Source organism: Nonomuraea ceibae, assembly GCF_019396325.1.
In the GTDB taxonomy this organism is placed as follows: Bacteria; Actinomycetota; Actinomycetes; order Streptosporangiales; family Streptosporangiaceae; genus Nonomuraea; species Nonomuraea ceibae.
In genome coordinates this window covers 1-56,382 of the sequence record NZ_JAHKRO010000039.1, presented here as the reverse complement: position 1 = coordinate 56,382, position 56,382 = coordinate 1, and the positions used below count along the sequence as shown (strand labels likewise).

Genomic DNA, 56,382 nt, shown 5'->3' with positions numbered 1-56,382 from the left:
CGAGCAGCGGCGAGCGGGCGTCGTGGTCGGAGGTCTCGCCCGGCAGGATGCGGGCGACGCGCCAGGTGCCGTCGTCGTCGCGGGACAGGTCGGCGCCGAGCAGGCCCTGGCGGCGGCGCGGGTCGACGGGGGCGCCGTTGGCGATGGCGTAGGCGTGGGAGGTGCCGAGCTCGCCCTGCACCTCCCAGAGCAGGTCGACCAGCTCGGAGTGGGAGCCGATCCGCTCGACCAGCGGCTCGTAGCGGTCGAGCACGGCCTGCCAGTCGACGCCGTTCATGTCGGCGCGCCAGAAGTGGTCGCGCATGAGCCGCCCGGCCTCGCGGTAGCCCTGCCGCCATTCGGCGACGGGGTCGAGCTGGACGGAGATCCGGTCGAGGTCGATGGTGACGACGTCGTCGCCGTCTCCGGCCGGGCGGGTCTGGAGGCCGTTCTTGCCGTTGAGGACGAGGCGGGTACCGTCGCCGCTCACCTCGAAGGCGCGGATCTCCTTGCCGAGCTCGGACTTGGCGCGCTTGGCCAGGTCGTAGCGCTCCAGGACGACCTCGCCGGTCTGCTCGGTGCCGTCGCCGAGCTGACCGGACAGCGGGTGGCGCAGCCAGAGCAGCGCGTCCTTGGCGGTGCGCAGGTTGCTGTAGCGGGCGGCGGGCACCGGGACGGGCACGACGCGGGAGGCGAGCCCTTCGGGGTCGACCTCGGTGCGCGGCGGTGTGTCGTCCTTGTCCTTCTTCTTCTCCTCCGGCGTGGGGTGGTCGTCCTCGCCGTTGAAGCCGCGCCCCTGGAGGCTCGGGTCGAACGGGGAGGGCGTGCCAGCGCGCAGCGGCACCAGGTACGGCCGGCAGCCGGCGGGGAACGACAGGTCGAAGACGTGCGCGTCGTAGACCGGGTCGAAGGTGCGTACCGACAGGAACGCCAGGTGCTTGCCGTCCTTGGTGAAGACGGGGTCGTAGTCGGCGAAGCGGAGCGGCGTGACCTCGATGACGGAGGTGCCGTCGAGGCGGCCCATCTTGATCTGCGAGAGCGGGTTGTGGTGCGGGTGCACCCAGGCGAGCCAGGCGGAGTCGGGCGAGAACGTCAGCCCGCTGATGTCGCCGTAGCCGGTGCGGTCGAGCTCGCGCAGGTCGCCGGTCTCCAGGTCGGCGACGAGGAGCCGGCCGTCGTGGGTGGCGACGGCGGCGTGCTTGCCGTCGGGGGCGGCCTCCAGTTCGAGGACGCGGCCGAGCTCGCCGGCGGCCAGGGTGCGGATCTCGCCGCCGGGCGTGCCGATCTCCAGGCCGTCCTCGCCGGTGGCGTCGGAGACCCAGATCGCGCGGCCGTCGGAGCCGAGGGCGCGCGGCAGGCGGACGCGGACGCCGGGCTCGACGCGCAGCGCGCCGGCCGGGCCGTCGCGGTGGGTGAGCCAGTGGGCGGTGCCGCGGATCTCGACGGCGCTCGCGCGTCCGGACGTGTCGGGCGAGAAGCCGCCGACGCGGGCGGGCGCGGGCCGCCGGGCGCGCGCCGGCCGGGGGCCGCCGAGGCGGATGTCGAGCGGGTACGGCTCGGCGTCCAGGCTTTCCAGCAGCCACAGGTCTCCGGCGTGGGAGTAGACGACGCGCTCGCCGTCGGTGGCGGCGTGGCGGGCGTAGAACGCGTCGTGTGAGCTGTGGCGGCGCAGGTCGGAGCCGTCGGGCAGGGCGGAGTAGAGGTTGCCGGTGCCGTCGGTGTCGGCGAGGAAGGCGATGCGGTCGCCGATCCACATGGCGGCCCAGTGCTGGGCGGCGCTGTCGGCGAACAGCCGGGTGAACTCGCCGGTGCCGTCGGCGTCGATCCAGATCTTGCCCGCGGTGCCGCCCCGGTAGCGCTTCCAGGCGGACGGCTCGCGCCACATCGGCGACACGGTGACCACGCGGTCGCCGCTGGTGGACAGGTCGCTCACCCAGCCGTACGGCAGGCGGGTGGCGGGGCCGCCGTCGAGCGGGATCTCGTACGCCCACGTCCTGTTGCGCCCGCCCTGGCCGGTGGCGCTGATCGCGCGGGGCCTGCCGTCGTCGCTCCAGCCGCGCGCCTGCGTGGAGGCGGAGCCCCAGTGGGTGAGCCGCTCGCCCTCGCCGCCGTCGAGCTCGGCCGCGAACACCTCGGGGGCGCCTTCGCGGGTGCTGGTCCAGGCGATGCGGCTGCCGTCGGGGGAGAAACGCGGGGCCGAGACGGGGGTCCGGTCGGCGGTGAACCGCCAGGCCCGGCCGCCGGTCACGGGGGCGAGCCAGACATCGTCGTCGGCGACGAAGGTGACGAGGTCACCGTTTAGGTGCGGGAATCTCAGGTAAGCGCCAGTTGTCACAGCTGAACACTAATGCGCAGCCCATCGAACCGTAGAGGATAATTTCCGCGCTCAGCGGACAGCCGCGCACGTCAGGGGCAGGAGCACGGCATGAGACTCTGCGCACGCGCTCACCAGATGCCGCCCAGGATCGCCGCCGGGGCGATCATCCTGAACTCCGGCCTGTCCAAGGCGCACGCCGACGAACAGACCGCCGCCGGGGTGCACGGGATGGCGACCGTCCCGTATCCGTTCCTGGGCAAGCTGGAGCCGCAGCGGTTCGTCAAGCTGCTGTCGAAGGCCGAGATCGTGCTCGGCGCCGCCCTGCTGCTGCCCGTGGTGCCGTCGCTGCTGGCCGGGGTGGCGCTGACCGGGTTCGCGGGCGGGCTGATCGGGCTCTACCTGAAGACGCCGGGCCTGCGCCAGGAGGGCAGCCTGCGCCCGTCGCAGGAGGGCATCGGCATCGTCAAGGACATCTGGCTGCTGGGCATCGGGCTCGGCCTGGTGGTGGAGGAGCTGGCGGACCATCATTGATCTCCACCGGCCGGTAACTAGCCTGTACGAAGCCGGGTAGTCCGGACATCATGGCAGAATTCGGCTACACCCTGATGTGCGAGCAGACGCCCGCCCGGCAGCTCGTCGACTCCGCCGCCCGGGCCGAGCAGGCGGGCTTCGACTACGCGGTCATCTCCGACCACTACTTCCCGTGGGTCGAGGAGATGGGCCATTCACCGTACGCCTGGTCGGTGCTCGGCGCCGCGGCCCAGGCCACCGCCCGGCTGCCGCTCATGACGTACGTGACCTGCCCGATCATGCGTTACCACCCGGCGGTGGTGGCGCAGAAGGCGGCCACGATGGGCGTGCTGAGCGGCGGCCGGTTCACGCTCGGCCTCGGCGCGGGCGAGAACCTCAACGAGCACGTCATCGGCGAGGGCTGGCCGTCCGCCGACGTGCGCCACCGCATGCTGCGTGAGGCCGTGCAGATCATCCGCGAGCTGTTCGGCGGCGGCTACGTCACCTACCAGGGCGAGTTCTACGACGTCGACTCGGCCAAGCTGTACGACCTGCCCGAGGAGCCGGTGCCGATCGCGATCGCCGCCTCGGGCTCCAGCTCGGCGCGGCTCGCCGCCGAGTACGGGGACATCCTGGTCATCAACGACCCGATGCCCGAGGTGGTCAGCGCGTTCGCCGACGCCGGAGGCTCGGGCAAGCCGGTGTACGGGCAGCTCGCGCTCTCCTACGACACCGACGCCGAGGCGGCCAAGGAACGCGCGCACCGGCTGTGGCGCTGGTCGGGCGTCGGCGGCTGGAAGGTCATGGCCGAGCTGCCCGGCCCGGTCAACTTCGCGGCCGCCGCCTCGACCGTACGCCCCGACGACGTCGCGCAGAGCGTGCCGTGCGGCAACGACGTGGACGCGGTCGTGGAGGCGGTGCGCGCCTATCTCGACGGCGGCTACACCCACGTCGCGCTCGTGCAGATCGGCGCCGACCAGCAGGAGCCCTTCTTCGCCTGGGCGGAGAAGGACCTCCTGCCGGCCCTGCGCCGGCTGTGAGCGTCAGGGGACGATGTTGACCAGCTTGGGCGCCCGCACGATCACCTTGCGCGGGGTGCCCTGGAGGTAGCCCTGGACCTTCTCCGAGGCCAGGGCCAGCTCGCGCAGCTCGTCCTCGGAGATGCCGGGCGGGACCTCCAGCCGCTCGCGCACCTTGCCCGCGACCTGCACGACGCAGGTGACCGACTCCTGGACGAGCAGCGCCGGGTCGGCGACCGGCCAGCCCGCCTTGGCGACGGTGCCGCCGGTGTGGCCCAGCCGCTCCCAGCCCTCCTCGGCGGTGTAGGGGGCGACCAGCGACAGCATGACGGCCAGCGCCTCGGCGGCCTCGCGCACCGCCGGGTCGGCGGCGCCGGGGCCGGAGTCGATCGCCCGGCGGGCGGCCGTGGTCAGCTCCATCATGCGCGCCACCGCGACGTTGAAGCGGTAGGACTCGACCAGCTTGGTGACCTCGTCGATGGTCCGGTGAGTGATCTTGCGCAGCTCCAGGTCGCCGCCCTCGAAGGAGACGCCCGGCTCGCTGGCCGTCTCGTCCATCACCCGGAAGGCGCGGGCCAGGAACTTCTGCGACGCCGCCGGCGACACGTCGGCCCAGTCGATGTCGTCCTCCGGCGGGCCGGCGAACACCATCGTCAGGCGGACCGCGTCGACGCCGTAGTCGTCGATCTGCTGGCCCAGGTCGACGCCGTTGCCCAGGGACTTCGACATCGCCTTGCCGCCGTTGATCACCTGGCCCTGGTTGAGCAGCCGCAGGAACGGCTCGGTGAAGCTCACCATGCCCATGTCGTGCAGGACCTTGGTGAAGAAGCGCGAGTAGAGCAGGTGCAGCACCGCGTGCTCGACACCGCCCACGTACTGGTCGATGGGGCCCCACTTGCGGACCTGCTCGACGTCGAACGGGCCCTCGGTGTAGCCGGGCGAGCAGTAGCGCAGGAAGTACCAGGACGAGTCGACGAAGGTGTCCATGGTGTCGGTGTCGCGCTTGGCCGGGCCGCCGCACTTGGGGCACTCGACGTTGACCCAGTCGGTGGCGCTGGCCAGCGGGGAGACGCCCTTGGGCGACAGCGCCTCGCCGCGCAGGTCGGGCAGCGTGACCGGCAGCTGGTCGTCGGGAACGGGCACCTCGCCGCAGTCGCCGCAGTGGATGATCGGGATCGGCGTGCCCCAGAACCGCTGCCGCGACAGCAGCCAGTCGCGCAGCCGGAAGTTGACCGCGCCTGCGCCCTTGCCGTCGACCTCCAGAATCTCGATGATCTTGGCGATGGCCTCGGCCTTGGTCAGGCCGTCGAGCGGGCCGGAGTTGACCAGCCGGCCCTCGCCGGGCGTGGCCTCGCCGGTCTCGCCGGGGTCGGCCAGCCCGGTGTGCACGACGACCTTGACCGGCAGCCCGAACTTGCGGGCGAAGTCGAGGTCACGCTGGTCGTGGGCGGGCACGGCCATGATGGCGCCGTGGCCGTAGTCGGACAGCACGTAGTCGGCGGCCCAGACGGGGATGCGCTCGCCGTTGACCGGGTTGATCGCGTGGCGGCCCAGGAAGACGCCGGTCTTCTCCTTGTCGGTGGACAGCCGCTCGATGTCGCTCAGCTTGGCGACCTCGGCGCGGTAGGCCTCGAACGCGGGGCGCTGCTCGTCGGTGACGATCTCGTCGGCCAGCGCGGCGTCGACCGCGACCACGAAGAACGTGGCGCCGAACAGCGTGTCGGGGCGCGTGGTGTAGACGTGCACGGGCTCGTCGCGGCCCTCGATCTGGAACAGCACGTCGGCGCCCTCGGAGCGGCCGATCCAGTTGCGCTGCATGGTCATGACGCGCTCGGGCCAGCCGCCTTCGAGCTGGTCCATGTCGTCCAGCAGGCGCTGCGCGTAGTCAGTGATCTTGAAGTACCACTGCGTCAGCTCGCGCCTGACGACGTCCGCGCCGCACCGCTCGCACTTGCCGGCCACGACCTGCTCGTTGGCCAGCACGGTCTGGTCGTTGGGGCACCAGTTGACCAGGCCGCCCTTGCGGTAGGCCAGGCCGCGCTCGAAGAAGCGGTTGAACAGCCACTGGTTCCAGTGGAAGTAGTCGGCGTCGCTGGTGTGCAGGCGGCGCGACCAGTCGAAGGAGATGCCGTAGCGCTTGAACGAGTTGGCCTGCGTCTCGATGTTGGCGTAGGTCCACTCCGCTGGGTGGGCGTTGCGCTTGATCGCGGCGTTCTCGGCGGGCAGGCCGAAGGAGTCCCAGCCGATGGGGTGCAGGACGTTGTAGCCGCGCTGGAACCAGTAGCGCGCGACCACGTCGGCGATCGCGAACACCTCGCCGTGGCCCATGTGAAGGTCGCCGGAGGGGTAGGGGAACATGTCGAGCATGTAGCGCCGCTCGCGCGGGTCGGCGGCGTCCTCGCTCGCCCGGAACGGGTCCAGCTCCTCCCATCGCTGCTGCCATTTGGCCTGCAGCGCCTGCGGGTCGTACTCACTCACGGCGGTTGTCCTTCTGATTGACTCGGACCCATAGAAAAACCCCTCGTATGCAGGACGAGGGGCAGCCGCGACGGCGAGATCTTCAGGGCCGTCGCGGCCCGCTAAGAAGCAGGGTCGCGGAACGCATAGGTCAAGCCTAGCGCACCTCTTCAACCGAATGCAGGCGCTCAAGCGGCGCGGGCGGGCACAATGGAGCCTTCAGGCCGGTGAGACCTGATGGTGATAGATCCGTTGTGACCTCATATGTCCCATTAGAATACTCTCGTCGCCGTGGTGCATTCAGCTGAGCCGGAACGACCGGAGGCCGACCTGCCCCAGCAGGATCCGCCGACCGATCCGCACGGCTTCGCCCGTTTCCCTGCGGAGCCGGCTGGGTCTCCTGGAAAATCCCATGAGATCATGCACAGCACGTCGAATCCGGACATAACCACAGGAGGGCCGGCAGCAATGGCAACGGAGCATTCCGGAGCACCTCACCTGCCACCGTCCTGGCCCGAGGCCCCGCGCGAGGATGTCCCGACCTCCTGGCCCGAAACGCCTCCGGCGGCCCAGCAGCCGCCCACCGCCTGGCCCGAGGCTCCCCCCGCCGCCGCCTGGCCCGAGCCGCCCGGCCGGTCGTCGCAGCCCGAGCAGTTCTCCTGGGCCGACGCCACCCGGCCCGAGGCCCAGCCCGCCCGGCGCGACGCCGAGCCGGTGCCGACGTCCTGGCCCACCACCGGACAGCCCTCCTCCGGACAGCACACCGCTGGGCAGCCCTCCCCCGGGCAGCCCGCGGACCCGGCGCCCGCGTGGTCGGAGCCGCCCGCCGCGCAGCCCGGCGCCTGGGCGAACCTCAGCTCCCCGGCCCCCTGGCCGCCGCAGGACTCCGCCGCGCCCCGCCACCACTCCCCCTCGCCGCTGGACACCCCGTACAGCGCGCCCCCGCCCGACCAGCCGGTGGTGCCGACCTCGCAGGCCGCCGACGAGCGCACGATGACGTACTCCCAGGTCCAGGCGCAGGGCCACGCACAGCCGCCGGGGCACGGGCAGCCGCACGCCGCGCCCGTCGCCGAGCCGCAGCAGCCGCCGATCCAGCCCCTCGACCAGGCGCACGACCCGCACCAGCAGCCGGGCGAGCACCAGGCGCAGCACGGCAGGCCGGGCGCGAACCTGAGCCGCGACCCGTCCGACCCGGACCGCCCGTTCGTCACGGCCGGCCAGATCAGCGGCTCGCGCACCCCTCCCCCCGAGCGCCAGCAGCAGCTCTGGGACACCGTCTTCGGCGACGACTACAACGAGATGGGCGAGCCCGAGACCCTGGAGGAGGGCAAGCCCATCTGGATCTACGCGCTGGCCGGCTCGGTCGCGATCGCGCTGGTCGCGGGCCTGCTCTGGGCGTTCCTCGCCGGTCCGCTCGCCGGGGCGAAGGAGACGCCGCCCGTCGCGCAGGAGACCACGAAGACGCCGCCGCCCGGACCGCAGAAGACCACCTCGACGATCCCCCGCCTGCCGAAGTTCCCGGGCAAGGCGTCGGGCGTGACGGGCACGCTGCCCGACGCCGCCGCCGGCATCTCCGTCCCGCGCCTCGGCGGCACCTGGCGGCTGGACGAGCGGCCCACGGTGAAGGGCACGTACGGCTTCGAGACCCGCCAGTACGCGATGGTCGGCACCAACCTGGCCGCGCAGGTGCTCACCGGGCCGCTCCCGGAGCGGCTGGCCTCGTCCTACGCCAAGCCGGGCGAGCTGGAGCCGGCGATCAAGGCGGTCGTGGTCGACGCGCGCAAGCGCCTGTTCGAGATGCCCAACCGGGTCAAGAAGATCGCCCAGCAGGAGCTGACCGTGGGCGACGCCAAGGGCATGCTCATCGCGTACGCGCTCACGTCCGCGAGCGAGAAGGCCACGATCGTCACGGCCGCGCTCGACACGGGCGCCGAGCTGCCGGCCGTCGTCTACATGTCGGTCCCGGAGGAGGGCGAGAACCTGCGCCCCGACCTCAACACCGTGATCAACCGGCTGAAGGTGACCGCCCAGGGGTAGGCCCGGACGCTAGAAGGCGCACTCCATGTGCTTGATCCCGTTGATGAAGCTGGAGTGCAGCCGGTCCGGCGTGCCGCCCTCGATGCCGGGGACGCGGCGCAGCAGCTCGCGGAACATCACCGTGATCTCGCGGCGGGCCAGGTGGGCGCCCAGGCAGAAGTGCGGGCCCGGGCCGCCGAAGCCGACGTGCGGGTTCGGGTGGCGGGTGATGTCGAACCGCTCCGGGTCCTCGAACACCGCCGGGTCGCGGTTGGCCGCCCAGTAGTAGAGGACGGCCTTCTCGCCCTTGCGGTAGAGGTGGCCGTTCATCGTGTGGTCGCGGGTGACCTTGCGGCGCATGAAGTTGACCGGCGAGGCGAGGCGGACGATCTCCTCGACGGCCGTGCCGGTGTAGGCCTCCGGGTCGCTCAGCCACAGCGCGCGCTGGTCGGGGTTCGTGGTGAGCAGGCGCAGGCCGTGCGAGATCGCGTTGCGGGTGGTCTCGTTGCCGGCCACGACGAGCAGGATGAAGAACGAGCCGAGCTCCTGAAGGGTGAGCTGCTCGCCGTCGATGTTGGCGTTGACCAGGGACGAGGTCAGGTCGTTCGTCGGGTGTTCGGCGCGGTGCGCGGCCAGGTCCTGGACGAGCTGCTGCAGCTCCATGCCTGCGGTGAGCAGCTTCTCGGCGAGCTGGCCGAGGTCGGGGCCGGTGTATTCGGGGTCGAAGCCGCCGAGGATGATGTTCGACCGGTCGAAGACGAACCCGTAGTCGCGCTCCGGGATGCCCATCATGTCGCAGATGATCTTCAGGGGCAGCCGGGCGGCGACCTCGGTGACGAAGTCGCAGCCGGGACCCTTGGCCAGCAGGTCGTCGACGATCTTGACGGCCGCCGACTCCACGTCGGTCTCGAACTGCTTGATCATCTTCGGCGTGAACGCGCGCGAGACGATCCGGCGCAGGCGGGCGTGCCGGGGATCGTCCATGTTGATCATCGACCCGAAGTACTCGGCGAACTCGGCCGGCATGTCCGGGATGTTCGTCGCGCCGCCCTCCCCCGACGAGAACACCTCCGGGGTGCGGCTGGCCTCGAGGATGTCCGCGTGCCGGACCAGGGCGTAGTAGCCGGGGCCCTTCGGGGCGAACGAGACCTCCGGCTCCTCGAAGAAGGCCGGGCTGTCCAGGCGGCGCAGCCGGTCGAACGCCTCCCGGCGCTCGCCCATGGGCCTGGCCCAGAAATCGCGGTCGGACAGGTCGAAGTCAACGACGCTCATGGGGCCATCATTCGAGCCTCGATGCCGGTACGTCAATGCTTTCGACGTACACCGTACGTACGTGGCCGGAAAATGTGTGGCGAGCCGAGCCGGACGGTGGCTACGGTGACCGGCATGACGTTCTTCTTCCTCCTCGGCTAGCGATCCGCCGGCGGGTCGCGGATGACCCACCGCCGGCGATGCGGGACGGCCGGCCGCCGTCCCGGGTCGCTCCATGGGAGAAGGACACGTGCGCACCCTTGCCGTGGCCAGGGCGGTGCATGGCATCGAACCCCTGGTCGCAGCTGAAATCCGCCGTTCCCGGCTCGGCTCCGTCCGCGGGTTGCGCCATCGCGAGGTCTGGTTCGACACGGCCGACCCCGGCCCCGGGCTGCTGGGGCTGCGGACGGCCGACGACGTGCTGCTGGTGGCGGCCGTGGTGGACGGGGTCGGCCACGGCCGCCTCGCCCTGCGCCGCCTGGCGGCCGCCGCCCGCGCCCTCCGCGCCCTGCCGCCCCGCCCGCTCCCGCACCGGGACGCGGCCGGGGTCGAGGTGTCGGCCACGTTCGTCGGGCGGCGCGCCTACACGCGCCACGACATCGAGGACGCGGTCGGGGCCGAGCTGGGCCGCCGGCTGCGGCTGCCCTACCACTCGCGCGCCGGCGGCGCCGTGCCGCCCCCCGCCGGATGCCTGGCGTTCCGGGTGACGATCGAGGGCGAGCGCGCCGTCATCGGACTGCGCCTGGCGGCCCGGCCCCTGCACCGCCGGCCGTACAAGCTCGGGTCCGTGCCGGGCAGCCTGCACCCGCCGCTCGCCGCCGCCATGGCGGCCCTCGCCCGCCTCGACGGCGCCCGCACCGTGCTCGACCCCTGCTGCGGCGCCGGCACCACCCTCCTCGAGGCCGCCGCCCTCGCCCCCCACGCCCGCTTCCTCGGCCTGGACCACAACCCCGCCGCCATCACGGCCGCCACCACCAACGCCACCCACCTGCACACCGCCCCAACGCTCCCCCTCGCCCCCGCGTACAGTGCGGGCACCCCTGAGGCGGGCACCCACCCAACGCCCACCGTCACCCGCGTCCCGGCGGAGGGGCGCACCGCCGCCGGGGTCGTCTCCAGGGCAGACGGGCCCGTGGCCGGGGCGGGCTACTCCCGTGCGCGCGGCGCAGGCTGGGCGGGCGGGGCGGGGCTTCTGGTCGGTGGGGCCGGTGGTGTCGCTTCCGGTGGGTTCTGGTGGGGGGTGGCGGACGGGGGGCGCGTTCCGCTGGGGGACGGGGTGGTGGATCGGGTGCTGGTGAACCCGCCGTGGGGGCGTCAGGTCGCGGCGGGCGGGCTGCTGGCCGGGGATCCCGGGAGGCTGTGGCGGGAGGTGCGGCGGGTGCTGGCGGCGGACGGGCTGGTGGTGGCGCTGGTGCACGACGGGGTCCCGGACGGCTTCACCGTACGGGAGAGGGTGCGGGTGAGTTTGTCGGGCCGGCACCCGGAGCTGGTCGTGCTCAGCCCCGGGCGGGCCCGAGCCAGGACAGGACGAGGTCGTTGACGGCCGCCGGGCGCTCCAGGTGGAGGAAGTGCCCGGCGCCGGCGACGGGTTCGGCGCGGGAGCCGGGCGGCAGCGCGGCGGCGGCGTCCTTGACCAGGTCGGCGCCGATGCAGCCGTCGCGTTCGCCGTGGAGGTAGAGGATCGGCGTGGCGGCGGCGGCTCCGGCGGCGGGGTGGCGGCCAGAGGGCGGGGCGGCGCCGAGCATGGCCCGGTAGTAGCCGATGGCGGCCGACAGGTGGGCGGGGTCGCCGATGCTGCGGCGGACGAGCTCCAGGTCGTGGGTGGCGTCGTAGCCGGGTGACCAGTCGGCCCAGAGCCCTTCGAGGAACCCGGGCGCCGACGCGGCGGTCTCGGCCAGTCCGGTCTGGAAGAGGAACACGTAGAACGACCGTTTGAGCTGCTCGTAGTGCAGGAAGGCGGCGCGGAGGACGGCGGGCGGCGGGACGGCGAGGGTGACGGCGGCGCGGAAGCGGTCGGCGGTGGCGTACACGGGGACGGCGCCCCAGTCGTGGCCGACGATGACGGCCGAGTCGTCGCCGCCGAGCCGCTCGTGCAGGGCGAGGGCGTCGGCGGCGAGCGCGTCGCCGTCGTAGGCGGCGTCGGCGGGGATCTCCGTGGGCGCGTAGCCGCGCATGAACGGCGCGACGGCGCGGTAGCCACGGGCGGCGAGCGCGGGCACGAGGTGACGCCAGGTGTGTGCGGTGTCGGGGAAGCCGTGCAGGCAGAGCGCGAGCGGCCCGTCCCCGGCGGTGAGGTACGCGAACTCCACCCCGTTGGCGTGGATCGTCCGGATCTCCACGGGTCAGCCTGCCGCGATGAGGTCGGCCGCCTTCTCGCCGATCATGATGGCGGGGGCGTGGGTGTGTCCGCGGTTGAGCGTCGGCATGATCGACACGTCGGCGACCCGGAGCCCGTCGAGGCCGCGCACGCGCAGTTGCGGGTCCACGACGGCGTCCTCGTCGGCACCCATCCGGCAGCTGCCGACCGGGTGGTAGAGGGTCTCGCCGCGCTCGCGCACCCATTGGGCCAGCTCGTCGTCGGTCTCGGGCGCGGTGTAGGGGGGCATCGGGCCGCCGGCGTACGGCTTCATGGCGGCGCTGGCGAACACCTGCTTGGCCACCTTGAGCCCGGCGACGAGCCGTTTCACGTCGGCTTCCTTGGTCAGGTAGCCGGGGTCGACGAGGACTTCGCGGCCGTTGAGCCCGATGCGGCCCCGGCTCTCGGGCTGGAGCAGGATGACGCCGACGGTCAGGCCGTGGCCGGTGGGCGGGGTGAGGCCGTGGTCGATGAACGGGCCGGGCGCGAAGATCAGCTCGATGTCGGGGGCGGGCTCGGCGGGCGTGGTGCGGATGAACGCGACGGCCTCGCCGACGTTCGTGGTGAGCATGCCGGAGCGCAGCACGATGTAGCGGAGCAGGTTGCCCAGCGACTCGGCCTTGGTCAGCGTGACCGGCTGCTTGCAGGCGACGAACACGCCGGACGACAGGTGGTCCTGGAGGTTCTTGCCCACTTCGGGCAGTTCGTGGACGACGGCGATCCCGGCGTCGCGCAGTTCGTCGGCGGCGCCGACGCCGGAGCGCATGAGCAGGTAGGGGGAGCCGATGGCGCCCGCCGACAGGATGACCTCCCGCCGGGCCCTGACCTGGGCGCCGCCGCTGTGCTCGATGCCGACGGCGCGCCTGCCGTCGAAGACGACGCGGTTCACGTCCGCCTCGGTGATCAGGGTGAGGTTGGGGCGTTTGAGCGCGGGGCGCAGGTAGCCGTCGGCGGCGCTCCAGCGGCGGCCGCGGTCCTGGTTGACGGGGGTGGGGCCGTAGCCGTCGTTGACGTGGCCGTTGATCTCGTCGGCGCGCCGCAGGCCGAGCTCGTCGCACGCTCTGAGGAAGGCGGCGGTGGTGACGTTGGGGCTGCGCAGCTCGGAGATGAACAGCGGCCCGTCGGTGCCGTAGACGCCGCCGTGGTTGCTGCCGACCCGGCGCTCGGCGCGTTTGAAGTAGGGCAGCACGTCCTCGTACGTCCAGCCGGGCACGCCCCACTGGTCGTAGTCGAGCGCGCAGCCGCGCACCCACATCTGGGCGTTGATCGACGAGGAGCCGCCGAGGACCCGGCCGCGCGGCCAGTAGAGCTCACGCCCGGCCATCTCACTCTGCTTGGCCGTGGTGTAGTCCCAGTCGTAGCCGGTCTTGAACAGCTTGGCGAAGCCCGCGGGCATGCGGATCTCCAGCTTGTCGTCGCGGCCTCCGGCCTCGATGAGGGCGACGGTCACCGCCGGGTCCGCCGACAGCCTGTTGGCCAGCACGCACCCTGCCGAACCGGCTCCGACGATCACGTAGTCGTACTCCATGGCCACTCCTCAGTGATGTGCTACTTGCTTACTCCAGGCGACGGGGCGCGTCCATACATACTTGTGACCTCTGTTACCTACCAGTCGGTATGGTCAGGCTGACAGGATGTGCCCAAGCACCTGGATGAGGGAGGAAAGGCATGCTCAACCTGTCGAGCGTCCTGGAGGACAGCGCGCGCAACACCCCGGATGCCACCGCGATCGTCTTCGGGGACATGCGACTGCCCTACTCCATGATCGACACGGTGGCCTGCCAGGTCGCGAACCTGCTCGTGTCGCGCGGCATCGGCAAGGGCGACAAGGTGGCGATCGCCTGTCCCAACCTGCCCTACTTCCCGTTCGTCTACTTCGGCATCCTCAAGGCCGGGGCGACGGTGGTGCCGCTCAACGTGCTGCTGCAGTCGCGGGAGATCGCCTACCACCTCGACGACAGCGACGCCAAGGCGCTGTTCTGCTTCGAGGGCACACCGGAGCTGCCGCTGGGCGAGCGCGGCAAGGCGGGGTTCGAGGCGGCCGAGGGGTGCGAGCACTTCTTCGTGCTGCCCGCCACGGCGCTGGCCACGGAGTCGGAGTACGGCGAGTCGATCTGGGCGGCGCTGGGCGGGATGTCGGGCGAGTTCGAGACCGTGCAGACCGCGCCCGACGACACCGCGGTCATCCTCTACACCTCGGGCACCACGGGCCGCCCCAAGGGCGCCGAGCTCAGCCACCAGAACATGGTCATGAACGTCATGGTCAACGACAAGATGTTCCCGCGCACCGAGGGCGGCGACACCTATCTGGCGGTGCTGCCGCTGTTCCACTCCTTCGGGCAGACGGTCATCCTCAACACCGGTTTCATGCGCGGCGCGACGCTGGTGCTGATGCCGCGCTTCGAGCCGGGTGAGGCGCTGGCCATCATGCGCGCCGAGGGGGTCACGTTCTTCGCGGGCGTGCCGACCATGTACTGGGCCCTGCTCACCAAGATCCACGCCGACGGCGAGGAGGCCCCGTCCACGCTGCGGATCGCGGTGGCGGGCGGCTCGGCCTCGCCGGTCGAGGTGCTCAAGGACTTCGAGAAGACGTTCGGCATCCCGATCCTGGAGGGCTACGGCCTGTCGGAGACCTCGCCGGTGGCGAGCTTCAACCAGCTCGGCCGGCCTACCAAGCCGGGCACGATCGGCACCCCGATCTGGGGCGTGGAGATGCGGCTGGTCGACCCCGACTGGAAGACCGTCGAGGGCGAGGGCCCGGGCGAGATCGCGGTGCGCGGCCACAACGTCATGAAGGGCTACTACGGCCGCCCCGAGGCCACCGCCGAGGTGATGCGCGACGGCTGGTTCCGCACCGGCGACATCGCCACCCGGGACGCCGACGGCTACTACTCCATCATCGACCGGGCCAAGGACATGATCATCCGCGGCGGGTTCAACGTCTACCCGCGCGAGGTGGAGGAGGTCCTCATGGGCCACGAGGAGGTCTCGCTGGCCGCCGTCGTCGGCGTCCCGCACGACTCCCACGGCGAGGAGATCAAGGCGTACGTGATCCGCACCCCGGGATCGTCGCTGACCGAGGACGACCTGATCGCCTGGAGCCGCGAGGCCATGGCGGCCTACAAGTACCCGCGGGTGGTCGAGTTCCGCGACGCGCTCCCGATGACGGCGACGGGCAAGATCCTCAAGCGCGAGCTGCGCTGACGCCGAAACTTTCAGCCGCCGACGCCCTCCCAGCTGCGTGCCGGGAGGGCGTCGTCGTCAGGGCATTGCTCGATCGAAATTTTCTGTCCACACTCGAAACGTTTCAGTTCGAGGGAGAGGAACTCGATGAGCATCAGATCCCGGATCGCGGGAGCCGTGGCGGCGGCCGTGACGATCGCCGCGGCGGCGCTGGCCCTGGCGCCGCCTGCCGCCTCGGCCCAGCTGACGGAGGTCACCGGCTTCGGCACGAACCCCACCGGCCTGCGCATGCACCTGTACGTGCCCGACGGCGTCGGCGCGCGCCCGGCGGTGCTGGTGGCCGTGCACTACTGCACCGGGTCGGGACCGGCGTTCTACTCCGGCACGGAGTTCGCCTCGCTGGCCGACCGGCACAAGTTCATCGTCATCTACCCGTCGGCCACCAGAAGCGGCTCCTGCTACGACGTCTCCTCGCCGCAGGCGCTGCGGCACGACGGCGGCAGCGACCCGGTCGGCATCGTGTCCATGGTCCGCTGGGTCGAGCAGCGCTACGGCGCCGACCCCGGCCGCACCTACGCGGTGGGCGCCTCGTCCGGCGGCATGATGACGAACGTGCTTATCGGCGCCTACCCTGACGTGTTCGAGGCGGGCGCGTCGTACATGGGCGTGCCGTTCGGCTGCTTCGCCACCACCGACGGGTCGAGCTGGAACAGCGCGTGCGCCAACGGCCAGATCAGCCGGACGCCGCAGCAGTGGGGCGACCTGGTCCGCGCCGCCTACCCGGGCTACGGCGGCGCCCGGCCGCGCATGCAGATCTGGCACGGCACCGAGGACAGCACGCTGCGCTACCCGAACTTCCAGGAGCAGATCAAGCAGTGGACGAACGTCCACGGCCTGAGCCAGACGCCCGCCCGCACCGACCAGCCGCAGCCGTCCTGGACCAGGACCCGCTACGGCGGCACCGGCACGAACGTGGCCGTCGAGGCCGTCAGCCTCCAGGGCGTGGGCCACAGCCTGCCGGTCGGCGGGATGGCCGGGGCCACGATCGACTTCCTCGGCCTGTCGGAGCCCGGCCCGACGACCTCTCCGAGCATCACGCCCACGGCCACGACCACGGCGACGCCGCCGCCGGGCGGGTGCCGCGTCACGTACACGATGAGCACCTGGAACACCGGGTTCACGACCGCGGTCACCATCACGAACACCGGCTCCACCCCGGTGTCGGCCTGGTCGCTGGCCTTCACGCTGCCGCAGGGGCAGAGCGTCACGGGCGCGTGGAACGCCACGCTGTCGCCGTCGAGCGGCCAGGTGACGGCCAGGAACGTCGCCTACAACGGGGCGATCGCGCCGGGCGCGTCGGCGTCGTTCGGCTTCCAGGCGACCCACTCGGGCGACACCGCCGAGCCGGCCGCCTTCACCCTCAACGGCTCCCCCTGCGCGACGGCCTGACCACCGGGCGGTGGGATGGTTGTCCCATGTACGTCGTCTTCACCGGCGGGCCCGGGTCCGGCAAGAGCACGCTCGTCGAGGCTCTGCGCGGACGCGGGCTCGCCGCCATGCCGGAGGCGGGCCGGGCGATCATCCGGGAGCAGGCGGCCATCGGCGGCGCCGCGCTGCCGTGGGCCGATCCCGGGCTGTTCGCCGAGCTGATGCTCTCCTTCGACCTGCGCTCCTACCGGGAGGCCCCTGAGGACGGCACGGTGCTGTTCGACCGGGGGGTGGTGGACGTGGCCGCCTACCTCACGCTGTCGGGCCTGCCGGTCCCGCCGCACGTGCGCGCCGCCGCCCGGGCCGTGCGCTACGGGCGGGTGTTCGCGGCGCCGCCGTGGCCGGAGATCTACGAGCGGGACGCCGAGCGCAAGCAGGATCTCGCCGAGGCCGAGCGCACCTACGAGGCCTGCGTGGCGGCATACCAGGAGTACGGCTACGAGCTGGTCGTGCTGCCCCGGGCGAGCGTCGAGGAGCGGGCCGGGTTCGTGGCGCGCGAGCTCGGGACGGGCGGCTAGAAGAGGGCCTCGATGCGGTCGAGGTGCTCTTCTCCCCAGGTGCCGAGCGGGGCGAGGGCGGTGTTGAGCGACTGGCCGAACTCCGTCAGCGAGTACTCGACCTTCGGCGGCACCTGGTGGTAGACCTCGCGATGCACCAGGCCGTTCGCCTCCATCTCGCGCAGTTGCTGGATCAGCACGCGCTCGCTGATGCCGGGCACCGCGCGCCGCAGCTCGCCGAACCGCACCGGGCCCTCGCCCAGCGCGAACAGGATCAGGCCCTTCCACTTGCCGCCCATGACGGCGATGGCGGCGTCGAGCCCGCAGGTGAAGGTCCGTGTCATCAGCGCCTCACTTACCTCGATGTCAGTACCCGACAAAATAGTAGGTACTTGAGCAAATGTCAGCGGAGGGGCCAGCATGTGACCTGATCAACCGATGGGAGAACACCTATGACCGACGTGACCGTTCTCGGCCTGGGCTCGATGGGCGCGGCGCTGGCCGGGGCCTTCGTCGACGCCGGGCTCCGGACGACCGTGTGGAACCGCACCCCGGAGAAGGCCGCGCCCCTGGTTTCCCGGGGAGCCGAGCGGGCGGCGGACGTCGCCGGCGCGGTCGCGGCGAGCCCGCTCGTCGTCGCCTGCCTGACCACCTACGCCGCCACCCGGGAGGCGCTGGAGCCGGCCGCCGGAGCGCTGGCCGGGCGCACCCTGGTCACCCTGAACAGCGGGACGCCCGCCGCGGCCCGCGACCTGGCCGCCTGGGCCGCCGGGCACGGCGCCCGCTTCCTCGACGGCGCGGTGAAGAACGTGCCCTCCGCCGTGGGCGCGCCGGACACGCTGCTCTACTACAGCGGCGACCGGGCGGTGTTCGACGAGCACGAGAAGACGCTGCGTGTCCTCGGCGGCGACACCGTGCACCTGGGCGAGGAGCCGGATCTGGCGGCGCTGTACGAGAGCGCGGTCGGCGGCATCCTGCTGCCGGCGCTGCTGGGGTTCCTTCAGGGCGCGGCGCTGGTGACGGCCCGGGGCCTGGAGGCGCGCACGCTGGTGCCGTACTCCGTCAAATGGCTGGAGATGATCGGGTCCGTGCTGCCGGAGCTGGCCAGGGAGATCGACTCCGGAGACTACGGCGAGCCCGCCTCCGCCATCGGGCTCTTCCACGCGGGCCTGGACGAGGAGCGCTCGCTCGGCGACGAGGCGCGGGTGGACGTCTCCTGGCAGGCGCCGATGCACGACCTGATCGAGCGGGCCGTGGCGCAGGGGCGCGGCGACCAGAGCATCTCGGCGCTGATCGAGCTGCTCAGGGCGGCGTGAGCCCGGTCAGCGGCGGTCGAGGCCGGACAGCTGCCAGGCCAGGCGGCGGCGCACGGCCGGGAGGCGGCCAGCGGCCGTCAGGACGAGGTTGCGCAGCGGACGCCAGGCCGCCCGGGCGGTGGCCAGGCGGGTGAGGCGGCCCGCCAGCGCGACGACCTTCCCGGCGACGGGCCGCCGGGTGGCCGTGTGGGTGTCGAGCAGGGTGTCGGGCTCGCCGTCGAGGACGCGGGCGAGCAGCTCGGCGAGGGTGACGGCGTCCTCGATGCCGAGGTTCATGCCCTGGCCGCCGGCCGGGGAGTGCACGTGCGCGGCGTCCCCGGCGAGCAGGACGCGGCCTCGGCGGAAGGTGCCGGCGACGCGGTGGTGGACGCGGAAGCGCGAGCCCCACACGACCTCGTGCACGACGGCGGGCGACGCCTGCGGGCCCCGGGCGTCGAGCAGCGCCTGGACGAACGCGGTGTCCGGCTCGCGCGGGGCCTCGGCGACGGTGGCGACGACGCGGTGCAGGCCGCCGGGGAGCGGCGCGACCACGACGAGCCCGGCGGGTGAGAAGTAGAGGATGACCTCGTCGTGCGGCACGCCGCCGCTCAGCCGCACGTCGGCGAGGGTGAACGACTCGGCGTACGTGCCTCCGTCGAAGGGGATGCCGGTGGCCTCCCGTACCGTGCTGTGCATGCCGTCGGCGCCGATCAGGTAGGTGGCGCGCAGCCGCCGGCCGTCGTCGAGCGTGGCGGTGACGCCGCCCGCGTCCTGCTCCAGGGCGGTCAGCGTGACCGGGCGCAGGACCTTTCCGCCGAGCTCCTCCAGGCGGGCCAGCAGGAACGCCTCCGTGTCGGCCTGGGAGATCATCAGCGTGTACGGGTAGCGGGTGGGCAGGTCGCCGAACGGGACGGGCACGAGCAGCCGGTCGCGGTCGCGGATGGTGAAGCGGGGCGTGTGGACGCCGCGCCCGGCCAGGGCGGCGGCCACTCCGTACGGCTCCAGCAGTTCCAGGGTGCGGGCGTGGACGACGGCGGCGCGCGAGGTGTTGGCGCCTTCGGCCTGGGCGTCGAGGATGGTCACCGCGTGTCCGCGCTGGGTGAGCACGAGGGCGGCGGTGAGGCCGACGGGACCGGCTCCGACGATGAGGACGTCCATGGGTTCCTCCAATTGCCAACGCTTGTAGGCATCACGCTAGACAGCGCGGCCAAGGAAGTCAACAGTTGTTGGCCTACAGTTGTTGGCATCACGGAGAAACGTCCCGGCTCCCACGGACGATCAGAACGGGAAACAGGTCAATCACGGGGAGACGACGATGGACAGCGGCAGGCTCGCGGTGCCCGGGGCGGAGCTGTACTACGAGGTGCGGGGAGCCGGACCGGTCCTGCTGCTGATCAACGGAGGCGACGGCGACGCCGGCCTGTACGCGCCGCTCGCCCAGCAGCTCGCCGACCTCTACACGGTGATCACCTACGACCCTCGCGGCAACTCCCGCAGCCGCCTGACCGGGCCGGCGGGCGAGCAGCGGCTGCCCGAGCACGCCCGCGACGCCCACCTGCTCGTGCGCGCCCTCACCGCCGAGCCCGCCTACGTTTTCGGCACCAGCTACGGCGGCATGGTCGGCATGCACCTGATCGCCCAGCGGCCCGAGCAGGTGCGGGCACTGGTGGCGCACGAGCCGCTGCTGACCGAACTGCTACCCGACGCCGCGCGCTGGCGGGCGCTCTTCGCGGAGGTGCGCGACACCCTCGACCGCGACGGCGCCGGGCCCGCGGTGCGGCGGCTGTCGGAGGCGCTGGGCGTGCCGGCCCCGCCCGACCCGGACCCGGCGCAGCCCGCGCCGGTCGCCGAGATGCTCGCCCGGGTGGCGGCCAACCTGGAGTTCTGCCTGCGCTACGAGCTGTGCTCGTTCACCGGCTACCTGCCGGACGAGGAGGCCCTGCGCCAGGGCCCGTTCACGCTGGGGAGCGGCGCCGAGACGCATCACACGCCCGGCCGCCGCACCGCCGAGATCCTGGCCGAGCGGCTCGGCATCGACATCGCCGAGTTTCCCGGCGGGCACGTGGGCTTCCTCACGCACCCGGCCGAGTTCGCCAAGACGCTGCACGAAGTGCTGGACCGCTGATCAGGGCCAGTCGCGGGCCGGGCGCAGCGGCATGCCGGAGCGGCCGTCCTCGTCCAGCTTGACGCCCAGCACCTGGTGGAGCTGCACCTTGTTGCGCTCGAAGCCGACGATGCAGCCGGCCATGTACAGCGCCCACACGCGGGCGGTGCCCATGCCGACCTCCTCGACCGCGTCGGCCCAGTTGGCGTCGAGGTTGTCGCACCAGACGCGCAGGGTCTTGGCGTAGTGCTCGCGCAGGTTCTCCTCGTGGCGGATCTCGAAGCCGAGGTCCTCCATGTGGCGGATCAGCGTGCCCACCGACTCCAGCTCCCCGTCAGGGAAGACGTAGCGGTTGATGAAGCCGCCCTTGTTGAACGTCTTCTCGGTCCCCGTCGGCCGCGTGATGCAGTGGTTGAGCATCCGGCCGCCCGGCTTGAGCTTGCCGTTGAGGAACGTGAAGTAGGAGCGCAGGTTGGCCGCGCCGATGTGCTCCGTCAGGCCGATCGAGCTCACCGCGTCGAATCCCGACTCGGTGACGTCGCGGTAGTCCATGTAGCGGACCTCCGCCAGGTCCTGCAACCCGGCGTCGGCGATCGCCTTCTGGGCCCACTCGGCCTGCTGCTTGCTCAGCGTCACGCCGAGCGCCTTGACCCCGTAGTGCTCGGCCGCGTGCATGACCATGCCGCCCCAGCCGCACCCGACGTCGAGCAGCCGCATCCCGGGCTTGAGCCCGAGCTTCCTGGCCACCAGGTCGAACTTGGCGAACTGCGCCTCCTCCAGCGTGGAGTCCTCCTCGGGGAAGGCCGCGCACGTGTAGGCCATGCTCGGGCCGAGCACCCACCGGTAGAAGCGGTTGGACACGTCGTAGTGGTGGTGGATCGCCTCGGCGTCACGCTGCTTGGCGTGCCGCGAGCCGAGCCGGGCCAGCGTGCTCTGCCGCATCTCCTGCGGAGGCGGCGGCACCCGCATGAGCAGCGGCTTGACGCCCAGCGACCGCACCGCGGCGAGCTTCTCCGCGGTCGTCAGGTCGTTGGTCGTGATGTTCCACATGCGGTCGAGCAGGGTGTAGAGGTCGCCGTGCACGTCGATGTGACCGGAGACATACGCCCTGGCCAGACCCAGCTCACCCGGAGCCTGGGCCAGATAGGCGACCGCGATCGGGGACTTGACCTCTATCGCGATGTCGGCGCCGTCAGGCCCCGCCTTGGTGCCGTCATACGCCATGAACGCGATGTTGGCGTCCGAGCCTACGATTTTCTCGAAGATGGACGCGAGAGCCATCTGCCATCACCTTCCCCGTACACACTTGTCGTACAGGTCGAGCAGGCGACCGCCCGGGTCGTATTCCCGCTTGACCGGCCAGTAACCGTCACCGTTGTACAGCTCCCAGAACTGATCACGGGCGTAGAAGGACGTCGAGTAGAGCGACTTGTGCCCGTCGAGCTCGTGCACCGCGTTCTCGATCAACCGGTTGTAGTAGCCGTCGAACTGTCCCCGGGGCAGCGGGACCATGCCCCAGAAGCCGAAGTTCACGTAGAGCTTGCCCGGCTCCAGCGGATAGAGGGGCCAGCGTGAACCGGCGCGCAGCGGGCACATCCACACCGGCGTCATGCCGACCTTGTCGTGGAAGAACTCCAGGAACGCCGCGCCGCGCTCGACCGGGACCTCCACGTCCTGGATGACCGGCTCGTGCACCGGCTGCCCGCGCCACCGGTCGATCCTGGCCGTCACCCCGTACTGGCGGTCGAGGGCGACGAGCTTGCGGTAGACGTCGGAGCGCATCCACCGGCGCGGCATCAGCGAGCGCACCACGGGCTGCTGCACGCCGAACGCGCGCGAGCACCAGAACCAGTCGGTGTCCCAGCGCCACAGGTAGTCGCGCACGGTCAGCCAGTCGCGGTTGCGCTTGCGGATCGACTGGTAGTAGATCCGCATGCCGGTGTAGTCGGAGACGTACGGGGCGCGGTCGGCGAAGCGGCCGACCGTGATGTACAGCTCCTGCGGGTCGAAGAAGACGCCGTCGACGAAGTCGACCCGTTCGCCGTCGTGGACCATGCTCTCGCTGATCTCCTGCATGGCGAGCATGCACTTGGCGGCGTCGGTGAACCTGATGTGGGTCAGGTGCACGTACGGCTCGACCTTGCGGAGCTTGATCCGGATGCGCAGCGCGTAGCCCAGCGTGCCGTAGGAGTTGGGGAACGCGCGGAACAGGTCGCGGTGCTCGTTGTCGTCACGCGCGACGATCACCCGGCCGTCGCCGGTGAGGATCTCCAGCTCCTCGACCGACTCGTGCGGCAGGCCGTCGCGGAAACTGGTGGACTCGATGCCGAGCCCGGTCACGGCGCCGCCGAGCGTGATGGTCTTCAGCTGCGGCACCACGTACGGCATCAGGCCGTGCGGGAGCGTGGCGTCGACCAGGTGCTCGTAGGTGGTCATGCCCTGGACCTCGGCGGTCATCGTCTCAGGGTCGACGCTGATGACCTCGTCGAGGTCGCGTGCCGACAGCTTGGCCGTCTTGCCCGCGTCGCGGAACCTGAACAGGTTGGACGTGGCCTTGGCCAGGCGCGGCGCGGCGTCGCCCGGAATCTCGGCATAGGACCGCCGGATGTCCTCTACTGCCCGCCGGTGTGTGGACATCGTCGTCATCACGCAAGCACCCCCCTTGAGCCCGGCAGAGATCGTCGACAAGACCGTATCTCTCCGGCACATCCCCGGAACAGACCGGGGTCGTTAAACGCACGAAAACTCTTCATCGTGTCAGCTCGAAACCCTACAAGACAGGCGAATCCGCGAATTTCCTCCGGATGATCGGAGAAACGCCGTTCACCACGTGGGCCACCGGCCGCCCGTCGAGCGCCGCGGCGAGGTTGTCCAGGGTGGCCGTGAGCAGCCTTCCGGTGGCCTCGGAGGTGACCCCGGCGACGTGCGGCGACAGCAGCACGCCCGGCAGCTCGCGCAGCGGGTCGCCCGCGGGCAGCGGCTCGGTGTCGAAGACGTCGAGCGCCGCGCCGCCGAGCCGGCCCTCGCGCAGCGCGGCGACGAGCCCTTCCTGGTCGACCACCCCGCCCCTGGCCGCGTTGACCAGCAGCGCGCCCGGCCGCAGCCGCCGGGGGTCGACCAGGCCGCGCGTCTCCTCCGACAGCGCGATCGCCACGACCACCACGTCGCTGGAGCCGAGCAGCGCGTCCAGGTCGCGGTAGCCGGGCTCGTCGCGGGGCGTGCGCGTCCAGTAGGACACCTCGCAGCCGAGCGCCCGGAACAGCCCGGCGCAGGCCACGCCGATCGGGCCGTAGCCGACGACGCCGACCTCGCGCCCGCGCAGCTCGGCCGGGCGCAGCGCCTGCTGCGGCCACTCGCCGGCGCGGACGGCGGCGTCGGCCTCGGCCAGCTTGCGCGACAGCGCGAGCGCGGCGGCCAGGCACCACTCGGCCACGGCGGTCGCGCTGACGCCCGCCGTGTTGGCCACCGGCACGCCGGCCGCCGCCAGCGCGGCGAGGTCGTGGCCGTCCACGCCCACGGACGGCTGCTGCAGGAACGCCAGCCGGGGCGCCGCCGCCACCGCCCGCGCGTCGAGCGTCAGCTCGCCCGTCCAGTCGCCGAGCACGATCTCCGCGCCGGCGAGCGCGGTCAGCAGCGCGTCACGGTCGCGGGCGGCGGGCGCGCGCACCGACACCCGCTCGCCCAGCGGGGCGAGCATCTTGCGCAGGAGTTCCTCGGGCAGGGGCGGGAGTGCCAGCAGGTTCCACGGCGTCATGCGCCTACGGTAAAGCTCCCGATCACCTGGCGCATCAGGCGGGTGTTGCGCCGCCACTGGGTCTCGTCGAACGTCCACGACAGGATGTAGGCGGTGTCGCCCACGGCCAGCGCGCGGCGCACCTCCCTGTAGCGGGTGCCCGGCGCCGCCCACGGCGCGCCCTCCCCCGCGGTCCAGGTGAACTCCCACTCCACGGCCTTGGTCCCGTGGTGCATGACGGTCCGGCGGCCCAGGTTCCGTACCTCGGCGCCGTTCTGCCGGAAGACCTCCTCGGCGTCGCGCAGGAGCTGGTGCGGGTCGAGCTTGGCGTAGACGGCCTCGACGCCTAGGTGGCCGGCCCGGTCGCGGCGGGTCCACTCGGTGAACGACTCGTTGAGCGCGCCCCGCCAGCCGATGGGCCGCCTGATCGTCCAGCCGTCGCGCGAGACGTAGGCGCGCACCGGCGGCCGCGTCCGGGTGGGCGTGGGCGTCGGGGTGGCGGTGACGGTGGGCGTGGGCGCCTGCGTGGTGGCCGGCGGGCTCGGCATCGGGCTCGTCGCGGCCGCGTGCGCCACCTGCTTGCGCGCGACCTCGGGCGGCGCGGAGGCGCGCAGGTAGGTGATCGTGCCCGCCGCCACGACCACGACCGCCGCCGTGACGGCCGCGATGAGCGTACGGCCGGACCGGCCCGGCTTCTTGTCCGGGACGTGCTGGTCGGCGTGGGCGGGCCGGGTCGCGCCGATGGCGGCCAGCAGTTCGTCGGCCTGCTCGGCGGTCAGCCGCTCCTCCGGCTCCTTGCGCAGCAGCCCCTTGAGCACGGGGTGCATGGCGGGCGGGATCCTGCGGTAGTCCGGCTCCTCGTTGAGCAGCGCGTTGAGCGTGGCCATGGGCTCGCCCCGCTCGAACGGCGAGCGGCCGAGCATCGTGGCGTACAGGGTGGCGCCCAGCGACCACAGGTCGGAGGCGGGGCCGGCCTCGGCGGCGCGGACCCGTTCCGGGGCCAGGAAGCTGGGCGAGCCGGTCACCATGCCGGTGCTGGTCAGCGAGGAGTCGCCCTCGGCGGTGGCGATGCCGAAGTCGGTGAGCACCGCCCGGCCCTCGCCGGTCAGCAGGATGTTGGCGGGCTTGACGTCGCGGTGCAGGACGCCCAGCTCGTGCGCGGCGCGCAGCGCGGACAGCACCTGCCGTCCCACGTCGGCGGCCTCGCGCACGGGCAGCGCGCCGGAGGCGGCCACGACCTGCTCGACCGAGGGGGCGGGCACCAGCTCCATGATGATCCAGGGCCGGCCGTCCTCCTCCACCACGTCGTAGATCGCCACGACGGACGGATGGTTGAGCTTGGCCGCCGTGCGCGCCTCCCGCGCGGTGCGCACCAGCATGCGGTCCCGCTCGGCCTTGGGCAGGCCGTCGGGCAGCACGACCTCCTTGATCGCGCAGGGCCGGTTGAGCAGCGTGTCCCGGCCTTCCCAGACCACGCCCATGCCCCCGCGGCCGAGCTCGCGCAGTAACCGGTAGCGCTTGGCGATCAGCTCGCTGCTCTCCGAATCCATGTCCTACCCCTGTAGACCACCCGAATAGTGGGCAAGTTTCCCATACCTCACACGTCTCTGATGGCCTGTCCGGCGAGCGTCTTGCCACGACTCACCGAATGTTGTTCTACTAGGGGGATGCCGATGACCGAGGGACGCCAGGGCCCGCTGGCCGGAGTCCGGGTGCTGGAGCTGGCCGGGCTCGCGCCGGGGCCGTTCGCCGGGATGATGCTCGCCGACCACGGCGCCGAGGTGCTGCGCGTCGACCGGGTCGGCGCGGTCTCCGACCGGCCCAGGACCGACGTGATGGACCGCGGCAAGCGCACGATCGGGCTCGACCTCAAGTCGCCCGACGGCGTGGCCGCGTTCAAGGACCTGGCCCGCGCCGCCGACGTGGTCATCGAGGTGTTCCGGCCCGGCGTGGCCGAACGGCTCGGCATCGGCCCGGACGACCTCCACGCGGTCAACGAGCGCCTGATCTACGGCCGGATGACCGGCTGGGGCCAGGACGGCCCGCTGGCGCCCACCGCCGGGCACGACATCGACTACATCGCGATCTCCGGCGTGCTGTCCATGCTGGGCCGCGAGGGCGACAAGCCCACCCCGCCGATCAACATCCTGGGCGACTTCGCCGGCGGCGGCCTCATGCTCGCCTACGGCGTGCTGCTGGCCCTGTTCGAACGCGAGCGCACCGGCCAGGGCAAGGTCATCGACGCCGCCATGGTCGACGGCGCCGCGATCCTGTTCGCGATGTTCTACCAGGGCGTGCGCGGCGGCTTCTGGGGGCCGCGCGGCACCAACCTGCTCGACACCGGCGCCCCCATGTACGACACGTACGAGACCGCCGACGGCCAGTACATGGCGGTGGGGGCGCTGGAGCCGCAGTTCTGGGACACGATGGTGCGGCTGATGGGCCTGACCGGCCTGCCCGACCGCGACGACCGGGCCCAGTGGCCTGCCCTGCGCGAGCGGCTGGCCGCCGAGTTCCGGACCCGGACCAGGGCCGAGTGGGAGGCCGTGTTCGACGGCTCCGACGCCTGCGTCTCGCCGGTGCTGTCGATGGCCGAGGCGCCCGATCACCCGCACAACGTGGCCAGGGGCGCCTTCGTCGAGTCCGGCGGTCTCAGCCAGCCCGCGCCCGCGCCGCGCCTGGTGGGCGCGCCCGCCCCCGACCTGTCGCCCGCGACCCGGCTCGCCGACCTGTCCGCGTGGGGGATCAACGCCGAGGCCGCGGCCAAGCTGCGCGCCCAGGGCGTGCTGGCCTGACCGCGCTCAGGGACGCGCCGCCGTACGGACCTCGTGGGCGGTGTAGTCCTTGAGCGCGATCTCGTCGTGCAGCCTGACCCCCCGGGCGCCCAGCTTCGACACCGCCCGGGTCACCCCGGCGGGCATCAGGCCGATCAGCCCGGCGGCGGCGCGCAGCGCCCACAGGCCCCCCGGGCTGCCCGGCACCAGCTTCCTGGCCGCCGACACGGCGAACGAGCGGCTGCGGCGCACGTACTCGCCGATCTCGGCCTCGTAGGCCGGGAAGGCCCGCGCGGGGTCCCCGCCGGCCGCGGCGAGCTCGCCCGCCAGCACGTACGCGCCCACCACGGCCAGGCTGGTGCTGCCGCCGACGGCCGGGCCCGGACAGTAGCCGGCGTCGCCGACCAGCGTGACGCGCCCGCGCGACCACGAGTCCAGACGGAGCTGGGTGATCGAGTCGAAGTAGAACGCCGGGGTGGTGTCGAGCTCCGCCAGCAGCCGGGGCACGTGCCAGCCGAAATCGGCGAAGTGCTCGCGCAGCAGGTCCTTCTGCCGCTCCACGTCGCGGTAGTGGTAGTCGATCGGCTCGGCGGGGCGGAACATGAACAGCGCCCGCGCGTCGGGCAGGCGGGCCGCGCCGTACAGCGCCGCCATCCTGCCGACGCCGCTCAGCCCCTCCACCGTGGCGTCCAGGCCGAGGAAGTTGGGGACGGAGACGACGGCCAGGTAGGCGCCGATCCAGGTGGAGAAGTCCGATTCGGGGCCGAAGACCAGGCGGCGCACGTTGGAGTGCAGCCCGTCGGCGCCCACCACCAGGTCGAACCTCCGGGCCTGGCCGCGCTCGAACGTCACCTCGCCGTCGCCGGAGATCGCGGTGATGGAGTCGCCGAAGACGTACTCGGCGTCGTCCCGGGTGGCGTCGAAGAAGATCTCGCTCAGGTCGTCGCGCATGATCTCGGCGTGCCGGTCGGAGACCCCGGCCATCATCCTGCGCAGCTCGACCACCACCGGGCGCTCGTGGCCCTCGGTGTACATGGTCAGCCGCTCCGTGCCGGTCTTCATCTCCTGGATCCGGTCCAGGACGCCCATCCGCTCGGCGATGTCCAGGGCGGGCCTGAACAGGTCGACCGCGTGGCCGCCCGTCTTGCGCAGCGCGGGGGCGCGCTCGACGACCGTGACCTCGAATCCGTATCGGGTGAGCCAGTAGGCCAGTGCGGGTCCGGCGACGCTGGCGCCGGAGATGAGTACGCGCATGGCAGCACCTCCTTACTTAACGGATGGTAAGTGGGTGCGCGGCGAAGGCGCAAGGGCTTACTTAACGGGAGGTAAGGATTACGCTTGGAGCATGGCCAGGCCCAGCGACACCAAGACCCGCATCCAGGCAGTGGCGCGCGAGCTGTTCGCGCTCCAGGGCATCCAGCAGACGAGCCTGCGCCAGATCTCCGACCGGCTCGGCATCACCAAGCCGGCCCTCTACTACCACTTCGCCTCACGCGATGACCTGGTCCGCAGCATCATCGAGCCGATGATCGACGACATCGACCGGTTCGTCACGGGCCGGGAGCGGGGCGACCCCAGGCGGCTGCTGGAGGACTACTTCGACCTCGTCTGGCGGCACCGCGAGGTCATCTCCATGATGCTGCGCGACCTCAACACGCTCTCCTACCTCGACATGGGCGAGCGCTTCATGGCCTGGCGGCGACGGCTGGTCTTCCTGCTGCTGGGCGACGAGCTCACCGTGGCCCAGCAGGTCCGCGCCACCGTCGGGCTCGGCGGGATGTCCGACTGCGCCGTGGAGTACGCCCACCTGGCCCTCGACGAGGTCAAGCCCGTCGCCGTCGAGGCCGCCGCCGCCGCGCTCGGGCTGCCCTAGACGGCCACGTAGAGGTCGGCGCCGCCGGGGTGGTGCACCTCCAGGTCCGTGCCGAACGAACGGGCCGGCGTGCCGCCCGACTCGGTGTGCTTCCACACCCGCTGCCACGCCTCCACGATCGCCTGCGGCATCGGGCCGCGCGCCTCCACCAGCAGCGACTGCGCCGCCGGCACCCGCACCGCCACCATGCCCTCCGGCAGCCTCGGCACCGTGCGGACGCCGATGCCGACGATCTGCGTGTAGGCGCCGTGGTGGTCGCTCTCGTAGTCGGTCAGCACCGCGTACAGGTTCTCGTCCACCCGGCCCGGCACGTGCGCGAACGCGCCCGGCGCCCCCGCCCGCTGCCACAGCGCGGGCAGCTTGGCCCGCGCGGGATCCATCTCGTCGGCGTTCGTGGTCCGCACCGCGAACCCCACGACGAGCATCTCGTCCCGATTGGTGACGTCCACACGCCCCTCCATCCCCCAGAAGTGTCCGGGCCGATCATAAGCCCACCACAAAGGGGGAATTCCCTAGGTAGGACCCGTTACCTCATAAGATGGATGAACGTGAAATTTCTCAACGGCATGGAGCCGCAGTACGACCTGACCTACAGCGACGTCTTCATGGTGCCGTCGCGTTCCTCGGTCAACTCCCGTCTCGCGGTCGACCTGTCGACGCACGACGGAACCGGCACCACGATCCCGGTCGTCGTGGCCAACATGACCGCGGTCGCCGGCCGCCGCATGGCCGAGACCATCGCCCGCCGCGGCGGCATCGCCGTGATCCCGCAGGACATCCCCTTCGACGTGGTCGCCGACGTCGTCGACTGGGTCAAGAAGCGCGACCTCGTGCACGACACCCCCCTCACCCTCACCGCCCACGACACCGTCGGCGAGGCGCTGCAGCTGCTGCCCAAGCGGGCGCACAACGCGGTCATCGTCGTCGACTGGGAGAACCGGCCCGTCGGCGTCGTCACCGACGCCGACTGCCAGGGCGTGGACATGTACACGCAGCTCTCCCAGGTGATGTCCAGCGAGCTGCTCACGCTGCCCGCCGGGCTCGACCCGCGCACCGCCTTCGACCGGCTGCACGAGGGACGCCACCGGCTGGCCCCCATCGTCGACGCCGAGGGCCGCCTCGTCGGCATCCTCACCCGCACCGGCGCGCTGCGCGCCACCCTCTACCAGCCCGCCGTGGACAGCCAGGGCAGGCTGCGGATCGCCGCCGCCGTCGGCGTCAACGGCGACGTCGCCGCCAAGGCCAAGGAGCTCCTCGACGCCGGGGTCGACTGCCTGGTCGTCGACACCGCCCACGGGCACCAGGAGAAGATGATCGCCGCGCTGCGGGCCGTGCGCGCGCTCGAACCCGGCGTGCCCGTCGCGGCCGGCAACGTGGTGACCGCCTCCGGGGTCCGCGACCTGGTCGACGCGGGCGCCGACATCGTCAAGGTCGGCGTCGGGCCGGGCGCCATGTGCACCACGCGCATGATGACCGGCGTCGGCCGGCCGCAGTTCTCCGCCGTCCTGGAGTGCTCGGCCGAGGCGCGCCGGCTCGGCCGGCACGTGTGGGCCGACGGCGGCGTCCGCCACCCCCGCGACGTGGCGCTCGCCCTGGCCGCCGGGGCCGCGAACGTCATGATCGGCTCCTGGTTCGCCGGGACGTACGAGTCGCCGGGCGACGCCCGCACCGACGCCGACGGCCGCCGCTACAAGGAGAACTTCGGCATGGCCTCCGCCCGCGCCGTCCGGCTGCGCACCGCCGAGGACAGCGCGTTCGACCGCGCCAGGAAGGCGCTGTTCGAGGAGGGCATCTCCACCTCCCGCATGTACCTCGACCCGCGCCGGCCCAGCGTGGAGGACCAGATCGACGCCATCGTGGCCGGGCTGCGCTCCTCGTGCACGTACGCCGGGGCGGGCACCCTGGAGGAGTTCCACGAGCAGGCCGTCGTCGGCATCCAGAGCTCCTCCGGCTACGCGGAGGGGATGCCGCTGCACCAGAGCTGGTGACGTCAGCCTCTGACGCGCAGGGTGACGCCGGAGACCCCGGCCGACAGCGGGCCCGCCAGGAAGATCGCCGGGCCCGCCGGGTCGGCCTCCGGCGTCTCCAGGACGAGCGCGTTCACGCGGACGCCGCGCGGGCGCAGCTCCGCCGCCAGCGACCCGGTCAGGCTCTCCACCAGGGCGCGCACCGGGCCGTCGCCTGACACGACGTTCACGATCGACGCGCCCGCGCCCATCAGCGGCAGCAGGCGCCGCACCATGCCGGTGACGCGGGTGAACCCCTCGTCGACCAGCCGGCGCCCGTCCCGCTCCGGCAGCTCCGCGAGCGGGACGGGCCTCGCCTCGGGCCCGGCGTTGACCAGCACGTCCACCCGGCCCCACCGCTCCTCCACGGCCCGCGCGAACACCCCGGCCGCCACCGGATCCCGTACGTCCACCGTCATCGCCGGCCCGCCCGCCGGCTCGGGCCTCACCCCGCCGTACGAGCCGCCGCGCCGGGAGCCGTCCGGCGGCGCGGGACGGCCGGCGTCCGGCGGGGTGGGGCGGGGGTCGTGCCAGGGGGTGGCGCGGTCGCAGGTCGCCACGTGGGCGCCGAGGGCGCGCAGGGTCTCGGCGATCGCCCGCCCGCTCCCGGAGGCGGCCCCGGTGACCACGGCGACGCGCCCGGACAGCATGATCGCATCGGGTGAAAGGGCGGGCATGGACGATGACGATATCCCGACGGCATAGAGTCGTCAGGTTCATTCACATCGTCAACAGGAGCACTTCGTGGCACTCGAGAAGCCGGAGATCGACTTCCCGGCGGGCAACCCGCCTGCCGACCTGGAGATCGAGGACATCACCGTGGGGGACGGCCCCGAGGCCAAGCCTGGTCAGAACGTCAGCGTCCACTACGTGGGCGTCGCCTTCTCCACCGGCGAGGAGTTCGACGCGTCGTGGAACCGCGGCCAGGCGTTCGAGTTCCCGCTCGGCGCGGGCCGCGTCATCGCGGGCTGGGACCAGGGCGTGGCGGGCATGAAGGTCGGCGGCCGGCGCAAGCTCGTCATCCCGCCGCACCTCGGCTACGGCGCCGCCGGCGCGGGCGCGCGGATCAAGGGCGGGGAGACCCTCATCTTCGTGGTCGACCTGCTCGGCGTTCGCTGACAGCACGCGGCACCGGCGCAGGGGCGGCCCCCGTCCGCTCCTGCGCCGCGGCAGCTCGCCGCCCGTTCGCCGCGGCACGTCCGGCGGTCGCCGCAGGACATTCGGCGGTTTCGTGGGTGCCCGGCAGCGGAATTTGTCGGCTGGGTGAGGCACGATAGCGGTGTGCTTCTGATCGACGTGGTGCGAGTGTCGGAGGCCGTGACGCGCACGTCCGCGCGGCTCGGCAAGATCGGCCATCTGGCCGAGCTGCTCGGCCGGGTCGGCCCCGGCGAGGCGGAGATCGCCATCGCCTATCTGTCGGGCGAGCTGCCGCAGCGCCAGATCGGCGTGGGCTGGCGCACGCTCCAGGAGCTGCCCGGCCCCAAGCTGGCCGCCACCGCGACCCTCACCACCGTCGACGCCCTGCTCACGAGGATCAAGGCCGTCTCCGGCCAGGGCTCCCAGGCGGCCCGCAAGGCGCTGGTCGCCGAGCTGTTCGCGGGGCTGACGAGCCAGGAGCAGGCGTTCATGCTCAAGCTGCTCGGCGGCGAGCTGCGGCAGGGCGCGCTCGACGGCGTCATGATCGAGGCGGTCGCCAAGGCGTCCGGCGCGCCGTCGGCCGACGTCCGCCGGGCCCTGACGCTGCGCGGCTGGCTGCCCGCGGTCGGCGCGGCGGCGCTGGCGGGCGGCGTGGACAGGCTGCGCGCGTTCCGCCTGGAGGTGGGCCGGCCCGTCTCCCCGATGCTCGCGGGCAGCGCGCCCAACGTGGCCGCCGCCCTGGAGAAGGCCCGCACCCCGGCCGCGCTGGAGTGGAAGCTCGACGGCATCCGCGTGCAGGCGCACCGTTCGGGGGCCGAGGTCCGCGTGTTCACCCGCACCCTCGACGACATCACCGCGCAGGTGCCGGAGCTGGCCGAGGCGGTGCTGGCGCTGCCCGCCGACGACCTGGTGCTCGACGGCGAGGTGATCGCGTTGCGCTCCGACGGCCGGCCGCATCCGTTCCAGGTGACGGCCGCGCGCACCAGCAGCCGGACCAACGTGGCCGAGCTGCGCGAGAAGACGCCGCTGCACGTGTTCTTCTTCGACGCGCTGCGGGTGGACGGCGCCGACCTGCTCGACCTGCCCTATTCCGGGCGGCAGGAGATCCTGGCCCGCACCGTGCCGCCCGGCCTGCTCACGCCCCGCCTGGTCACCTCCGACGCGGGCGAGGCGGAGAAGTTCTTCACCGACGTGGTCAAGGCCGGGCACGAGGGCCTGGTGGTCAAGTCCCTGGCCTCCCCCTACGCCGCCGGCCGCCGGGGCGCGGGCTGGATCAAGGTCAAGCCCCGCCACACGCTCGACCTGGTGGTCCTGGCCGCCGAATGGGGTCACGGCCGCCGCGAGGGCAAGCTGTCCAACCTGCACCTGGGCGCCCGCGATCCGGAGACGGGCGGCTTCGTCATGCTCGGCAAGACGTTCAAGGGCCTGACCGACGAGCTGCTCGCCTGGCAGACCGAGCGCTTCCTGGAGCTGGCCGACGGTCCCGTCGACGGGTGGACGGTCACGCTGCGGCCGGAGCTGGTGGTGGAGATCGCCTTCGACGGCGTGCAGCGGTCGCCGCGCTATCCGGGCGGCATGGCGCTGCGGTTCGCCCGCGTGCTGCGTTACCGGCTCGACAAGCGGGCCGCCGACGCCGACACGGTGGAGACCGTCCGTTCCTTGATGATTTGATCCACTTTGGGCGATTTATCCCCATTTGAGTGACTTACGTCACATAACCAGGCATTAGGTTGCCTTTGCCTGTTGTTTGTCGCGTATGTTCGTGCACGTCGCGGGGCATCCCCCTCCCCGCCCGTGGATCGGCCGACGTGCGCCCCCATCTGCCCCGGTTCTGGCCTTTCCGTGCCCCTTCCCCTACCGAGGACCGTGGTTCACCTTGGGCCAGCACAACCTCCCCCAACCCCCTTCCAGCCGTACGTCCCCCGCCAGGCGCCGCTGGGTGGCCGTCGCGGCAGGGGCTGCCGTCATCGCCGTCGCCTCCACCACCGCCTGGGCCGCCGTCTCCCACGACGACTCGCACAAGCAGCCCACCGCCCTCTCCCCCGCCGACGCCCCCACCGGCCCCGCTACCGGCCCCGCCGCCGGCACCCCTTCTGGCACCCCGGCTCCGGCCGACGACGCCCCGGCTCTCGGCGCGGCCCCCGCCCCCACCACCACCTCCCCCTCCCCTTCGGCCTCCGCCTCCGCCTCCGCCAAACCCACCAGATCGGCGACGGCGGCGCGGAAGGCCGCTGCCAGGAAGCCCCGCGTGATCTCCTCGGGCTCCTGCGGCGCGTCGTTCTACCACGAGCCGCAGATGACGGCCAGCGGCGAGCGCTTCGACCCGTCGGCCATGACGGCCGCCCACAAGACCCTGAAGCTCGGCAGCAAGGTCCGCGTCACGAACCCGTCCACCGGCAAGTCGGTCACGGTGCGCATCAACGACCGCGGCCCGTACATCGGCGGGCGCTGCCTGGACCTGTCCCGGGCCGCCTTCGCCCGGATCGGCAACACGAACGCCGGCCACATGCGCGTCACGTACGAGGTCCTGGCCCGCTGACGCGAGATATTCCCAAGACTCGTTGGGAAATGCCATAATCCCAACATGTCTTGGGAAACGGACCAGGGTCTCGTCCCGTTGCGGGCCCTGGCCAACCCGCTCCGGATCCGCATCGTGTCCCTGCTGACCGGCGCCTCGCTGTCGGCCGCCGAGGTCGCGGACGAGCTCGGCATCGCGCACGCCTCGGCCAGCTACCACCTGCGCCAGCTCGCCGACGCCGGGTTCCTGGAACGGGTGGACGAGCAGCAGCCCCGCGAGGGCAAGGGGCGCCCGCCCCGCCGCTACCGCTACGACCCCTCCAGCGCCGCCCGGCTCGACCGCGCCGACGGCCGCCGCCTGCTGCACGAGGCGCTGAGCGCCGACCTGTCGCGGCGGCTGGCCGAGGCCACCGAGCAGCGCCTGTCGATGGACGCCGAGGTGTGGCTCGACCGGGAGGTCTGGGAAGAGGTCGTGGGCCTGATCGACCAGGCCGTCGCCCTGGTCCACGGCAAGGCGGGCCCGCCCCGGTCCGGCGACCGGGTCAAGGTCAGCATGACCGCGCTGCTCCTCGAACTCCCGGGCACCCGCCCCGCCGCCGACGGCGGCCGTCCCCCCAGGAGCACGCCATGACCGTTCCCGCCGCCGAGCTGTCCCGTTACGCCGACGTGGTGCTCGACGTCGCCGCGCCGATCACGGCCGGCGACCTGGTGCTGATCAACGCCGAGATCGAGCACGCCCCGCTGGCCCGCGCCCTCACCGAGGCCGCCTACGCCCGGGGCGCCCGCTATGTCGACATCTGGTACTTCGACCCGTACGCCAAGCTCTCCCGCGTCCGTCACGCCGGCGACGGGACGCTGGGCGAGGTCCCGGCCTGGCTCGACGCCCGCAACGAGGAGCTGGCCCGGCAGTGCGGCGTCCTGCTCAACCTGCGCGGCGCCGCCGCCCCCGACCTGCTCGCCGGGCAGGACCAGGTCCGCGCCGGCCTGGACCGCATGCCGCACCTGATCTCCAGGCAGCGGCTGCAACTGGAGAACCTGGTCCGCTGGGTCATCGTGCCCTGCCCGACCGCCGAGTGGGCCCGCGCGATCTTCGGCGAGCCGGACGTGACCCGGCTGTGGGAGTGCCTGCGCCCCATCCTGCGCCTCGACCACCCGGACCCCGTCGCCGCCTGGAAGCAGCGGATCGCCGAACTGCTCGACCGGGCCGCCACGCTCACCTCCCTGCGCCTGGACGCCGTGCGCTTCCAGGGCCCCGGCACCGACCTGACCGTCGGCCTGCTGCCCGGCGCGCACTGGACCGCCGCCCAGCTGGAATCGGTCCAGGGCCACGCGTTCCAGGCGAACCTGCCCACCGAGGAGGTGTTCACCACGCCCGACCACCGGCGCGTGGAAGGCACCGTCCGCTCGACCCGCCCGCTCTCGCTCGACGGCAGCGTCATCCGCGACCTGGAGCTGACCTTCGCCGGCGGCGTCGTGACCGAGGTGCGCGCCACCTCCGGCGCCGACGTCGTACGCACCCACCAGGCCACCGACCCGGGCGCCGCCAGGCTCGGCGAACTGGCGCTCGTCGACGGCTCCTCGCCGGTGGGGCAGTCCGGCGTCACGTACCTGGAGACGCTGCTGGAGGAGAACGCCACCTGCCACCTGGCCTGGGGCGCTGGGCTGCCGCCCGGCGTGCCCGCCCACCTGCGCGACCTCGCCCCCGCCGAACGCGCGGCAGCCGGGATCAACGTCTCCGCCGTGCACGTCGACTTCATGGTCGGCGGCCCCGACGTCACCGTCACCGGCATCACCCACGACGGCGTCACCGTCGAGCTGCTGCGCGACGACGCCTGGCAGATCTGACCGCTCCGCCATAGCCACCGGCTATGGGAGCAGGTATTGGATCTCCGAGCCGGTCCCGTACCAGGATGTCCCCCGTGTCACGCAGTTCCCGGCAAGAGGAGACGTCATGATCCTGGTAACCGGCGCCACAGGCAACGTCGGCGGCGAGGTGGTGCGCGCGCTCGCCGCCGAAGGCGCCCCCGTACGCGCGGTCACCCGCTCCCACCGGGCCCCCGAGCCCGGCGTCGAATGGGTCACCGGCGACCTCTCCAAGCCGGAGTCCCTGCGCCCCGCGCTCGACGGCGCCCGCGCGCTCTTCCTGCTGCCCGGCTACCCCGGCGCGCCCGCCCTCCTGGCCGCCGCACGCCAGGCCGGCGTCCAGCGCGTGGTGCTGCTGTCAGGCGGCTCCGCCGCCCTCGGCGACCCGGCCAACGCCATCACCCGCTACATGGCCGAGTCCGAACGCGTCGTACGGGAGTCCGGGCTGGCCTGGACCTTCCTGCGGCCCGGCGCGTTCATGTCCAACGCCTTCCAGTGGCTGCCGCAGCTCGCCGCGGGCGACGTCGTACGGGTCCCGTTCGCGGGCGTCCGCCAGGCGGTCGTCGACCCGGCCGACATCGCCGCCGTGGCGGTGCGCGCCTTGCTGGACGACGGCCACGCCGGGCGCGTCTACCAGCCGACCGGGCCCGAACCGCTGCTGCCCGCCGACCGGGTCCGCATCCTCGGCACCGTACTCGGCCGCGACCTCACCACCCACGCCCTGCCCGACGACGAGGCCCGCGCCGAGATGCTGCGCACCACGCCGGAGGAGTACGTGGACGCCTTCTTCGACTTCTACGTCACCGGCACCCTGGACGAATCGATCGTCCACCCCGACGTCGAAACGGTAACCGGCCGCCCACCCCGCACCTTCCACCAGTGGGCCCAATCCCACGCCACGGCCTTCCTCCCCACCTCCCCCTGACCTCTCACCGTCCTTCCCGCCCTGCTGGCCCTTGCCCCCGCTGTCCCTCGCCTCCCCGTCCCTTACCCTCCCGGCCGTCCCCTGCCTCCCCGTCCCCTTGCCTTCCCGCCCCCTTGCCTTCCCGCTGTCCCTTGGCCTCCTCACCACCCCGCCCACCCCGGCACCCCCTGACCTCCCCGCCCCTAGACCACGGAGCCCGCTGCACCAGGGCAGCCCGTGCCCGCATTCAGGGGCACACTGCTGGCCCCGGCCGCGCCGGGCTACCCTCGGCCACCCCGCTGGCCCCACCGGCCCCGGTGACCCCGACACCCGCCCGCCCCGCTGGCCCGACCATCCTGGTGCCCTGGCCGTCGTGGCCGTTGTGGCCGTCCCGACCGTCGTGGCCGTCCTGGGGCACGGAAGGCCCCAGCGCGGGCGCACCGCCCTCGCAAACGGGCGCACCACTGCCTCCGGACTTGCCCGCACCGCCCGTGGACCGCGCGTTCCGGGCGCGACCCACGGGACGAGGTCACGGCGGGACGCGAACGCAGCGCAGGAGGCGGAGGCGCGGAACGCCGCAGGGCGGGGAGCGGCGTGCTAGTGCAGCCGCGAGGACGAGGCAGCCGACGCGCGGGTGCGGGCGCAGGCGCGCGGAGCGTGGGGCGGGAACTTGGTACGCCAGTGCGGGCGCGCACGCACCTAAGGGCGCATGTGCGCGGCCGTGCTGCGCACATAGCGCGGGTGCGCGTGCGCGGAGCGAGCCACAGGGGTGCGGGGTGGGAAGCGCGGGCGGGCGCTCGGCGGGCGGCGCTCGGGACAGGGGCGCGCGGGTGTGTAGGGCAGGTGCAGGTGCGCGCAGCGTGGGACGCCGGGCCCGCGCGGTGCCGCGGGCCCGGAAGCCGAGGCGTCGTGAGCGGTGGTGCCGCGAAGGCGAGGCAGCGTGAGCCGTGGTGTGGCACGCCCGATGCTGGGACCGGGTACGGCTACGAGGTGCCAGAGGGAGGCGCTGCGGGCTGCGATATCGCGGACTGACCGGCGACCGCAGGGCCCAACCGCGAGCAGGCCGGCGACCGTCGTTCCCCAACCGCGAACTGCTCGCCCAGGATGCCACCAGCCGGGGCCGCTGTGGGCAGCGGGGGCGCGGGCTGGCAGCCGGGTGGCGGCGGTTGGGGGGTCGGTGGTGGGGCCAGGGGCCTCGGGGTGTCGGAGTGGCGGGCTACTTGATCAGGCGGAGGGTCAGGGGGTAGCGGAAGGTGCCTTCGGAGAGGGCGGAGACGCCGCCGACGATGGAGAGGATGACGGCGCCCACCCAGATGAAGGGCAGGAGCACGACGCCGATGACGGTGAAGGGCAGCAGGAACGTGGCGCCCGTGACCGTCAGGTGGAAGTTGAGCGCCTCCATGGCGTGGCGCCGGATGTACGGGGACGTCTTGCCGCCGGTGAGGAGCAGGACGAGCGGGCCCAGGATGGGGAAGCCGACGAGGGCGAGCAGGTGGGCGGCGGAGGCGCCGAGGCGCTCGTTGCTCTCCGGCGGGGCCTCCGGGCGGGCGGCGGGCATGCGCGGGGGCGCGGCCAGGCGGGGCACGGCGTTGGCGCCGTAGAGCTCCGTCATGATGGGCATCAGGTCGCCGTGCGTGCGTGCCGTCATCGCGCGCTCCAGCCGCTCGTCGAACTCGAGCTTGTCGAAGCGGCCCTCGCTGTAGGCGGCCTTGACGTGCTCGACGACGTGTTCGCGGTCCTCGTTGGTGACGCGCAGATGAGCCGGCGGCAGCTGCCCCGGGGGTGTCGGTACCCCAGCCATAACGCCCATGCCTCTCCTTCGGTAGCGCCGCCCCCTCGCCGGAACCTGCCGGCCGCAGCGCTGACGGTCTCCTCACATACTGCGTCACGGCGGCCGGTCGTGGCATCGGGTGATACCCCGAGGCATCCCCGAGATCGCAGCCCCGGGATTCAGGGTGATGGGTGACCGGATTCGTCCTGTGTGGGCGAATGGTCTTGGGGGTGGCGGTGTTCGGGGGTGATATTCGGGGTGGGCGCAAGAATCGGGGCTTCGGAAATCGTCATCCGGTGAGGGGATCGTGGCAGGCAATTTGGTTAATGCGGAAGGGCTGGATCGGGGCTTGAGCTGGGCGGATGGTGGGAATGGGCGCTTTTCGCGGGGGTGGGGCAACGCTTGGCATGCGCACTAGTACCACTTGACGGTATAAAAAGGATGCATGAGATGGCGAGACCGCTACGGCCTCCGGCGGCGGCGCGGCCCGAAGATCGCTAAGTTCGATCGTGAGGCGACCGACGCCGACATCGAAGCGCTGATCGCCTTCGCCCGGTCGCGGCGCGGCGTGGAGTTCTACGTCGAGCCCGAGACGTTCGCGACCGACACCACCGCCGTGGCCGTCGCCGACGACGGGGAGTGGACGCGGCGCCGGGTCGGCTCGCCCGCCGTGATCCACAAGGTGGCGCGTGACCTCGCTCTCCCGGTCTACGACGTGCAGCTGACCGGGTATCCGCCCCGGATGCGGGCCTACAACGAGCGGCGGCGGCGCGAGGAGGGCGGGCTCTGACCCGCAGCCACGCCGGAACGGCTCAGGCGCAGGCCTGGTCGCCGTCGTCGAGGGTGGCGAGCAGGGGGACGAGCCAGCCGATGTGCGGCTCGCCCATCGCCGTGTCGAGCTCCGCCGGCGTCGGGAGGCGGGCGTCGACCATGCCGGGTGAGAGCAGGTTCTGCAGGGCGTGCATGAGCAGGTTGGCCATCGAGTAGTGCGGGTCGGCCTTCAGTGCGCGTTCGAGGGCGATGGTGGCGGTGATGCTGTCGCCCGCCCGCCAGGCCGCCATCGCCAGCAGCGTGGCCGCCGGCGGCACGTAGCGGGGCTCCAGGCGGCGGGTGAGGTCCTTCCAGAGGGCGGCATGGGAGCCGTCCATCAGCGTCCACGCCTCGTCGCGCACCCGGATGACGGCCAGGTCGAGGCCGAGCCGGGAGGCGTCGGCGTCGCTGAGCCGGTCGCCGCGTGCGAGGGCGGCGTGGAGCCGGGCCAGGCCGCCGGTCACGAAGCGGCGGGCGTACGCGTCGGGGTCGGGATCTGCCGCGAGTCCGCTGGTCAGCTCGGCGACGGCGGCTGAGGTCGCCCGGCGCATCGCCATCCGGACGGGGCCGGTGACCGGGGCGAGGGTGCGTTCGAGGGTCTGGCGGTCGGGGAGGGCGACCAGGCCGCGCACGGTCGCCTCGGCGGCGACGCGGCTCGACGTCGGGTCGTAGGGGGTGCCTTCGGGCGGGCAGCAGCGGGTGCTGTCGCAGACGTAGGACCAGTAGCGACCGCCGTCGGCGCGCATCGCCTCGGCGACCTCCACGCCCGCCCTCGCCGCCACGGCCCTGGCCTCGTCGACGGCCGGGGTGACGCGCTCACCCGGGCCGTAGCCGACCACGACGACCTGGGCCAGCTTCTCGCGGGCGATCAGCGCCGCCAGGGGGTCGAGGGTGCCGGGCGGGAACGGCAGCCCCCAGCGGGCGGCGACCTTGGCCTGGCCCTGGGCGATGCCGAGCACGATGAGGCTGTCGGCAGGGTGGAAGCCGACCAGGTAGGGCACGGCGGCCAGGATGTCGGCGGGGCTGGTCAGGGTGAGGCAGGGCTCGGAGGTGTTCGTCGTCATGGCATGGAGGATGCCGGGGACGAGGGGTGCGGGAGGCGGGTGGAACGGGTTCTGTGGACGGGCGGCGCAGCGGGGGTGCGGCCTGTGGACAAGCGGCGTGGCGAGGGCACCCCGGTGAACAAACGGCAAGGGCGCCCTGCGGACAAGGTGCTACAGCTCGCTCACGGGTGGGCCGGGGGCGGGGTGGTAGGCGTGCCGGGGGCGAGGCGGTGCCTGACCAGCAGGGCCGCGCCCGCCACCGCCGCCGGCATCGCGATCACCGCCACGAACGGCACCAGGAACAGCACGAACACCACCACCCCGAACCCGAGCGACGCCGCCTTGCTGCCCCGCAGCAGCGCGAACCGCTGCTTCCTGACGAGCCCGCGCCGCTCCAGCGCCAGCGTGGTCAGCTCGACGGTGAGGAAGAACCCGGACACCGCCGCCCCCACCACCGGCACCACGGTCTGCCCGATCACCGGCACGAACCCGAGGAAGAACAGCGGGATCGTGAACAGCAGCACGTATCCCAGCGTGACGAGGCTGTCGCGGATGGAGCGCGGCAGCGTGCGCCACCAGGGCTGCTCCTCGGCATCGGGCAGCGGGTCGGCGGCGGCCGACAGCTTCTCGTAGAACGGCTCCCCGATGGCCAGCGTCAGCGCGGTGAACGTGAGCACGGCCAGGGCGAGCCCGCCGAGGAAGAGCGCGACGGCGATCGCGGTGCGGAACGCCTCACGCCACGACCAGGTGTCGGCGAACGGCGTCAGGAACTCCGCCAGCGTGCCGGCGTTGGTGCCGAGAAGGTACAGCGCCGCCACGTAGACGGCGAACGCGATGAGCGCCGGGATGAGCCCGAACAGCCACCACCGCCCGTTTCTGGCGACCCAGCCCACGCCTTGCAGGAAGAAGCCGACGCCGGCGGCGAAGTCGCGCATTGATCGCATGTCGCAAACGCTAGCGCCAGAGCGGCGTGACCGCGTAGCCGAGCTCGTCGAGCAGGCGGCGCAGCAGCGGCAGCGACAGGCCGAGCACGTTGCCGTGGTCGCCTTCGATGCCGTCGACGAACCAGCCGCCGCGTCCTTCGATGCTGAACGCGCCGGCGAGGTTGAGCGGCTCGCCGGTCTCGGCGTAGGCGGCGATCTCCTCTTCGGTGGGCTGGCCGAAGTGGACGACGGTGGTGGCGGTCTCGGCGGCCTGGCGGCCGGCGGCGACGTCGATGACGCAGTGGCCGGTGACGAGCCTGCCGGTGCGCCCGCGCATGATCCGCCAGCGCTCGGCGACCTCCTCGGCGGAGGCGGGCTTGCCGTAGGGGCGGCCGTCGAGCTCCAGGATGGAGTCGCAGCCGATGACCAGCCCTTCGTCCAGCCGTTCGGCGACGGCGGTGGCCTTGGCCTTGGCCAGCACGAGGGCGAGGGCGGCGGGGGTGTGGGCGGTGAACGCCTCTTCGTCGACCCCGCTCACGATCACCTTGGGGTCGAGTCCGGCGCTGCGCAGCAGGGCCAGGCGGGCGGCAGAAGCTGAGGCCAGAACGATCACCGGGTCAGCCTACCGGTCACCATTCGGCGTGCGGCGACCGCGTGGGCGAGGACGGGGCGCCGAGGAGGTCGGCGAGCAGGGGTTCGAGGGCGGCGGGGACGGCGGCGCGCTCGCGGCGGAGTTCGGCGGTCATGTCCTGGGTGCTCATGCCGGCGCGTTCGGCGCGGTCGGCGAGCAGTGACATGACCATGGGGGCGAGCAGGAGCAGCACTTTGACCAGGGCGGCGGAGTCGAGGCCGGTCAGGTCGGCGAGCGCGTCGGCGGCGTGGTCGGCGCCCTGGCCGCCGAGGACGTGGGCGAGGATGTTCTGCCCGTCGCGGGCCAGGGTGGCGACGTCGCCGTTGAAGGGGTCGGCGTCGACGTGGTCGTCGAGCGCGCCGCGCAGCGCCTCGGCGCCGTCGGGGTGCTCGGAGCTGCGGACCATGCCGGCGACGACGACGCCGGTCGCCGCCCTGAGGACCTCGCGGACCGTGGCCGGGTCGGTGCCGAGCATCCCGGCGAGCTGCTCCAGGCCGGGATCGCCGAGCTCGGCGACGAGCTGGTCCGTCAGAGTCACGCCAAGTCCTCCCGATCGTCGTTCCGATGGTCGTTCCCCGGCGCGGGCCGAGCCTACGTCGGCCCCTCGCTAACTTTTGGCCAAACCGGCGGCTCCGTAGGCGGTGGCCTCGTCGAGGGTCTCGTGCTCCAGCAGGGCGGCGACGATGCCTTCGAGCTTGTCGCGGTTCTCGCGCAGGATGCGCACGGCGTCGGCGTAGCACTCGTCCACGATCCGCCGCGCCTCCTCGTCGACGATGGCGAGGGTGGCGGGCGAGGCCTGCGGCTGGCCGTCGCTGGGCAGGATGGTGAGCGGGCCGACCTTGGCCGACATGCCCCAGCGGCCGACCATGCCGCGGGCGATCATGGTGACCTGCTCCAGGTCGTTCTCGGCGCCGGTGGTGATGACGCCGTAGATGACGTCCTCGGCCGCCATGCCGCCGAGCGCGCCGGTGATGCGGCCGCGCAGGTACTTCTCGTCGTAGGCGTAGCGGTCGGTGTCGGGGGTGGACAGCGTGACGCCGAGCGCCCGGCCGCGCGGGATGATGGAGATCTTCCTGACCGGGTCGGCGCCGGGCTGGAGCATGCCGAGCAGGGCGTGTCCGGCCTCGTGGTAGGCGGTGCGGGTGCGCTCGTCCTCGGGCATGACGATGCTGCGGGCGGCGCCGAGCTGGAGCTTCTCCAGCGCGTCGGCGAAGTCGGCCATGCCGACCTTCTCCTTGCCGCGCTTGGCGGCGAGCAGGGCCGCCTCGTTGACGAGGTTGGCCAGGTCGGCGCCGGTCATGCCGGGCGTGGTCTTGGCGAGCTGGTCGAGGCTGACGGCGCCGTCGAGCGGCACTCCCCTGCTGTGGACGCCGAGGATGGCGGTGCGGCCGGCCTGGTCGGGCAGGCCGACCTGGACGGTGCGGTCGAAGCGGCCGGGCCGCAGCAGGGCCGGGTCGAGAACCTCGGGCCGGTTGGTGGCGCCGATGACGATGACGCCTTCGGCGCCGGAGAAGCCGTCCATCTCGGTGAGGATCTGGTTGAGCGTCTGCTCGCGCTCGTCGTGGCCGCCGATGCCGCCCGCGCCGCCGCGTGCCCGGCCGATGGCGTCGATCTCGTCGATGAACACGATCGACGGGGCGACCTTGCGCGCCTCCTCGAACAGGTCGCGGACCCGGGACGCGCCGACGCCGACGATCATCTCGATGAACTCGGACGCGCTGGCCGAGAAGTAGGGCACCTTGGCCTCGCCGGCGACGGCCCGCGCGAGCAGCGTCTTGCCGGTGCCGGGCGGGCCGGCGAGCAGCACGCCCTTGGGCAGCTTGGCGCCGAGCCTGCGGTACTTGTCGGGGTCCTTGAGGTAGTCGACGATCTCGACGAGTTCGTTCTCCACCTCGTCGATGCCCGCCACGTCCTCGAACGTGACCCGCACCTGCCCCGCTTCGAGGGGTTTGGCCGCCTTCGACTTGCCGAGGCCGCCGAGTCCGCCGCCGCCCATCATGCTGGCGCCGCGGCGCATGATCCAGATCCACAGCCCGGCCAGCAGCAGCACGGGCAGCAGCGACAGCAGGAGGTTGAGGAAGAAGCCGCGGCCCGAGGTGAGCGGCTCGGCCTTGATCTCCACACCTGCCGCGTTGAGCTGCTGCGAGAGCTGGTCGGTGTTGGCGAAGGTGGGGATCTCGGTGCGGAAGTCCGTATAGGACTGGTTGCCGCTGCCGGGGTCCTTGGCCGCGCTCTTGAGATGGCCTTCGACCGACAGGCCGGTGGCGTAGATCTCCTTGACGTTCCCGCCGTTCACCTGCTTGGTGAACTCGGTGTAGGAGACGGTCTCGACCTGGTTGCTGTCGAAGAAGGACGAGACGAAGAAGAACGCCGCGTAGACGACCAGCAGGGTGACGGCGAACCGCCACCAGTTGATCTTCGGGCGGCCGCCTGGGGTGCCGGGCAGCCCTTCGGCCCGCCAGGGCGGCTTGACCTTGCCCTTCTTCGGCACCTGCGGCGATCCAGTCCGTTCTTCCACGGCGCCACTCCCCCAAATCGCCGCAATGATGATCAATTAGCCTAGGACACGCACCCCGGAGACCACGCGCGTGATGTCGCGCCACCTCTTGCGCTGCGAGTCAGGCACTGTCACAAACGCCAAACCCGGCTTGGCCATTCCGCTGTCGGCCACCACGACCGCCGCCCGCGAGCTGCGCTTGCCGTACGAGACCTGGTAGACGAGCATCCAGCCGCGCTTGACCGGCTGGGAGGCCAGCCAGCGGACCTTGGCGCCCTCGGGGTGGTGGTTGAGCGTCCAGCGGGCGGCCAGCAGCGCGGTGTCGCGGGGGAACTTCTGCGGCTTGATCGGCACCGGGCAGCTCACGAGCATGCCGCGCCTGCTGTCGCCGCGCAGCTTGGGCAGCACCTGCTTGCTGGTGAACGGCGCGGCTCCGTACGTCTTCCAGGGGCGGCCGAGGTCCGGCAGGGCGAGGCCGGCGCGCTTGTCCTTCAGCAGGCGCTTGGCGGGGGCGGGCAGCTTCAGCCGCCGGATCTTGGCAGGCAGTCTCGGCAGGCGGTCGTCGGCGTACAGGGCCTCCATCGCCGTGTAGCCGGGCGCGAGCGACGAGCCCGGCTTGGGGGTGGGGGTGGAGTCGACGGCGACGGGCGTCGGGGCCGGGTCGAGCGAGGCCGGCGGGGTGGACGCGGGTGGCGCGGACGAGGCGGGCACGGCCGATGGCGCGGCGATCGGCCGCTGCCCTGCCTCGTCCGGGTCGGAGGGGCGGACGAGCACCACGGTGACGGCGGCGACGGCCACGACCGCCACGACGGCGAGCCCGCGGTAGACCACCCCCATGCGCAGGTCCCCGATGCGGGAGCGTTTGGGCGGAGGGCTGCCAGGCCGGATCTTGGTCTTCACTCGGGCACCCTCTGTCCCGTCTTCCCCATCGAGCACGACGGGAGCGTACGGCATAACAGCCCTTTAAGTGGCGGAAGCTATCGAAGTGTCATCATGACTGCGTGGAACAGGTAGAGCTCCGCTTCGACCTCGCGTCCCGGACCGCCCGGACGCACACGAACCTGTCGGCGATCCGGCAGAGCCCGCACGGGCTGTGGGTGGCCGGCGACGAGACCGCCACGTTCGAGCACCTGTCGTGGACGGGCGAGCACTACGGCGACCAGCGCGGTCACCGGCTGGCCGACTACGTGGACCTGCCCGCCGGGCCGGACGACGAGGCCGACATCGAGGGCCTGGCCAGGTCCGACGGCTTCCTGTGGCTGACCGGCTCGCACGCGCTCAAGCGCAAGAAGGTCAAGTCCAAGGACCCCGGACGCGCCTCCGCCCGGCTGGCCACGGTGGTGCGGGAGGAGAACCGGTTCATCCTCGTCCGGCTGCCGCTGGACCCGCGGACCGGCGCGCCGCAGCCCGGCGCGATCATGTCGGGGCCGCGCGAGCTGACCGGACACCTGCGCGACGACCCGCACCTGGGGCCGTTCCTGGCGCTGCCGGGCAAGGACAACGGCTTCGACGTGGAGGGCATCGCGGTCACCGCCGGCCGCGTCTACCTGGGACTGCGCGGGCCGGTGCTGCGCGGCTGGGCGGTGGTGCTGGAGCTGCGGCCGCAGGAGGCGGGCCTGGGCCGGCTGAGCCTGGCCGAGCCGTGCCGCAAGCACTTCCTGGACCTGGGCGGGCTCGGCGTGCGCGACATGTGCCCGGACCGGGGCTCGCTCCTGCTGCTGGCCGGGCCGACGATGGACCTGGACGGGCCGGTGCGGGTGGTGCGCTGGCGGATCGGCGCCCGGCGCGAGCTCCTGGTCCCGGCGGACGAGCTGGAGACGGTCCTGGAGCTTCCGTACGGGGTCGGCTGCGACCATCCGGAGGGCCTGGCGCTGCTCGACGACGGGCGGCTGATGGTCGTCTACGACAGCCCGTCACCGGCGCGGATCACGCCCGCGGGCGGGGTGCTGGCGGACGTCTTCACGCTCTAGCCGAGTCGGCCCGCAGCCACGGGACGTCGGCGACGAACGTGCTGGAGCCGGGCTCGATCTCGGTGAACCCGGCGTCGCGCACCACGGGCAGCCCGGCGGCGGCCAGGGCGTCGAACGGCTCGCGGGCGGCGGCGCGCACCGACACGGTCAGGCCGCGCTCGCGCCAGGCCGCCCGCCCGGCGTCGTCGCTGGCCCACCAGGCGAGCTGGGCGGCGTGCCCGGCCTGCGCCATCGCCTTGCCCGCGGACATGGCCAGGCGCGCGTTCTCCCACAGGACCGGCGGCTCGGCCGGGCCGGGCTCGCGCGTGTCGGCGAGCTCGGTGCCGGACACCTGCAGCCGGGCCAGGTCGCGCGGCCAGTCATCGAGCGGCACCGGCGGGTGCACGCGCACCTCGGCGCTGCGGTGCTCGATCGTGCGGCCGGGCAGCGCGAGCGCCCGGCGCCACTCGGCGCCCCTGGCCCGCCGGACCACCTTGCGGATCTTGCCGGTGGACTGCCAAGCATGCAGCTCGGCGGCCCACTCGCCGGGGTCGTCGAGCAGGCTCAGCACGGCCGTCGCCGCGGCCTCCAGGGCGTCGGTGCGCTCGGGGGGCGTGGCCCGTTCGATCCTGACCACGAGGGGCAGGACCATCAGCTCTGCGTCGTTCATCGCCCCTTACTATGCCTGATCGCCAGGGACATGCCGGTGGCCAGGAGGCAGAGGGCGCCGGAGGCGTACCAGGCGACGTCGTACGCGCCGAGCTGGTCGCGGGCGAGCCCGGCGCCGACGGCGGCGATGGCGGCGCCGACCTGGTGCGCGCCGAACACCCAGCCGAACACCACGGCCCCGTCGGACCCGTAGACGCTGCGGCACAGCGCGACCGTGGGCGGCACGGTCGCCACCCAGTCCAGCCCGTAGAACACGATGAAGATCAGCATGCTGGGCTCGGCGGTGGCGGCGAACAGGCTCGGCAGCACCATGAGCGACAGCCCGCGCAGCGCGTAGTAGACGCCGAGCAGGATGCGCGGGTCCACCTTGTCGCTGAGCCAGCCGGAGGCGACGGTGCCGACGATGTCGAAGATCCCGATCACGGCCAGCAGCCCGGCGGCCATCGGCTCGGGCATGCCGTGGTCGTGCGCCGCCGGGATGAAGTGGGTGCTGACGAGCCCGTTCGTGCTGGCGCCGCAGATCGCGAACCCGCCCGCGAGATACCAGAACGGACGCGTACGGGCCGCCGACCGCAGCACGGTGAGCGCGCGGACGGCGGCGTTCACGGTGGGGGCCGGGGTACGGGGCGCGTCCGGGTCGGCGCCGAGCGCGGTGGTGCCCACGTCCTCGGGCCGGTCGCGGAGCAGCCACCACACGAACGGCACCACGGCCAGGGCCGACCCGGCGACGGCCAGCGAGGCGGCCCGCCAGCCGGGCCCCTGGGCCAGGTGGGCGAGCACGGGCAGGAAGACGAGCTGCCCGGTGGCGCCCGCCGCGGTGAGCACGCCGGTGACGAGCCCGCGGTGCCGGACGAACCACCGGTCGGTCACCGTGGCCGCGAACACCAGCGCCATGGACCCGGTGCCGAGCCCGACGAGCACGCCCCACAGCAGCATCAGGTGCCAGGTCGCGGTCATCAGCACCGTGAGCCCGCTGCCCACGGCGACGAGCAGCAGCGCCAGCGAGACGACGCGGCGCATGCCGAAGCGGTCCATCAGCGCGGCGGCGAACGGCGCGGTCAGGCCGTAGAGCACCAGGTTGATCGAGACGGCCAGCGAGATCACGCCCCTGCCCCAGCCGAACTCCTCCTGGAGGGGCGTGATCAGGACGCCGGGGGTGGCGCGGAAGCCGGCGGCGCCCAGGATGGCGACGAACGCGACGGCCGCGACGAACCAGGCCCGGTGCACCCGGACGCGCCTGGTGGGGGTGGTGCTCACAGTCATGCGTCCATCCTTGGACAACTGCCGATATGGCCGCGAGTGGCCGGTTGGCCATGATGTGAAAGAATCCGGCCATGGCGCATCGGATCGCGGTCGTCGTGCTCGACCAGTTCGCCCCGCTCGACCTGGGCGTGCCGGGCCAGGTGTTCTGGACCGCGGAGTCGCCGGCCGGGGAGAAGCTGTACGAGGTGGTGACGTGTTCGCCGGGCCGGGCGCCGGTGCGCTGCTCGGCCGGCTACAGCGTGCTGCCCGATCACGACCTGGACGTGCTCGACACCGCCGGCACGGTCGTGGTCACGGGCGTGCACGGCGGCCAGGTGATGCGCGACGGCACGATCCCCGGCGAGCTTCGCGAGGCGCTGCGCGGGCGGCCCCGGGTGATGTCGATCTGCACCGGCGCGTACGTGCTGGCGGCGGCGGGGCTGCTCGACGGCCGCCGGGCCACCACCCACTGGCGCGACGCCGCCCGTTTCGCCGCCCTGTTCCCGAAGGTCAGGCTCGATCCCGACGTGCTGTTCATCGACGACGGCGACGTGCTCACCTCGGCCGGGGTCGCCGCCGGGCTCGACCTGTGCCTGCACGTGGTCAGGCGCGACCACGGCAGCGAGGTGGCCAACCGCGCGGCCAGGCGGTGCGTCATGCCGCCGTGGCGGGAGGGCGGCCAGGCCCAGTACATCGAGCGCCACCTGCCGCCCGCCTCCGGCAACGGCACCGCCGCCACCCGCGCGTGGATGCTGTCGCGGCTCGACGCGCCGCTCGACCTGGAGGCGCTGGCCGGGCACGCCGGGATGAGCGTGCGGACGTTCACCAGGCGCTTTCGCGAGGAGACGGCAATGAGCCCGGCCCGCTGGCTGACCAGGCAGCGCGTCGAGCACGCCCGCCACCTGCTGGAGACGACCGATCTGGGCGTGGAGGAGGTGGCGCGGCGGGCCGGGTTCGGCTCGGCGGTGTCGCTGCGCCAGCACCTGCACGCCGCCGTGGGGGTTTCGCCGCTGGCCTATCGGCACACGTTCCGGCGTGCCTAGAATCGCCTCCGGGAAGATCGTCTACGTGTCGTCCACGAGAGGGGTGGTCGCGTGAGCGGCCCCGAGCAGGCGCCCGCCGGGATCGACGTGCGGGTGCCGAGCGTCGCGCGCATGTACGACTACTACCTCGGCGGCAAGGACAACTTCGCCTCGGACCGGGAGGCGGCCGAGCGGATGATCGAGATCGGCCGCCAGATGGGCAATGACGCCCGCGAGATCGCCCGCGCCAACCGCGCCTTCCTGGGCCGGGCCGTCCGCGAGCTGACCGACGCCGGCGTCCGCCAGTTCGTCGACATCGGCGCGGGCCTGCCCACCCAGGACAACGTGCACCAGGTGGCCCGCCGGCACGCCGCCGGCTCGCGCGTCGTCTACGTCGACAACGATCCGATCGTCCAGGTCCACGCGCGGGCGCTGCTGGCCGGCGACGCGGGCGCCATCGCCGTGGAGGGCGATCTCAGGGACCCCGACGCGATCTTCGACGACCCGCGCGTCACCGGCCACCTCGACCTGACGCGCCCGTACGCGGTGCTGCTGGTGGCGGTGCTGCACTTCGTCACCGACGACGCCGAGGCGGCGCGCGTCACCGCGCGGATCCGCGAGCGGCTGCGGCCGGGCTGCCACCTGGTGCTGTCGCACATCTACGCGGGCGACGCCGACGACGGGGTGGCGCGCTCCGGCCAGCAGGTCTACGCGGCGACGGCGGCGGGCGGCATCGCGCGGCGCGACCGCGACCAGATCGCCGGCTTCTTCGACGACCTCGACCTGCTGGAGCCGGGCCTCGTCCCGGTCGCCGACTGGGACCCGCAGGCGCCGCCGGCCGCGCCCGACCTGAAGCGGCCGGGCATCCTGGCCGGCGTGGCCCGCGCCTAGCCGTCAGTCGAACAGGTCGGGCTGCTCGCGGACGATCTGGTCGTGCAGCGGCTGGAAGCTCACCCAGCCGGCCAGCTCGGTGCCGACCTGCGAATGGGTGAGCGCGGCGTTGGCCGGTTCGATGGGCACGACCTGCCCGGCGGCCTTGGCGACGAGCTGCACCTGGGCCGAGCGTTCCATCGTGACGAACCACCAGACGGCCGAGTCGACCGTCTCCCCGACCGTGAGCAGGCCGTGGTTGCGCAGCACGACGGCCTTGTTGCCGCCCAGCGCGGCGGCGATGCGCTTGCCCTCCTCCACCTCGGTCACCACGCCCGTGTAGTCGTCGAACAGCGCGTTGTCCCGGTAGAAGGCGCAGGCGTCCTGGGTGATCGGCTCGATGGTCTGGCCGAGCGCCGACAGGGCCCGCCCGTAGACCGAGTGGCTGTGCGCCGCCGCGACCACGTCGGGCCTGGCCTGGTGCACCTGGGAGTGGATGGCGAACGCCGCCCGGTTGACCGGCCGGTCACCCTCGACCACGTTGCCGTCGTGGTCGACGAGCAGCAGGTCGCTGACCGTGATGTGCTTGAACGACATGCCGAACGGGTTGACCCAGAAGTGGTCGGTCAGCTCCGGGTCGCGGGCGGTGATGTGCCCGGCGATCCCCTCCTCGAAGCCGAACTTGCCGAAGATGCGCAGCGCCGCCGCGAGCCGCTGCTTGCGATGCAGTCGCTCCTCCTCCAGGCTGTCGAAGGTCGGGGGCTGGCGGAAGACGAGGTTGTCCGGCATGGCTCTCCCTATGGCTCAGAACCCGATTCTGAGCGCAGGGTAACGCGGCTCCACCGTCCCACCCCATACCAAAAGGGTCTTGTACGTCATGTCCTGACGCGTCTCGACACGCGCTCCCAAGATCCCTAGGCTGACGCGGATGCGGAGATTATCCATATTCGTCCTGGCTGCGGCGCTGACCGCCACCAGCGGCGGCACCGCCTCGGCGGTCACCGCCTCCCCACCGGTGGACCTGACCCCCTACGCCAAGGGACGCTCGCAGCCGGTCGAGGATCCCGTCTACCCGGCCTACGGCAACCCGTCGATCGACGTGCTCCACTACGACCTCAAGCTGGGCTGGAAGCCGTCCGCCCACACCCTGACGGGCACCGCCACGCTCACCCTGCGGGCCGTGGAGCCGATCAGCGAGATCAGGCTCGACTTCGGCCACGCCCTCAAGATCGACAAGGTGACCGTGGACGGCAGGGCCGTCAAGCCGCAGCGGCGCAAGGACGACCTGACGATCCCGCTGCCCGCCCAGCTCGCCGCCGACCAGGGCGCCCGGGTCGTCGTCCGCTATCACGGCATGCCCGAGCCGCACGCCTCCGGGCAGCGGCGCTACGACCTCCGATACCTCGGCGCCCAGCCGCAGTTCGACGGATCCATCTGGGCGCTGCAGGAGCCCTACGGCGCCTTCACCTGGTTCCCGGTGAACGACCACCCGTCGGACGAGGCGCTCTACGACGTCGCCATCACCGTACCCAAGGGCTGGGCGGGCGTCGCGCACGGCACGTACCGGGGCAGGAGCGAGAAGGGCGGCAAGGCCACCTACCTGTGGAGGTCGACCGACCCGGTCGCCAGCTACCTGACGCTGTTCACCGCCGACCGGTACCGGCTGCACCGGGACAAGGGGCCGCGCGGCCTCCCGATCACCTACTGGATCCGCCCCGGCGACGCCAGGACCGCCCTGCCGGTGGCCCGCCGGACGCCGGAGCTGATCCGCTGGATGGAGAAGAGGGTGGGCCCGTACCCCTTCCCCAGCGCCGGTCTGGTCTCCACCAGCGAGACCGGCATGGAGACCCAGCAGATGATCACCCTCGGCGGCGAGTACCTGAAGCCCTCCGTGGTGCTGCACGAGCTCGCCCACCAGTGGTTCGGCGACAGCGTCGGCCCGCGCACCTGGAAGGACGTGTGGCTGAACGAGGGCTTCGCCATGTACTTCGAGCTCCAGTGGCACGCCGACCACGAGCCGGGCACGATGGACGAGCTCATGGCCGACATGCGCGTGCACGAGAGGGACCTGCGCAAGAGGCAGGGCCCGCCCGGCGACTACCGGCGCGACTGGTTCGCGGGGAGCAACATCTACTACGGCCCCGCGCTGATGCTGCACGAGATCCGCGAGCGGATCGGCGACGAGCGGTTCTTCGCCATGACCCGCGCCTGGGCCCAGGAGCACCGCAACACCGGCCAGGACCGGGCGTCGTTCACCGCCTGGGTCAACCACCACACGGGTGAGGACTTCACCGCGCTGATCGACGACTGGCTCGACTCGAAGACCAGCCCCAAGGACTAGCCCCGCTCCCCCGCGAGCGCCGCCCGCCGGCGCCGGGCCACCAGCGCCACCGTGGCCGCCACCGCCACCGTAACCGATACCGCGATCAGCGGATTGACGAAGCCGGGCACCAGGTCGGGGCCGCACGTGGTGTCGCCCAGCGGCCACATGCTCAGCGCCCCGGACTCCGGGCCGCGATGGCCGTAGGCGTACAGGTCGGGCCTGGCCAGCCCGCACCGGTCGTCCGGGTCCGTCCACGCCCCGAACGTCGTCGTGCTCAGCCCGTAGCCGTAGGCGGCGAGGGCCGTGGCCGCCGCCACGGCGGGCGGCGCCCACGCCGGCCGCCGCCCGTGGCGCCACCAGGACAGGGCGGCGAGCGCGAGAACGGCGAGCACCGCCACCGGCCAGGCCAGCGCCAGCAGCAACAGGCCGATCAGCAGCACGAAGGTCAAGGTCTCCAGCAAGACGCCCCTTTTCTCCCGGCCTGCCTTCATAGCAGTCCTCGCGCCGGCCGGGCGAGCCGGGCCCCGGGGTTCACGGCGTGGAGAAGCGCTCCTCGGCGACGATCCGCCCGTCGCGCACGGTGTAGAGGCCGACGGCGGACTCGGCGGTGAACCGCACGGCGAACCGGTCGTCGCCCGCCCGCAGGTAGGGCCCCTCGACGGGCCCGCTCACCTGGCCGGACGTCATCAGGTGGCGGGTCACGGCGGCGCTCTCGCCCCGGTTGACCAGGCTGACGAAGGCCAGGCCGACACCCTCGGCCGTCGGCTCCACGAACGCCGGCAGGTGGTCGAGCACCCACTCCCGGTAGGGCGTGGCCGGCCGGCCGAGGATCTCCCGGACGGCCAGGACGACCGGCTCGGGCCGCGAGGCGACCTCCTTCATGGTCGCCATGACGGCGTCCACGTCCTCCGGCGGCACCCACGCCAGGAACCACTCCCTGGCTTCCTCGGGCGCGAGCTCCTCCACGCTCTTCACCGGCCTGCCGACCAGCTCGGCCACGACCTGGATCCGCTCGGCGCCGGTCATCAGCTCCTCGCCGGTCAGCATCGGCGTCGCCGTGTTGAGCAGGTCGTCGGTGAGCAGCGCCCGCACGCCCACCGCGGCGAGGTCACGGGGGTGGATCTGCGAGCGCGCCCAGCTCAGGAACGGCCCGCGCACCACGCCGTCGGCGGGCACCGGGGAGCCGAGGTCGTTGCTCATGTGGCCGCCGGACCTCAGGAACGTCCACTCCTCGGCGTGCTGCCTGATCAGTTGCTCGATCCGGCCGTGCGAGGCGTTGTCCGGGTCGTCGTTGGCCTCGGCGCCGCCCGCCGACAGGTAGACGATCCGGCGTGCCCGGGCCGCCAGCTTCGGGATCACCACACCGGGCGACCGCTCGGCGAACATCGTCGGCCACACCAGGAAGATCTTGCTCACGCCCTCCAGCGCCTCGTCGAGGGAGCCGGGATCGCTCAGGTCGCCCTTGACCGCCAGCACCCCTTCGGGGAACTCCGCCTTGGCGGGGTCCCTGGTCAACGCCTTGATCGTCACGCCGCCGCGCTCGTGCAACTGCCGCACCACGTGCCCGCCGGTGTGGCCGGTGGCGCCTGTCACCAGAATCGTCTCGTTCATGACGCCGACGCTACGGTCGCGCCGGGACCGTCAGCATCAGTCGATCGACTGATGCTGACCGGGCAGGGCCGCTCCTACCGTCGAGGGATGATTCTGGTGACAGGGGCGACAGGCCGCGTGGGCGGCGAGGTCGTCAGGCAGCTGACGGCGGCCGGGGTGCCGGGGGTGCGGGCGCTGGCCCGCGACGGGGGCCGGGCGCGGCTGCCCGTGCCGGTGGCCGAGGGCGATCTGGCCGTGCCGGGCTCGCTCGACGCGGCGCTGGAGGGCGTGGGCAAGGTCTTCCTCGTCTGGCCGACGCTCCGGGCCGACCACGCCGCGCCCGAGACGATCAAGAGGCTGGCGGGCAGGCACGTCGTCTACTTCTCCTCCGCGGCGGCGGGCGCGGCCGACCCGATCAACGCCTCGCACGCCGAGATCGAGCGGCTGATCAGGGAGCACGCCTCGGCGTGGACGTTCCTGCGCATCACCGGGCTGGCGGCCAACGACCTCAAGTGGGCCGACGGCATCCGGCGCGACGGCGTGGTCCGCGAGCCGTCCGCCGGGTGGGCGCGGTCCCACATCCACGAGGCCGACGTGGCGGCCGCGGCCGTGCGCGTCCTCACGGGCGAGGGGCACGACGGGACGGCCCACGTGCTGACCGGGCCGCAGGCGCTGACCGCGCCCGAGCGGGTGGCCGTGCTGTCGGAGGTGCTGGGGCGCGAGCTGCGCTTCGAGCAGCCGTCCCCGGAGGAGGTCAGGGAGCAGTACACGGCCGTCTTCGGAGCCGAGGTGGCCGAGGGGCTGGTCGCCAGGATGACGGGCCCGGCTCCTGAGCCCGAGCCGGTCACCGCGACCGTCGAGGAGCTCACCGGCCGCCCGGCCAGGACCTACCGCGATTGGGCGGCCGATCACTGGCGGTAGCCTCTGAGGCATGCTGCGGGGGCGGACGGAGGAGAAGGCGGCGGTCGGCGCCCTGCTCGCCGCCGCCCGCGAGGGCACGAGCGGGGCGCTGGTCGTCCGCGGCGAGGCGGGCATCGGCAAGACGGCGCTGCTCGACCACACCGCCGGCCTGGCCCGAGCCCACGACATGCAGGTGCTCCGCGCGACCGGGATCGAGGCGGAGAGCGAGCTGCCGTACGCCGGGCTCAGCCTGCTCACCGGCGGCCTCCTCGACCGCCTCGACGCCCTCCCGCCCCGCCAGGCCGCCGCGCTCGCGGGCGCGCTCGGGCTGGCCGAGAGTGACGGTGACGGCGACACGTTCATGATCGGGCTGGCGGTGCTCGGCCTGCTGGCCGAGCGGGCGCCGCTGCTGTGCCTGGTCGACGACGCCCAGTGGCTCGACAGCGCCTCCGCCGCCGCCCTGCTGTTCGCCGCGCGCCGGCTGCGGGCCGAGGGCGTGGTGATGATGTTCGCCGTACGCGAGCCGCACGCTCCCGGCTTCCCCACGACGGGGCTGCCGGAGCTGCGCCTGGGCGGCCTGACGGGTGAGGCGGCGCGGGCGCTGGTCGGCGACCTGCCGCCGCACGTGCGCGAGGAGGTGCTGGCCGAGGCGGACGGCAACCCGCTGGCGCTGCGCGTGCTGGCCCGGGCCCGCCGGGGTCGTGACGCGGGCGGGATCACGCCGGGTCCCGGGCCCGTCCCCGTACAGGACAGGATCGTGCGGACGTTCGGCGACCGGATCGGCGAGCTGCCCGCGGCGACGCGGACGGTGCTGCTGGTGGCGGCGGCCGACGACACCGGCGAGCCGGGCGCCGGCCTGCGGG

Annotated in this window: 52 protein-coding genes (1 of these 52 only partly in view); 25 read left to right on the top strand and 27 right to left on the bottom strand. The window is 72.7% G+C overall.

The genetic code is table 11. From position 1 onward, the window contains the following. Window positions 1–2,314, bottom strand: the 5' portion of a protein-coding gene (locus tag KME80_RS23780; protein ID WP_219508331.1) for a S41 family peptidase. The gene continues 842 nt to the left of window position 1, outside the view; only the first 2,314 of its 3,156 coding nucleotides appear in the window; its start codon is at window positions 2,312–2,314; its stop codon lies beyond the left edge, outside the window. A 90-nt stretch (window positions 2,315–2,404) separates the two neighbouring features. On the opposite strand from KME80_RS23780, the gene KME80_RS23775 reads away from it, so the two are divergent. After that, the gene (locus KME80_RS23775) at window positions 2,405–2,827 is read left to right on the top strand and encodes a hypothetical protein (RefSeq protein WP_219508330.1); all 423 of its coding nucleotides are present in this window, start codon (window positions 2,405–2,407) and stop codon (window positions 2,825–2,827) included. Window positions 2,828–2,877: 50 nt separating this feature from the next. Further along, on the top strand, window positions 2,878–3,846 hold the full coding sequence (locus KME80_RS23770; RefSeq protein ID WP_219508329.1) for a TIGR03557 family F420-dependent LLM class oxidoreductase: 969 nt from the start codon (window positions 2,878–2,880) through the stop codon (window positions 3,844–3,846). Between the two features lie 3 nt (window positions 3,847–3,849). Here KME80_RS23770 and leuS read toward each other — a convergent pair whose 3' ends face one another. Then, window positions 3,850–6,303: a leucine--tRNA ligase gene (leuS, locus tag KME80_RS23765; protein WP_219508328.1), complete on the bottom strand. Its 2,454-nt coding sequence runs from the start codon at window positions 6,301–6,303 to the stop codon at window positions 3,850–3,852. A gap of 447 nt (window positions 6,304–6,750) precedes the next feature. Here leuS and KME80_RS23760 point away from each other — a divergent pair, with 447 nt between their 5' ends. Then, complete coding sequence (locus KME80_RS23760; protein WP_219508327.1) at window positions 6,751–8,319, top strand: hypothetical protein; 1,569 nt, start codon at window positions 6,751–6,753, stop codon at window positions 8,317–8,319. 9 nt (window positions 8,320–8,328) lie between these two features. Here the strand turns inward: KME80_RS23760 and KME80_RS23755 are convergent, their stop codons facing one another. Next, window positions 8,329–9,570: a cytochrome P450 gene (locus tag KME80_RS23755; protein WP_219508326.1), complete on the bottom strand. Its 1,242-nt coding sequence runs from the start codon at window positions 9,568–9,570 to the stop codon at window positions 8,329–8,331. A 229-nt stretch (window positions 9,571–9,799) separates the two neighbouring features. Here KME80_RS23755 and KME80_RS51985 point away from each other — a divergent pair, with 229 nt between their 5' ends. Beyond that, a complete protein-coding gene (locus tag KME80_RS51985; RefSeq protein WP_219508325.1) occupies window positions 9,800–11,089 on the top strand; it encodes a methyltransferase domain-containing protein in 1,290 nt (429 codons plus the stop codon). Here the strand turns inward: KME80_RS51985 and KME80_RS23745 are convergent. Together KME80_RS23745 and KME80_RS23740 are read right to left on the bottom strand one after the other, a co-directional pair. Beyond that, complete coding sequence (locus KME80_RS23745) at window positions 11,046–11,888, bottom strand: alpha/beta fold hydrolase (RefSeq protein ID WP_219508324.1); 843 nt, start codon at window positions 11,886–11,888, stop codon at window positions 11,046–11,048. The genes KME80_RS51985 and KME80_RS23745 overlap by 44 nt on opposite strands. 3 nt (window positions 11,889–11,891) lie before the next feature. Continuing rightward, a complete protein-coding gene (locus KME80_RS23740; RefSeq protein WP_219508323.1) occupies window positions 11,892–13,433 on the bottom strand; it encodes a GMC family oxidoreductase in 1,542 nt (513 codons plus the stop codon). A 140-nt stretch (window positions 13,434–13,573) separates the two neighbouring features. On the opposite strand from KME80_RS23740, the gene KME80_RS23735 reads away from it, so the two are divergent. Further along, on the top strand, window positions 13,574–15,109 hold the full coding sequence (locus KME80_RS23735) for a long-chain-fatty-acid--CoA ligase (RefSeq protein WP_219508322.1): 1,536 nt from the start codon (window positions 13,574–13,576) through the stop codon (window positions 15,107–15,109). Window positions 15,110–15,120: 11 nt separating this feature from the next. Here the strand turns inward: KME80_RS23735 and KME80_RS51980 are convergent, their stop codons facing one another. Then, window positions 15,121–15,243 (bottom strand): hypothetical protein, encoded by a 123-nt coding sequence (locus tag KME80_RS51980; RefSeq protein WP_281427135.1) that lies wholly within the window; start codon window positions 15,241–15,243, stop codon window positions 15,121–15,123. Between KME80_RS51980 and KME80_RS23730 the strand changes: the two genes are divergently transcribed. Together KME80_RS23730 and KME80_RS23725 are read left to right on the top strand one after the other, a co-directional pair. After that, entirely contained in the window at window positions 15,236–16,537 is a 1,302-nt protein-coding gene (locus tag KME80_RS23730; protein ID WP_219508321.1) for an extracellular catalytic domain type 1 short-chain-length polyhydroxyalkanoate depolymerase, read from the top strand. The two genes, KME80_RS51980 and KME80_RS23730, sit on opposite strands and share 8 nt — an antisense overlap. A gap of 26 nt (window positions 16,538–16,563) precedes the next feature. Then, window positions 16,564–17,094 (top strand): AAA family ATPase, encoded by a 531-nt coding sequence (locus tag KME80_RS23725; protein WP_219508320.1) that lies wholly within the window; start codon window positions 16,564–16,566, stop codon window positions 17,092–17,094. On the opposite strand, the gene KME80_RS23720 is transcribed toward KME80_RS23725, so the two are convergent. Next, window positions 17,091–17,417, bottom strand: coding sequence for a winged helix-turn-helix transcriptional regulator (locus KME80_RS23720; protein ID WP_219508319.1), 327 nt, complete (start codon window positions 17,415–17,417; stop codon window positions 17,091–17,093). The two genes, KME80_RS23725 and KME80_RS23720, sit on opposite strands and share 4 nt — an antisense overlap. 108 nt (window positions 17,418–17,525) lie before the next feature. Here KME80_RS23720 and KME80_RS23715 point away from each other — a divergent pair, with 108 nt between their 5' ends. Next, entirely contained in the window at window positions 17,526–18,389 is an 864-nt protein-coding gene (locus tag KME80_RS23715; protein WP_219508318.1) for an NAD(P)-dependent oxidoreductase, read from the top strand. A gap of 6 nt (window positions 18,390–18,395) precedes the next feature. Here KME80_RS23715 and KME80_RS23710 read toward each other — a convergent pair whose 3' ends face one another. After that, window positions 18,396–19,526, bottom strand: a complete 1,131-nt coding sequence (locus KME80_RS23710; protein ID WP_219508317.1) for an FAD-dependent oxidoreductase — start codon at window positions 19,524–19,526, stop codon at window positions 18,396–18,398. 157 nt (window positions 19,527–19,683) lie between these two features. On the opposite strand from KME80_RS23710, the gene KME80_RS23705 reads away from it, so the two are divergent. Further along, window positions 19,684–20,493, top strand: coding sequence for an alpha/beta fold hydrolase (locus tag KME80_RS23705; protein WP_219508316.1), 810 nt, complete (start codon window positions 19,684–19,686; stop codon window positions 20,491–20,493). On the opposite strand, the gene KME80_RS23700 is transcribed toward KME80_RS23705, so the two are convergent. The 4 genes from KME80_RS23700 to KME80_RS23685 all read right to left on the bottom strand — a co-directional run bounded on the left by KME80_RS23700 (window position 20,494) and on the right by KME80_RS23685 (window position 25,755). Then, entirely contained in the window at window positions 20,494–21,753 is a 1,260-nt protein-coding gene (locus KME80_RS23700; RefSeq protein WP_219508315.1) for an SAM-dependent methyltransferase, read from the bottom strand. A 6-nt stretch (window positions 21,754–21,759) separates the two neighbouring features. After that, entirely contained in the window at window positions 21,760–23,118 is a 1,359-nt protein-coding gene (locus tag KME80_RS23695; protein WP_219508314.1) for an FAD-binding oxidoreductase, read from the bottom strand. A gap of 124 nt (window positions 23,119–23,242) precedes the next feature. Next, a complete protein-coding gene (locus KME80_RS23690; RefSeq protein ID WP_219508313.1) occupies window positions 23,243–24,226 on the bottom strand; it encodes an NAD(P)-dependent oxidoreductase in 984 nt (327 codons plus the stop codon). Beyond that, complete coding sequence (locus tag KME80_RS23685; protein ID WP_219508312.1) at window positions 24,223–25,755, bottom strand: serine/threonine-protein kinase; 1,533 nt, start codon at window positions 25,753–25,755, stop codon at window positions 24,223–24,225. The genes KME80_RS23690 and KME80_RS23685 overlap by 4 nt, the downstream gene beginning before the upstream one ends. Window positions 25,756–25,878: 123 nt before the next feature. Here KME80_RS23685 and KME80_RS23680 point away from each other — a divergent pair, with 123 nt between their 5' ends. Then, window positions 25,879–27,000, top strand: a complete 1,122-nt coding sequence (locus KME80_RS23680; protein ID WP_219508311.1) for a CaiB/BaiF CoA transferase family protein — start codon at window positions 25,879–25,881, stop codon at window positions 26,998–27,000. 6 nt (window positions 27,001–27,006) lie between these two features. Here KME80_RS23680 and KME80_RS23675 read toward each other — a convergent pair whose 3' ends face one another. Beyond that, window positions 27,007–28,233 (bottom strand): FAD-dependent monooxygenase, encoded by a 1,227-nt coding sequence (locus KME80_RS23675; RefSeq protein WP_219508310.1) that lies wholly within the window; start codon window positions 28,231–28,233, stop codon window positions 27,007–27,009. Window positions 28,234–28,324: 91 nt separating this feature from the next. Between KME80_RS23675 and KME80_RS23670 the strand changes: the two genes are divergently transcribed. Then, the gene (locus KME80_RS23670) at window positions 28,325–28,852 is read left to right on the top strand and encodes a TetR/AcrR family transcriptional regulator (RefSeq protein ID WP_219508309.1); all 528 of its coding nucleotides are present in this window, start codon (window positions 28,325–28,327) and stop codon (window positions 28,850–28,852) included. Here KME80_RS23670 and KME80_RS23665 read toward each other — a convergent pair. Then, on the bottom strand, window positions 28,849–29,301 hold the full coding sequence (locus KME80_RS23665; protein WP_219508308.1) for a GyrI-like domain-containing protein: 453 nt from the start codon (window positions 29,299–29,301) through the stop codon (window positions 28,849–28,851). The genes KME80_RS23670 and KME80_RS23665 overlap by 4 nt on opposite strands. A gap of 99 nt (window positions 29,302–29,400) precedes the next feature. On the opposite strand from KME80_RS23665, the gene KME80_RS23660 reads away from it, so the two are divergent. Beyond that, the gene (locus tag KME80_RS23660) at window positions 29,401–30,840 is read left to right on the top strand and encodes a GuaB1 family IMP dehydrogenase-related protein (protein WP_219508307.1); all 1,440 of its coding nucleotides are present in this window, start codon (window positions 29,401–29,403) and stop codon (window positions 30,838–30,840) included. Between the two features lie 2 nt (window positions 30,841–30,842). Here KME80_RS23660 and KME80_RS23655 read toward each other — a convergent pair whose 3' ends face one another. Continuing rightward, on the bottom strand, window positions 30,843–31,535 hold the full coding sequence (locus KME80_RS23655) for an SDR family NAD(P)-dependent oxidoreductase (protein ID WP_219508306.1): 693 nt from the start codon (window positions 31,533–31,535) through the stop codon (window positions 30,843–30,845). Window positions 31,536–31,602: 67 nt separating this feature from the next. Between KME80_RS23655 and KME80_RS23650 the strand changes: the two genes are divergently transcribed. From KME80_RS23650 to KME80_RS23625, 6 genes are all read left to right on the top strand, one after another. Next, entirely contained in the window at window positions 31,603–31,977 is a 375-nt protein-coding gene (locus KME80_RS23650; RefSeq protein ID WP_219508305.1) for an FKBP-type peptidyl-prolyl cis-trans isomerase, read from the top strand. A gap of 162 nt (window positions 31,978–32,139) precedes the next feature. Continuing rightward, window positions 32,140–33,666 (top strand): ATP-dependent DNA ligase, encoded by a 1,527-nt coding sequence (locus KME80_RS23645; protein ID WP_219508304.1) that lies wholly within the window; start codon window positions 32,140–32,142, stop codon window positions 33,664–33,666. A gap of 268 nt (window positions 33,667–33,934) precedes the next feature. Further along, the gene (locus KME80_RS51975; RefSeq protein ID WP_219508303.1) at window positions 33,935–34,534 is read left to right on the top strand and encodes a septal ring lytic transglycosylase RlpA family protein; all 600 of its coding nucleotides are present in this window, start codon (window positions 33,935–33,937) and stop codon (window positions 34,532–34,534) included. A gap of 45 nt (window positions 34,535–34,579) precedes the next feature. Then, window positions 34,580–35,143 (top strand): helix-turn-helix domain-containing protein, encoded by a 564-nt coding sequence (locus KME80_RS23635; RefSeq protein WP_219508302.1) that lies wholly within the window; start codon window positions 34,580–34,582, stop codon window positions 35,141–35,143. Next, complete coding sequence (locus tag KME80_RS23630; RefSeq protein ID WP_219508301.1) at window positions 35,140–36,357, top strand: aminopeptidase; 1,218 nt, start codon at window positions 35,140–35,142, stop codon at window positions 36,355–36,357. The genes KME80_RS23635 and KME80_RS23630 overlap by 4 nt, the downstream gene beginning before the upstream one ends. A 106-nt stretch (window positions 36,358–36,463) precedes the next feature. After that, on the top strand, window positions 36,464–37,300 hold the full coding sequence (locus KME80_RS23625) for an NAD(P)H-binding protein (protein ID WP_219508300.1): 837 nt from the start codon (window positions 36,464–36,466) through the stop codon (window positions 37,298–37,300). A gap of 1,195 nt (window positions 37,301–38,495) precedes the next feature. Here KME80_RS23625 and KME80_RS23620 read toward each other — a convergent pair. Next, window positions 38,496–39,080: a DUF1707 and DUF4870 domain-containing protein gene (locus KME80_RS23620; protein WP_219508299.1), complete on the bottom strand. Its 585-nt coding sequence runs from the start codon at window positions 39,078–39,080 to the stop codon at window positions 38,496–38,498. A 415-nt stretch (window positions 39,081–39,495) separates the two neighbouring features. On the opposite strand from KME80_RS23620, the gene KME80_RS23615 reads away from it, so the two are divergent. Then, window positions 39,496–39,840 carry a hypothetical protein gene (locus tag KME80_RS23615; RefSeq protein ID WP_138713462.1) on the top strand — a complete coding sequence of 115 codons (345 nt, stop codon included), beginning with the start codon at window positions 39,496–39,498 and terminating at the stop codon, window positions 39,838–39,840. A 22-nt stretch (window positions 39,841–39,862) separates the two neighbouring features. Here KME80_RS23615 and KME80_RS23610 read toward each other — a convergent pair whose 3' ends face one another. The 6 genes from KME80_RS23610 to KME80_RS23585 form a co-directional block, all read right to left on the bottom strand. Next, window positions 39,863–40,924: a DUF4192 domain-containing protein gene (locus tag KME80_RS23610; protein WP_219508298.1), complete on the bottom strand. Its 1,062-nt coding sequence runs from the start codon at window positions 40,922–40,924 to the stop codon at window positions 39,863–39,865. 161 nt (window positions 40,925–41,085) lie between these two features. Beyond that, a complete protein-coding gene (locus tag KME80_RS23605) occupies window positions 41,086–41,847 on the bottom strand; it encodes an EI24 domain-containing protein (RefSeq protein ID WP_246645588.1) in 762 nt (253 codons plus the stop codon). A gap of 10 nt (window positions 41,848–41,857) precedes the next feature. Beyond that, a complete protein-coding gene (locus KME80_RS23600; RefSeq protein ID WP_219508297.1) occupies window positions 41,858–42,439 on the bottom strand; it encodes a Maf family protein in 582 nt (193 codons plus the stop codon). A gap of 16 nt (window positions 42,440–42,455) precedes the next feature. Beyond that, entirely contained in the window at window positions 42,456–42,995 is a 540-nt protein-coding gene (locus KME80_RS23595; RefSeq protein ID WP_219508296.1) for a DUF937 domain-containing protein, read from the bottom strand. A 69-nt stretch (window positions 42,996–43,064) separates the two neighbouring features. Further along, window positions 43,065–44,975: an ATP-dependent zinc metalloprotease FtsH gene (gene ftsH / locus KME80_RS23590; RefSeq protein WP_308125898.1), complete on the bottom strand. Its 1,911-nt coding sequence runs from the start codon at window positions 44,973–44,975 to the stop codon at window positions 43,065–43,067. 36 nt (window positions 44,976–45,011) lie between these two features. Next, window positions 45,012–45,854, bottom strand: a complete 843-nt coding sequence (locus tag KME80_RS23585; RefSeq protein ID WP_219508295.1) for a hypothetical protein — start codon at window positions 45,852–45,854, stop codon at window positions 45,012–45,014. A 101-nt stretch (window positions 45,855–45,955) separates the two neighbouring features. On the opposite strand from KME80_RS23585, the gene KME80_RS23580 reads away from it, so the two are divergent. Beyond that, a complete protein-coding gene (locus KME80_RS23580; protein ID WP_219508294.1) occupies window positions 45,956–46,924 on the top strand; it encodes a DUF3616 domain-containing protein in 969 nt (322 codons plus the stop codon). Here KME80_RS23580 and KME80_RS23575 read toward each other — a convergent pair. After that, window positions 46,914–47,573 carry a peptidyl-tRNA hydrolase gene (locus KME80_RS23575; RefSeq protein WP_246645586.1) on the bottom strand — a complete coding sequence of 220 codons (660 nt, stop codon included), beginning with the start codon at window positions 47,571–47,573 and terminating at the stop codon, window positions 46,914–46,916. The genes KME80_RS23580 and KME80_RS23575 overlap by 11 nt on opposite strands. Then, window positions 47,570–48,835, bottom strand: a complete 1,266-nt coding sequence (locus tag KME80_RS23570; protein WP_219508293.1) for an MFS transporter — start codon at window positions 48,833–48,835, stop codon at window positions 47,570–47,572. Before KME80_RS23570 ends, KME80_RS23575 begins: the two co-directional genes overlap by 4 nt. A 71-nt stretch (window positions 48,836–48,906) precedes the next feature. On the opposite strand from KME80_RS23570, the gene KME80_RS23565 reads away from it, so the two are divergent. Next, window positions 48,907–49,857: a GlxA family transcriptional regulator gene (locus KME80_RS23565; protein ID WP_219508292.1), complete on the top strand. Its 951-nt coding sequence runs from the start codon at window positions 48,907–48,909 to the stop codon at window positions 49,855–49,857. 51 nt (window positions 49,858–49,908) lie between these two features. After that, window positions 49,909–50,727, top strand: coding sequence for an SAM-dependent methyltransferase (locus KME80_RS23560; RefSeq protein ID WP_219508291.1), 819 nt, complete (start codon window positions 49,909–49,911; stop codon window positions 50,725–50,727). Window positions 50,728–50,730: 3 nt separating this feature from the next. On the opposite strand, the gene KME80_RS23555 is transcribed toward KME80_RS23560, so the two are convergent. Continuing rightward, on the bottom strand, window positions 50,731–51,495 hold the full coding sequence (locus KME80_RS23555) for a class II aldolase/adducin family protein (protein ID WP_219508290.1): 765 nt from the start codon (window positions 51,493–51,495) through the stop codon (window positions 50,731–50,733). Between the two features lie 139 nt (window positions 51,496–51,634). On the opposite strand from KME80_RS23555, the gene KME80_RS23550 reads away from it, so the two are divergent. Continuing rightward, the gene (locus tag KME80_RS23550) at window positions 51,635–53,047 is read left to right on the top strand and encodes a M1 family metallopeptidase (protein WP_219508289.1); all 1,413 of its coding nucleotides are present in this window, start codon (window positions 51,635–51,637) and stop codon (window positions 53,045–53,047) included. Here KME80_RS23550 and KME80_RS23545 read toward each other — a convergent pair. Together KME80_RS23545 and KME80_RS23540 are read right to left on the bottom strand one after the other, a co-directional pair. Further along, entirely contained in the window at window positions 53,044–53,490 is a 447-nt protein-coding gene (locus KME80_RS23545) for a hypothetical protein (RefSeq protein WP_219508288.1), read from the bottom strand. The genes KME80_RS23550 and KME80_RS23545 overlap by 4 nt on opposite strands. A gap of 70 nt (window positions 53,491–53,560) precedes the next feature. After that, window positions 53,561–54,640: an NAD(P)H-binding protein gene (locus KME80_RS23540; RefSeq protein WP_219508287.1), complete on the bottom strand. Its 1,080-nt coding sequence runs from the start codon at window positions 54,638–54,640 to the stop codon at window positions 53,561–53,563. 87 nt (window positions 54,641–54,727) lie between these two features. Between KME80_RS23540 and KME80_RS23535 the strand changes: the two genes are divergently transcribed. Then, window positions 54,728–55,540: an NmrA family NAD(P)-binding protein gene (locus tag KME80_RS23535; protein ID WP_219508286.1), complete on the top strand. Its 813-nt coding sequence runs from the start codon at window positions 54,728–54,730 to the stop codon at window positions 55,538–55,540. 10 nt (window positions 55,541–55,550) lie between these two features. Next, window positions 55,551–56,382, top strand: an 832-nt coding sequence (locus tag KME80_RS23530) for an AAA family ATPase (RefSeq protein WP_219508285.1), incomplete at its 3' end; no start/stop codon positions are given.

Excerpts from the sequence above, each read along its gene's own strand:
- KME80_RS23690 (WP_219508313.1), bottom strand. The coding sequence starts at position 24,226 with ATGACGCCGTGGAACCTGCTGGCACTCCCGCCCCTGCCCGAGGAACTC.
- KME80_RS23740 (WP_219508323.1), bottom strand. The coding sequence starts at position 13,433 with ATGGAGTACGACTACGTGATCGTCGGAGCCGGTTCGGCAGGGTGCGTG.
- KME80_RS23550 (WP_219508289.1), top strand. The coding sequence starts at position 51,635 with ATGCGGAGATTATCCATATTCGTCCTGGCTGCGGCGCTGACCGCCACC.
- KME80_RS23610 (WP_219508298.1), bottom strand. The coding sequence starts at position 40,924 with ATGACGACGAACACCTCCGAGCCCTGCCTCACCCTGACCAGCCCCGCC.
- KME80_RS23770 (WP_219508329.1), top strand. The coding sequence starts at position 2,878 with ATGGCAGAATTCGGCTACACCCTGATGTGCGAGCAGACGCCCGCCCGG.
- KME80_RS23565 (WP_219508292.1), top strand. The coding sequence starts at position 48,907 with ATGGCGCATCGGATCGCGGTCGTCGTGCTCGACCAGTTCGCCCCGCTC.
- KME80_RS23615 (WP_138713462.1), top strand. The coding sequence starts at position 39,496 with ATGAGATGGCGAGACCGCTACGGCCTCCGGCGGCGGCGCGGCCCGAAG.
- KME80_RS23755 (WP_219508326.1), bottom strand. The coding sequence starts at position 9,570 with ATGAGCGTCGTTGACTTCGACCTGTCCGACCGCGATTTCTGGGCCAGG.
- KME80_RS23555 (WP_219508290.1), bottom strand. The coding sequence starts at position 51,495 with ATGCCGGACAACCTCGTCTTCCGCCAGCCCCCGACCTTCGACAGCCTG.
- KME80_RS23570 (WP_219508293.1), bottom strand. The coding sequence starts at position 48,835 with ATGACTGTGAGCACCACCCCCACCAGGCGCGTCCGGGTGCACCGGGCC.
- KME80_RS23710 (WP_219508317.1), bottom strand. The coding sequence starts at position 19,526 with ATGGACGTCCTCATCGTCGGAGCCGGTCCCGTCGGCCTCACCGCCGCC.
- KME80_RS23730 (WP_219508321.1), top strand. The coding sequence starts at position 15,236 with ATGAGCATCAGATCCCGGATCGCGGGAGCCGTGGCGGCGGCCGTGACG.
- KME80_RS23635 (WP_219508302.1), top strand. The coding sequence starts at position 34,580 with ATGTCTTGGGAAACGGACCAGGGTCTCGTCCCGTTGCGGGCCCTGGCC.
- KME80_RS23625 (WP_219508300.1), top strand. The coding sequence starts at position 36,464 with ATGATCCTGGTAACCGGCGCCACAGGCAACGTCGGCGGCGAGGTGGTG.
- KME80_RS23725 (WP_219508320.1), top strand. The coding sequence starts at position 16,564 with ATGTACGTCGTCTTCACCGGCGGGCCCGGGTCCGGCAAGAGCACGCTC.
- KME80_RS23695 (WP_219508314.1), bottom strand. The coding sequence starts at position 23,118 with ATGACGACGATGTCCACACACCGGCGGGCAGTAGAGGACATCCGGCGG.
- KME80_RS23705 (WP_219508316.1), top strand. The coding sequence starts at position 19,684 with ATGGACAGCGGCAGGCTCGCGGTGCCCGGGGCGGAGCTGTACTACGAG.
- KME80_RS23675 (WP_219508310.1), bottom strand. The coding sequence starts at position 28,233 with ATGCGCGTACTCATCTCCGGCGCCAGCGTCGCCGGACCCGCACTGGCC.
- KME80_RS23670 (WP_219508309.1), top strand. The coding sequence starts at position 28,325 with ATGGCCAGGCCCAGCGACACCAAGACCCGCATCCAGGCAGTGGCGCGC.
- KME80_RS23680 (WP_219508311.1), top strand. The coding sequence starts at position 25,879 with ATGACCGAGGGACGCCAGGGCCCGCTGGCCGGAGTCCGGGTGCTGGAG.
- KME80_RS23715 (WP_219508318.1), top strand. The coding sequence starts at position 17,526 with ATGACCGACGTGACCGTTCTCGGCCTGGGCTCGATGGGCGCGGCGCTG.
- KME80_RS23620 (WP_219508299.1), bottom strand. The coding sequence starts at position 39,080 with ATGGCTGGGGTACCGACACCCCCGGGGCAGCTGCCGCCGGCTCATCTG.
- KME80_RS23760 (WP_219508327.1), top strand. The coding sequence starts at position 6,751 with ATGGCAACGGAGCATTCCGGAGCACCTCACCTGCCACCGTCCTGGCCC.
- KME80_RS51980 (WP_281427135.1), bottom strand. The coding sequence starts at position 15,243 with ATGCTCATCGAGTTCCTCTCCCTCGAACTGAAACGTTTCGAGTGTGGA.
- KME80_RS23655 (WP_219508306.1), bottom strand. The coding sequence starts at position 31,535 with ATGCCCGCCCTTTCACCCGATGCGATCATGCTGTCCGGGCGCGTCGCC.
- KME80_RS23720 (WP_219508319.1), bottom strand. The coding sequence starts at position 17,417 with ATGACACGGACCTTCACCTGCGGGCTCGACGCCGCCATCGCCGTCATG.
- KME80_RS23735 (WP_219508322.1), top strand. The coding sequence starts at position 13,574 with ATGCTCAACCTGTCGAGCGTCCTGGAGGACAGCGCGCGCAACACCCCG.
- KME80_RS23700 (WP_219508315.1), bottom strand. The coding sequence starts at position 21,753 with ATGGCTCTCGCGTCCATCTTCGAGAAAATCGTAGGCTCGGACGCCAAC.
- KME80_RS23535 (WP_219508286.1), top strand. The coding sequence starts at position 54,728 with ATGATTCTGGTGACAGGGGCGACAGGCCGCGTGGGCGGCGAGGTCGTC.
- KME80_RS23775 (WP_219508330.1), top strand. The coding sequence starts at position 2,405 with ATGAGACTCTGCGCACGCGCTCACCAGATGCCGCCCAGGATCGCCGCC.
- KME80_RS23540 (WP_219508287.1), bottom strand. The coding sequence starts at position 54,640 with ATGAACGAGACGATTCTGGTGACAGGCGCCACCGGCCACACCGGCGGG.
- KME80_RS23575 (WP_246645586.1), bottom strand. The coding sequence starts at position 47,573 with ATGAACGACGCAGAGCTGATGGTCCTGCCCCTCGTGGTCAGGATCGAA.
- KME80_RS23630 (WP_219508301.1), top strand. The coding sequence starts at position 35,140 with ATGACCGTTCCCGCCGCCGAGCTGTCCCGTTACGCCGACGTGGTGCTC.
- KME80_RS23605 (WP_246645588.1), bottom strand. The coding sequence starts at position 41,847 with ATGCGATCAATGCGCGACTTCGCCGCCGGCGTCGGCTTCTTCCTGCAA.
- KME80_RS23685 (WP_219508312.1), bottom strand. The coding sequence starts at position 25,755 with ATGGATTCGGAGAGCAGCGAGCTGATCGCCAAGCGCTACCGGTTACTG.